Here is a 55,819-nt window from a genome sequence, read left to right as displayed (position 1 = left end):
CAGCTGCACCTGGCTCACGCGCACCGTGCCGCCCAGGGCCAGGCCCCGGTACCAGGCAAAAAAGCCCAGCCACATTGAAAAGACGGACACATAGGCGAACGCGCCCCAGGCCGCTGCGGGCAGCGGCGCCTGCGGCCACGACACCGCAGACAGCGGCACGGTCAGCGGCAGCGAGATCACCAGCGCCCAGCAGATGACCGCGTCGGCCCGCATGCGCTGCGACAGGCGCGCCCCATAGCCGTAGCCCACGGCAGCGCACAGCATGGCGGCCATCAGCAGCAAGTCAGCCGGGTGCAGCGCCACCCCGCCTGCGCCGGAGCGCAGCACCGCGAACACCACCACCAGCACGGTGCCGGCCGCGGCGCACAGCCAGAAGCCGGCCGATGGGCGCTGCCGATGCAGCAGCGCGCCCACGGCGGCGGTGGCCAGCGGCAGCAGGCCGACGATGACGCTGGCGTGCACCGCCTCCACATGCCGCATGGCGATGGAGGTCAGCAGCGGAAAGCCGAACACCACGCCCGCCGCCGTCAGCGCCAGCGGCGCCCAGTCGGCGCGCTCGGGCCACGGTGCGCGGCGCGCCAGCAGCAGCGCGGCAGACAGCAGGCCGGCCACCACGGCGCGGCCCATGGCGATGAACAGGCCGCTCATTTGCGGCGCCTCGGGCGAGCCCACGGCCAGCCGCGTCATCGGCAGGGTCAGGGCGAAGATGGCGACGCCCAGCAGGCCGAGCCACAGCCCGCGGGCCTCGGCCGACAGCGGAGGGCGCGGCGCATCGGCGGTGGGTTGCGTGCGTGTGGATGACGACATGGTGTGGATGAGGTGGTTGGGTGTTCTATGGCGGTGCAGCGCTTCAGCTCGTCACCATCCAGGCGGCCGTCAGCACCAGCACTGCCGCCATCGCGCGGTTGAACCACAGCAGGCGCGCGCCCTGCGCCAGCCAGTGGCGCAGCAAGGCGCCCGCGGCGGCATAGGTCAGGTTGCTGGTGAAGGCGAAGAACAGCATCACCGGCACCACCACGGCCAGGCGCTGCAGCGCGTCCGGACGGCCCGCCACCCAGCCGGCCACGATGGCCAGCGCCAGCAGCCAGGCCTTGATGTTGACGAACTGCAGCACCACGCCTTGCCAGAAGCCAACCGACAGGCGCGCCGAGTCGGCTTCGGACAGCCGCGCGCTGCGCGCGAGCTTGAATGCCAGGTACAGCAGGTAGCCGATGCCCACCGCCTTGATCGCCCACCGCAGCGCGGGCGCGGCCACCACCACCGCACCGACGCCGGCGGCGCACAGCAGCAGCAGCAACGTCCAGCCCACCGGCACGGCGCAGACGAAGCGCATTGCAGCCGGCAGCCCCCGGTTGGCGGCCAAGGCCGTGGACAGCGTGGTGTTGGGCCCGGGTGAAAAGCTCATCGCCGTGGCCAGAACCAGCAGGGTGGTGAATTCGATGAGTGGCATGGCGTTGTCGGGGCGGAAAAGGGGTGAGTACGGGGGGCTTCTAGGCAGCAATCTGGCGTTCACTGTAGGATTGATTCCATTACAGTTGCAGTACAGACAGTGTCACAACTGCATCCTCTGTATTGGTTCACACAGCGGCACAGTGGGGCCGCGTGCATTGCTTCGATCCCGCACCATGCTCACCCGATCTTCCGACCGCACCCTGACCGAACAACTGGCCGGCCGTTTTGCCGAGCGCATCCGCTCGCGGCTGCTGCCCGCCGGGGCGCGTCTGCCGTCGGTGCGCGAATGCGCGCGCCAGCAGGGCGTGAGCCCGCACACCGTGGTGGCCGCGTACGACCAACTGCTGGCCCAGGGGCTGGTAGAGGCCCGGCGCCAGCGCGGCTTCTATGTGCGCGATTACATGCAAAAAGTGCCTGTAGCGCTTGATGGTCAAGCGCTAGTAGCTATCAATAGCATAGCAATTGGAAAGGAGGCATCACCGCTGGGCAGCATGGGCGTGCGCATGTCGGGCTCGCACATCAACGCCACCGCGCTGATCCGGGGCATGTTCCACCAGGCGTCGTCCAAGCCGCAGCCGGGCACCGGCGTGTTTCCGCCCGACTGGCTGGAAGAGGCGCGCTTCTTGCCCGCCGCCGTGCGCAAAATTACCGGCAGCCGCGCGTTGCAGGACGGCTCGTTCGGCTATGGCGAACCCATGGGCGACCCCAGCTTGCGCCAGGCGCTGGCGCGGCGCCTGGCCGCCATCAACGTGCATGCGCAGCCCGAACAGATCGTGACCACCATCGGCGCCACGCAGGCGCTGGACATCGTCAGCCGCACGCTGCTGAAAGCGGGCGACCCGGTGATGGTGGAAGAGCCCGGCTGGTCGGTCGAATTCGCCCGCCTCGACGCCCTGGGCATGCGCGTGCTGCCCGTGCCGCGCGGCCCCGATGGCCCCGATCTGAAGGTGATGGCGCGCTATTGCGAGGCGCATGCGCCCAAGCTCTTCGTGAGCGTAAGCGTGCTGCACAACCCCACCGGCTATAGCCTGTCGCCCGGCAGCGCGCACCAGGTGCTGCAGCTGGCGCAGCAGCACGACTTCCACATCGTCGAAGACGACACCTACGGCCACATTGCGCCTGACCACGCCACGCGCCTGACGGCGCTCGACGGCCTGCGCCGCACCATCTACGTCAACGGTTTCGCCAAGATCCTGGCGCCGAACTGGCGCGTAGGCTACTTGGTGGCGCCGCCCGCGCTGGTGGAGCGGCTGCTGGACACCAAGCTGCTGTCCACGCTGACCACGCCGTCCTTGCTGGAAAAAGCCCTGGCGCTGTGCATCGACCAGGGCCAGCTGCGCCGCCACGCCGACCGCATGCGCCTGCGGCTGGCGCAGGCCCGCGCACGCAGCGTGCAACTGGCGCTGGACGCGGGCTGCACCTTCGCGTCCGAGCCGGCGGGGTTGTTCGGCTGGGTCGAGACGGGCGTGGACACCGACATGCTGGCCCAGCGCATGCTGGACGAGGGCTACCTGATCGCGCCCGGCGCGCTGTTTCACGCCACGCGCCAGCCCTGCACGCTCATGCGCATCAACTTCACCACCACGCAGGACGTGGCGTTCTGGAAGACCTGGAAGCGGGTCGTCGCCAGCGTGCGCTGAGTGCACCGCGCCGTCGATGGGCGCGGAATGGTCAGCTCGAGGCGCGTGAGATCAGCCGTTGCCCAGGTCGGCCAGCATGCGCAGCAGCGCGCGGTTGACCTCTTCCAGGCTCAGCTCGTGCGTTTCGCACAGCTGGCGAATACCGGCCATGTCGTCGGTTTCCAGGGCGCAGGCCATCTCCAGGCTGGCGGCGTAAGGGCCGGTGTGCAGCACGATGGCGTCGTAGATACGTTCGGACAGCGGCAGCCGCCGCAGGATGGCGCCCAGCGGTTCGCCGAGCAGGTCGTCCATTTGCGACAGCAGGCCGCACAGATAGACCTCGCGACGCAGGTCGTTTTCCACGCCCGCATCCAGCAGCCGCTCGGTCAGCCGGGCGCGCAGCACCATCGACTCGCGAATGGGGCGCAGATTGGGGTCGGTGGCGCAATGCGGCAGCTGGTCCGACAGCCATCGCTGCAGCGACCCGTAGCCCATCATCACCAGGCCCCGGCGCAGCGAATCGACGCCGGTGCGCAGGCCCAGCGCGGCGGAGTTGGTGTAGACCATGAAGCGATAGGCCAGCAGCGGGTCTTCGCCCAGGATGTGTTCGAACGCCTCCAGCGACTGCTCCGCGTCGATGGACTTCATCAGCGCATGCACCACGTCATGCGCCGGCTGCAGCGGGTGGTGGCGCAGGCTGTAGAGCACGTCTTCCAGCGGCCAGCCGGCCACGGCCATCGCCTTGTGGTCGTCCAGGCAATGTTCCAGCAGCGCACGGCTGGCCACGTTTTCATACAGCTGGCCGGCGATGACCGGGCTGCTGGCGCGGCGGGCTGCGGCGGGCACCGCATGGCCCTGGCGCCGCGCGGTGGCGACGGCCTGGGTCTGCAGGGCATTGGCGGCATCGGTGGCCGACAGGCTGAGCAGGCTGTTGTCGAAAAAGCGCGCCACGCCCGCATCGGGCAACTGGTGCAGCTCGCCGCGCCACACCAGCTTCAGCCCACGCTGGTGCGCCGCCTGCACGCGCGCCAGCAGGGCCGGGTCGGCCAGCCACTCGCCACGCACCTCGATCCACGGGCTGCCCACGGGCGCATGCTCCAGCAGCTCGCCCAGCAACTGATGGTTCTGGGGCGACAGCAGCAGCCGGGGCGAGCTGGCGGTCCATAGCTCCAGCAGCGTGCGCAGCAGGTGGGCAGCGTCCACCGGGTTGGCGCCGTCGCTCTGCACATAGAGCTGCACGCCGGCCAAGTGCCGCTGTGCATTCCACAAAGGGCGATAACCGAGAACCAGACTGCCTAGAACGGATTGGGCCATGGAGAACTTATGAATCCTGCTCGAAGAAGAGCCCATTGTCGGAGACAGCGCGCCGGGCCGGATCTGGCAGAAACCCCGTCTGTGTCAGTGCCTCGGGGAAAGCGTGTGGCGCTTAACCGATGAAGTTGAACAGCGACAGCTTCTGCACCTGCGCATATGACTTGAGTGCGGCCTCGTAGCCCACCTGCGCCGTCTGGAAGTCCGAGATGCCCTGCACCATGTCCAGGTCTTCGGCGCGCGAGCGGTCGGCCTCGAGCTGAATGGCGCGGTTGTCCTGGTCGCCCGTGATGCGGTCGGCGCGGTCGAGCAGCTCGCCCGCATAGCCGCGCATGTTGTGCAGCCGCTCCAGGCCCTTGTCCACGGCGGCCAGCGCCTGTCCGACGGCCTGCGTGGCCGCGTTGTTGTTGGCCGCGCCGCCAATGCCCTTGACGGCCGCGTCGATGCTGCCGAAGAGGCTGTCGCTGGGCTGCAGCGAGACCTTGTCGCCCACAGCCGGCGTTCCGTTGATCGAAAACGCCAGGCCCGGCACGCCGATGACGGCGATGGACACCGGCTTGTCCGACGGGTAGTCCGGCACGGTGACGGTCGAAGGCGTTCCGGCGGGTAGCTCAGTGATTGTGTACGTGGCCGAGCTGGTGCCCGGCGTGGCGCCCGGCCCCACGGCCGTGAAAGCGATCTGGTAGTTGTTGCCGGTGACCAGGCTCAGATTGGTGGTGCTAACGGCGTCGGTGGTCAGCGTGCGGGTGGTCGGAATGGTGCTCACGCCCGCGTTGTAGACACCGTCGCGCTGGGGCTCGAACATGAAGGCCGAGTGGCCGTCCAGCGTGCTGGTCAGGGCGACTCCATTGCTGGCGGCCTGGCCGGGCTGGCCGGCGAAGGCATAGCTGGGGCTGCTGCTCTGCGGCCCCAAAAACGGCGCCAGCGCGCTGCCCAACGCGCCCAGCAGCGGGATGCCGTTGGTGTCCTTGCGGTTGGCGACTTCGGTGAGCTGTTCACGCAGGCTGTTGATCTGGTTGGCGTAGGTGGTGCGGTCTTCGGGCTTGAGCGAGCCGCCGCCCGCTGCCACCATCAGCTGGCGCATCTCCTGCACCAGGCCGATGGCGTCGCCCAGCGTGGATTCAGCCTGCGCGACCGCGTTGCGCTGCACTTCCAGCGCGCGCTGCTCGGTCTGGATGCGGGTGATGCGGGTGAGCGAGCGCTCGGCCTGCGCGGCGGCGACCGGGTCGTCGCTGGGGCGCACCACGCGCTTGCCGGACGTGAGCTTTTCCTGCAGGTCGACCAGCGTGGACTGGCGCGAACTCAGGTTGCGCAGCGTCGAGTCGTACTGGTTGGCCGTGCCGACGCGGTAGAAATTGGTCATGGAATGCTCCGGGCGGTTTTCTTGTCGTCAGGTCGTCAGGTCGGGCCTTAGCGGCCCATGGTCTGGATCAGGCTGTCGAAGACACTCTGCGCGATCTGCAGCATCTTGGCCGACGCCTGGTAGGCCTGCTGGTACTGGATCAGCTTGCCGGCCTCCTCGTCCAGGTTCACGCCCGACACGGCCGTGCGGTCGGCTTCCAGGTTCTTGGCGATCGAGGTCGACAGGTCGGCTGCGTACTGGGCGCTCTGCGTGCGCGTGCCCACCTGGGCCATCAGGCCGGCATAGCCGTCGCTCATGGTCGATTCGTCGAACATCTTGGCGTCGCGCAGGTTCATCAGCGCCGTGCCGTTGCCCGCGTTGCGCGTGTAGGCGTCGCCGTATTGCGGGTCCAGCGCATTGCCGACGGTGACCGTGTCGCCGCCCTTGGGCGTGCCCTGCAGCGTGATCGACCAGCCGTTGATCGTGATCGGCTGGCCCGACACGTAGGGCTGGGCGGCGGCCAGCGTGGTGGGCGGGTTGGTGCTGCGGTCGATCGCGTCGTAGGTCACCGGCGTCGTGGAACTGAACAGCAGCTGCACGCCGCCGGCAATCGGTGGCGTGGCCGTGGGGTTGGCATTGCCCGGCACCACCAGCGGCGTGGGCTTGCCCGTGGCCTGCAGCGATGCCAGCTGCAGCGAGCCGCCGTTGGTCGTGCCCATGGCCGCATTGATCGGGTTCGCCACGGCCAGATCGCGGGGCGAATACACCTTGGCCTCGATGTTGGCTGCCGACGCGGCGAAGGGCTTGAACAGCACCCGTTCACCGGCCGCGCCGGCCGTGGTCAAGTTGAACTGCAAGCCGTCGATCTGCTGGCTGGAGAGGTTGGTCAGGTCGGTGAAGGCCGTGGCCTTGCCGTCCGACAGGCGCACCACCTGGCCGGCGGGCGGGGTGGTAAAGCGCACCTCGTAGTCCGATGCGGCGAACTTGGTCGGGTCGGCAAAGCTGGCCGTACCCACCCCCGTGCCGCTGGAAAAGCCCTGCGCGCTGGTCTCTACTGCGAAAAGGTCCTTGCCCACCGCACCGTCCAGCGTCAGCCCGAGCTTTTGCTGCGCGTTCATCGTCATGCCGATGGCCTGCGCCATGCGACCCAGCAGGTTGCGCGCCTCGGCCAGGTCGGTGTTGGCAAAGCGCAGCAGGCCAGAGGCTTCTCCGCCGCCCAGCATGTTTTCATCCAGCTCGATCGGCGTGACGCCGGGGCGATTGAACAGCAGGCGCATCTGCCCGCTGCCGGGGAACAGGGCGGACTCCTGCACCGCCAGCGGCGTGGCGACCGTGCCCAGAACCAACGGCTGGCTGTTCGCCACGAACAGGCCCACCGTGCCGTCGTCGGCCGGAACCTGCGTGGTCTGCACGTACTGGTTCAGCTCGCGAATCAACTGGTCGCGGCGGTCCAGCAGATCGTTGGGCGTCTGCCCGTTGCCCTTGGTGCGGGCAATGTGTCCGTTCACCTCGGCCACGCTACTGGCCAGGCTGTTGATCTTGTCCACCAGGCCGCTGAGTTGTTCCTGGGTGGAATACGCGACCTCGTTCATCTGCTCTGCGGCCGAGCGCATGCGACCGCTCATTTCGCTGATGCGGGTCAGCGTGACGGTGCGGGCCGTGATGTCGTTGGGCGAGGCCACCACGTCGGCCAGCGAATTCATCATGTCGGAGATGGAAGCGCCCAGGCCCTTGGTGCCGCCCGGAAAGATGTCCTGCACCTGCGCGAGGCGCTGTGCGCGCGTGGAATCGGCCGCCTGCGTGGAGCCGGCCGCCGCGGCCTGGCGCGTCAGCAGCTCGTTGTGGTTGCGCAGAATGGTCTGCACGTCCACGCCCTGGCCGATGTAGCCGCCGCCGGTGAACTGGCCCTGCACGGTCTGCAGCGACACGGTCTGGCGCGAATAGCCGGCCACGTTCACGTTGGCGATGTTGTGGCCGGCCGTCTGCAGGGCGACCTGGTTGGCCAGCAGTGCGCGGCCTCCGACGTTGAGCAGACTCATGGGTCAGGTCCTTGGCATCACAGGGGCTGTCATGCCTGGGTGTTCGACGCGTTGCGCGCGACGTTTTGCGGTGCCACGCCGACCGCGCTTTGAATGGCGCGGCTGAGCTTGTGGGCGTATTGCGGGTCGGTGGCGTAGCCGGCCTTTTGCAGCTCGGACGCATAGGCCACGGCCGAATGCGTCTTGCCGCGCGCCTTTTCGTAGCGCGGGTTGTCGTTGATCAGGCGCGCGTAGTCCTTGAAGGAATCTTCGTACGAGTCGTACGCGCGGAACTTGGCTGTGACCTTGCGCGGCACGCCGCCGATGTATTCGGTGGTGGTGATCTCGGCGACCTTGCCCGTCCAGCCCTTGCCGGCCTTGATGCCGAACAGGTTGAACGAATTGCCGGTGTCCTTGCTGCGGATCTCGCTCTTGCCCCAGCCGGTCTCGTGGCCGGCCTGGCCCAGCATGAAGCTGGCGGGAATGCCGCTTTCCTGCGCCACGCGCTCGGCCGCGGCCCGGTGGTGTTGCACGAAGTTGTCGCGGCCCTTGGGGGCGGGCGCCGTGGGGTCGCTGGATGTGGAGCGGCTGGTGCTGGTCGTGCTGCCTGCACGGAACCGGCTGGTCGCGTCCAGCCCCAGCGTGGAGCCGGGCACCAGCGTGGCCTCGGCGTCGCCGCCCATCTGCTTGGTCAGCTGGCGCTGGATGGCTTCGGACAGCCCGCCGGGCCGGCCCGACATCTGCACCGACAGCTGCTGGTCGAACATGTCGTTGGCCATGTTGCCTTCGGCGCCGTCCAGCAGCCCGGCTTTCATCGTCGCCTCGCGCATGCTCTTGATCATCTCGCGCATGAAGAGCGACTCGAACTGCTTGGCGGTTTCCTTCGCGGCCTCGGGCGTGTTCTGGCCGGCCTGCAGCTTCAGCGCGTTCAGCGAGCGCCCATCCACCGCCAGCGCCTGGCTGGAAGCGGCGGACGCCGCCGTGGTCGAAGAGGTCAAAGACATGGACATGGCGCGCTCCTCTCGTCAGCGGCGGTCCACCGGGCGGCAGGCGCGGTTGAAATCCGTCATGGTCATCAGATCACTTCCAGCTCGGCGTTCAGCGCGCCGGCGGCCTTGATGGCCTGCAGTATGGCCAGCAGGTCGCCCGGCGTGGCGCCCAGCGTGTTCAGGGCGCGCACCACGTCGGCCAGTTGGGGCGACGCGGGCAGCTGCAGCACCTTGCCGCCTTCTTGCTGCACCTGGATGTCGCTCTTTTGCGCCACCACGGTCTGGCCCTGCGACAGCGGCGCGGGCTGGCTGATGACGGGGGTGGAGCTGATGGTGATCGACAGGTTGCCGTGCGCGATGGCGCAGGCGCCCAGCGTGACGGACTGGTTCAGCACGATGGAGCCGGTGCGTGCGTTGATGACCACCTTGGCCGACGGCACGGAATCAGGAATCGCCAGCTCTTCCAGCTCTGCAATGAAGTTCACGCGGCCGCCCGGGTCTTGCGGTGCACGCACCTGCACCGTGCGGCCGTCCAGCGCAGTGGCGGTGCCCTGGCCCAGTCGGGTGTTGATGGTTTGCGCGACCTTGCGGGCGGTTTGAAAGTCCGACGCGTTCAGGCCCAGGTTGATGGTGTCGCCGTCGTGCAGCGGCGTGGGCACCGCGCGTTCGACCTGCGCGCCGTCCGGAATGCGTCCCGCGCTCAGGTGGTTGATCTGCACCTTGCTGCCGCCGGCCGATGCGCCAGCGCCAGCGATCACCAGGTTGCCCTGGGCCAGCGCGTAGATTTCGCCGTCGGCACCGCGCAAGGGCGTGGCGATCAGCGTGCCGCCCTTGAGCGATTTGGCATTGCCCATGGACGCCACGCTCACGTCGATGGCCTGGCCCGGCTGGGCAAACGCCGGCAGCTGGGCGGTGACGATCACCGTGGCCACGTTCTTGAGCTGCGGCGCCGTGGTGCCTGGCGGCAGGCTGATGCCCATCTGCTGCAGGTAGTTGGACATGGCCTGCGTGGTGAACGGCATCTGCGTGGTCTGGTCGCCCGTGCCGTCCAGCCCCACCACCAGCCCGTAGCCGGTCAACTGGTTGCTGCGCACGCCTTGCACGGCGGCTACTTCCTTGATGCGCAGCGCCTGCGCGGGCAGGGCGACGAGCAGCGAGCCCAGCACTGCCAGCAGAACGCAGGCTTTGCGGGTGGCAAACGACGTGATGGGGGCAGGCAGAGCTTTCATGCACTCGATTGTGAAAGCCGCGCGGTTTTGGGAATCGCCAAAAAGACGCCCGATCACCCGCTATTTGCCGGCCAACCCTGCCGCAAGGTTGCCAGCTGAGAATATGAGCGAAAACAGCCGCTAGCGCCCTATCTATAAGCGCTAGCAGCTATAAAAATAATAGCGTATGGCCCAAGCCATACGCGGGCCCTCAGCCCGGGCTCAGAACGGCGCGACGGAGTTGAACGCGCGCGAGAGCCAACCCATGGCCTGCGCCTCGCTTTGCGCGCCCCGGCCGCGCGACTGCACGCGGGCGTTGGCCACCAGGGTCGAGCTGACCACGCTGCCCGGCTGCAGCGAGCGCGGATCCACCGTGCCGGAAAAGCGCAGCACGTCCACGTTCTGGTTCACGCCGATCTGCTTTTCGCCGGCCACCACCAGGTGCCCGTTGGGCAGCACCTCGACCACCGTGGTGGTGATGGAGCCGGTGAAGGTGTTGGTGCTTTCCGTGCCACCCTTGCCTGAGAAGGCGTTGCTGCTGGTGGCGCCCACGTCCAGCTTGCCCAGGGACGACGAGCCGATGAACGGCAGCGCGGTGATACCGCCCTTGGTGCCCGAGCTGCGGTCCACCGTGGAGGTGGAATTCTGCTTGGCCGACACGTTCTCGACGATCTGGATGGTGACCACGTCACCCACCAGCCGCGCGCGGCGGTCTTCGAAGATGGGCCGGTAGCTGACCGCATGGAACAGGCTGCCGGTTGCGGGGCCGGTGTGGCGCGGCGTGGCGGCGACCGGCGGCGGAGCGGTGGACACCACCATCTCGACCGGTGGCGGCGGGTTGAGCGTGGCGCAGCCGGTGGCGGCCAGCAGGCTGCCGATGGCGGCCAGGCGTGCGATGCGCGAGATGAATTGGCGGGAAGTGGGGGTGAGGCTGAGCGACATGGCGGTAATCCTTCAGAAGGCGGTGCGCATCACAGCTGCGCGAGCTTGGCCAGCATCTGGTCAGACGTCTGGATGGCCTTGGAATTCATCTCGTAGGCGCGCTGGGTCTGGATCATCGTGACCAGCTCTTCCACCACGTTGACGTTGGAGGTTTCCAGGAAACCCTGGCGGATCACGCCCAGGCCGTTGGTGCCCGGCGTGCCCTGCTGGGGCTGGCCGGACGCGGCCGATTCCTTGTACATGTTCTGGCCCGTGGGCTCCAGGCCGGCCGAATTGATGAAGCTGGCCATCGCGATGGTGCCCAGCTGCTGCGGCTGCGTGTTGCCGGGCAGGGTGGCGGTGACCACGCCGTCTTCGCTGATGCCCACGCTGGTCGCATTGGCCGGCACGGTGATGCCGTTGGCCACGGGCAGGCCGTTGGAGGTGACGATGCGGCCCTGCGAATCGAGCTGGAAGGAGCCGTCGCGGGTGTAGCCGACGGTGCCGTCGGGCAGCGTCACTTCGAAGAAGCCGTTGCCGTTGATGGCCACGTCCAGCCGGTTGCCCGACTGTTGCAGACTGCCCTGCGTGAAGTTGCGGCTGGTGGCGACGGTGCGAACGCCCAGGCCCAGGTGCAGGCCGGTGGGCAACTGGTTCTGCTCGGTGGTCTGCGTGCCCACCTGGCGCAGGTTTTGGTAGATCAGGTCTTCGAATACCGCGTTGTTGCGCTTGAAGCCGGTGGTGGAGACGTTGGCCAGGTTGTGGGAGATCACGTCCAGCTGCGTTTGCTGGGCGCTCATGCCGGTCTTGGCGATCCAGAGGGAATTGATCATGGCGGTTCCTTGTAGGAAATCAGGGTGCGCGGGGGAGGCCGGGTCAGCCGTTCAGGCCCAGCAGCTGGGCGGCGGTCTTGTCGTCGTTCTCGGCGGTCTGCAGCAGGCGCATCTGCTGCTCGAACTGGCGCGAAGCGGCGATCATTCCGACCATGCATTCCACGGCGTTCACGTTGGAGCCTTCGGTGGCGCCCGACAGCAGCCGGGCGTTGGCGTCGTTCTGAACCGGCTCGCCCGAGGTGGCACGGAACAGCCCGTCGTCGCCGCGCTTGAGCGGATCTTCCGGGTCGGGCGTGGCCAGTTTGATGCGGCCGATGGCCTGCGGCCGCTGGCCGGCGATGGTGGCGGTGAGGGTGCCGTCCGCGCCCAGTGCGACCTCGGCGCCCGGCGGCACGTCGATGGCGCCGCCGCCGTCAGACAGCACGGGCAGGCCGGTGGCGGTGACCAGTTGGCCCGCTTGCGTCACTTCGAACGAGCCGGCGCGGGTGTAGGCCTCGGTGCCGTCCAAGCCCTGCACGGCGAACCATGCGTTGCCGACGGCCATGGCGTCCAGGTTGCGGCCGGTGCGCTGCACCGGACCGGGCGTTTCCGAGTGGCCCGACGTGGCCTCCAGCGCGAACACGCGCGTGGCCGAGCCGGTGCCCTGTACGGGCACCGAGCGGAAGGTGGACATTTCCGCCCGGAACCCGTTGGTGGACACGTTGGCCAGGTTGTTGGCCAGCACCGCCTGCCGCTGCGCGGAGGCGCTGGCGCCGGTCATGGAGGTGTAGATGATGCGGTCCATGGAGGGTCTCCGTCTTCCGGGTCAGGCAGGCCGCTGGTTAACGCAGGTTGACCAGCGTGGACATGATCTGGTCCTGCGTCTTGATGGTCTGCGCGTTGGCCTGGTAGGCGCGCTGCGCGGTCATCATGTTCACCAGCTCGGCCGTCAGGTCGACGTTGGAGTCTTCCAGCGCACCCGAGCGCAGGGCGCCGAAGTTGCCGTCGGTGGGCGTGCCCAGCACGGCCTGGCCGGATTCAAAGGTGGCTACCCAGTTGTTGTTGCCGACCGCTGCAAGGCCCTGCGTGTTGCGGAAGCTGGACAAGGCGAGCTGCCCTTCGGGACGCGTGATCCCGTTGGAGTAGCTGGTCATGATGGTGCCGTCGCCACTGATGTTGATCCCGGTGAGCTGGCCGGCGGTGTAGCCGTCCTGCGTCAGGTCGGACACGGCGAACTTCGAGCCGAACTGGGTGACGTCCTTGAGGTTCAGGGCGACGTTGAAGGGCTGTGGCGGGCTGTTGGGGTTGGCCTTGCTCGGGTCTACCGACAGGTTCAGATCGAAGGCAAAAGTGGTGGGCGCATCCGTGGCTGTGCCGGGCGTGCCCAGCGTGAGCTTGGCCGAGGTGACGGTTGGCGTTGGCGCCGGGGGAGTCGCGGGCGGCGCGAAGGTGTACGTCCAGGTGCCGGTGACGTCGGCCTGTTTCATCTTTCCGTCGGTATCCCTGAACCAGGTCTGGAATTCAGTTGGAGAGCCGTTGGCGTCCACGGCTGATCCCACCTTGGGCTGCGTCATGCCGGTGATTTTTCCGTTGCCGTCCATCGTGATCTGCCCTATCGGCTTGCCCAACACAGGGGGCGTGCTCGTAGGGTTGTCCAGCCGGTCGTAGATATCCCAGGTGTTCGAGCCGTTCTTCTCGAAATACACGTTGAGTGGCGTGGCCACACCCTGGCTGTCGTACACGTTGATCGACGTGCCGTAGGTGGATCGGGGGGTGGCGGGCACCGGCGGCGTGGCGGTCGGGTCGCCAACGGCATCGGCAGCCCGTGCGTCCAGGTTCAACTCCGTCTTGATCTTCGTGGTCTGCTTGGCGGGAATCGGTGCCGCCGTTGGAAACTGCATGGGCACCAGGGTGCTGGAGGTGCGCAGGCCGGTCGTGGGGTCAAGGGCATAGCCCATGACCTGCGCACCGTTGTTGGTGATCACGTTGCCCGTGCCCTGGTCCAGCTTGAAATTGCCGGCGCGGGTATAGGCCCGCGAGCCGTCGGTCTGCTGCAGCGTGAAGAAGCCGTTGCCGTTGATGGCCACGTCCAGGCTGTTGCCGGTCACCGACAGGTTGCCCTGGTTGAACTGCTGCGACACGTCAGCCACTTCCACCCCGATGCCCGCATTGGTGCCGCCGGACGAGCCGATGGCGCTGGCCACCAGCTCCGCGAATTCGGCGCGCGAGGCCTTGAAGCCGGTGGTGCCGGAGTTGGCGATGTTGTGGCCGATCACGTCCAGGTTCTTGCTGGCGGCGTTCAGCCCGGAGAGGCCTTGCTGGAAACTCATGGTGTGCTCCTTGGGGAGGGGAAACGGGGGTGTGGGTGGAGGAGGGGGCAGCGTCAGAGGACGGCGCGGATCTGGCTGTAGTTCACCGTCTCGCCCGATTCCAGGGTGAGGGTGAGTGCGCCGTTGGCCGAGCCGGTACCGGTCACGCGGGAGGCCTGCAGCGGGGTCGATTGCACGGCGCCTTCCTTGGTGGTGGCCACGACGCGGAAGGTCAGGTCGCCGGTGTTGCCGGCGTATTTGCTGGCGTCCCATTCGAAGTCATGGCGGCCCTTGTCCTGCGCGCCCATCTCGACGGTGCCCACGACCAGGCCGGCCGGCGTGACGATCTCGACCCGCGCGTCGGTGGCTGTGCCGGCCAGCTCGAACTGGCCCTTGCTCACGCCGCTGGCCGTGGTCAGCTTGTTGCCTTCTGCCAGCACCGAGCGGCCGATCATCTGCGTGCCCTGCAGGGTCTGCATGGTGGAGAACTGCTCGGCCATGGTCTGCATGGTCAGGTTCAGCGTCTGAATGCCGGTCACGGTGTTGATCTGCGCCATCTGCGAGGTCATCTGCGCGTTGTCCAGCGGATTCATCGGGTCCTGGTTGTTCAGCTGGGCGACCAGCAGCTTCAGGAACCGGTCCTGCATGGCATTGGGGTCCGTGGACGATGAGGCTGACGTTCCGGTGGAGTTGGTGGTGGTGGCGGTCGAACCGACGGGGTTGAGAATCATGGCGGCGTCTTTCAGGCGAATTCAGTCGAGGGGTGGCGCAGCGGCGGTCACTGGCCCATCTGCAGGGTCTTGAGCAGCAGCGTCTTGGCGGTGTTCATGACCTCGACGTTGTTCTGGTACGAGCGCGAGGCCGAAATCATGTTGACCATTTCTTCCACCGCGTTCACGTTGGAATGCGAGACGTAGCCCTCGGCGTCGGCCGAAGGGTGGCTGGGGTCGTGCACGCGGCGCCCGGGCACCTGGCTTTCCTGGATGGAGCTGACCCGCACGCCGGCGGAGCTGTCCGCTCCCATGGGCGCGGTCTGGAACACGACCTGGCGCGCCTTGTAGGCCTGGCCGTCCGGGCCGGCCACGGCTTCGACGTTGGCCAGATTGCTGGCCACCACGTTGAGGCGCTGCGACTGCGCGCTGATCGCGCTCGACGAGACGTTGAAGATGGAGAACATGGACATGGTGCGTCGCTTTCCAAAAAGGCGGGCTCGTGCTTTTGCTTACTGGCCCTGGATGGCGCTCAGCATGGTCTTGGCATTGCCGTTGATGAAGCGCAGCGTGGCTTCGTAGCGCACCGCGTTGTCCACGAACGCGGCCCGCTCTCGGTCCATGTCCACGGTGTTGTTGTCCAGGCTGGGCTGGGTCTGTACCGAATAGCCCAGCGTGCCGCCCGACAGGCTGCCCGTGCTGGCGGCCGGCAGCGGAATGTGGCGCGGGTCGGTGGTGCCCTGCTGGCGCGGGGCAGCGCCCTGCAGCGACGTCTGTTGGGATGCGCCGGTGACCTCGCGCAGCGCGTCGGCGAACTTGAAGTCCCGCGCTACATAGCCGGGCGTGTCCGCGTTGGCGATGTTGCTCGCGATGGCGCGCTGGCGCTCGGAACGCAGCAGCAGCGCGTTGCCGTGAAAGTCCAGTCTGTCGGTCATCTTGTCGAGCATGCGGTCCTCGCTCTCGGGGGTATCGAAGGCAGGAGTCCACACGGATCCCTGGCGTGCAGCGATTGTGGAATTCCCCCGCATTTCCTAAAGCGGGAAGAACGCAGGAAACGATGTGCAGTTCGGCCCATCGCAGCGCCGTACCGCGCCTACAGTCGCTGCAGTGCCCTGAGGTGCTGGCGGCGGCTTCGGCTGTTGCTGGCCTGTCACGGCTGCTGAAGTCGTTCGTTCCAGGAGGTGTTCCATGTTCCGCAACCCGCTGTCTTCTCTCGCGCTTCTCCTGCCTGCGGCGCATGGCGTGCCCGGCCGATCGCGCGCGCGGCGCGTCGCCTGGGGCGTGGCCTTGGGTATGGGGCTGTCGCTGGGCGCCGCTGCCCAAGAGCCGGACGGCGAGCTGGGCGCGCTGTCGGCACGCTGGCTTAACGACGCGGTTCAGGCCGCGCAGGCCAACGGGGCTACCGCTGGGTTGCCGCTTCGCATGGAAGTGAGCGTTGGCTCACTCGACCCGCGCCTGCGCCTGGCACCCTGCAACCGGGTCGAGCCGTACCTGCCTGCGGGTGCCCGGCTGTGGGGCCGCACGCGGCTGGGGCTGCGGTGCCTGGACGGCGCCACGCGCTGGAATGTGTTTTTGCCCGTCACTGTCAAGGCGTTCGGGCCGGCCTTCGTGCTGACGGCCAATGTGGCGTCCGGCACTCTGTTGACGGCGGCCGACGCGGCGGAAACAGAAGTGGACTGGGCGGCCGACATGGCCCCGGTTGCCGCCAGTGCCGAATCGTGGGTGGGGCTGACGGCAACACGCGCGCTGGTGGCCGGCCAGACCTTGCGCCAGAATATGGTTCGAGCGCCCGACGCGTTCAAGGCCGGCTCTCAAGTGAGGGTAGTGGCGCAAGGCCCGGGCTTTGCGGTCACGTCGTCAGGCCAGGCCATGAGTGCCGGGGCGATCGGTCAAAATGTCCGCGTGCGCATGGCTAATGGGCGAGTTATAGGGGGCGTTGTTGCGCAGGACGGGACGATAGAGGCCTCCTTGTAACGTCTTGACATCAATAAAGGCCTCAAGTCCCTCCAGGAGTCGCCGAAAACATGGCTACTGTGCCCCACATCGGACGGGGTCGTGGAGAGAGCGATGAAGATAGGTCAGAACCCAGACATTGCGAATTCGGTATCGCAGGCTGCTGCCAAGCAGCAACAGGCCAAGGCACCCGCAGCTGCTGCGGAAGCCGTCGCCAAGACCGTATCGACGGCAGCCGCTGGCGTGCCCGTCACGTTTTCCAGCACCGCCCGGGGCGTGGACGCCACGGCGCGCGGCTCGGCCGAGTTCGACGCGGGCAAGGTGAAGGCCGTGAAAGCGGCCATCGACAAGGGCACGTTCACGGTGGACGCCGAAGCCATCGCCGACAAGCTGCTGTCCAACGCGCAGGAAACCTTTTCGCGCTCCCGCGGCTGACGATGCCGTAGCGTCTGTCCGGGTTGCACCTCGGGCAGATCGCCATAAACTCGTTCCATGTCTCTCGAAGCCACTCTCTCCACCGTCGAAGCGCAGCTGCAGGACGTGCAGGACGCATTGCTGGCCACCGACCCCCTCTCTCTCGAAAAAGCTGCCACGCAGTTGCGTGGCGCTGCCACGGTGCTGGCCCAGGCCCTGGGCGGCGCAGATGCGCGCAAAGCCCCCCCCACCGACGATCAAACCCGGCGCATCCGTGCCATTGGCACCCGGCTTTCGGCCTTGCGCGACCAGCTGGCGCGCCTGCTGGCGCTGACCGAGCGGCAAGCCGCTTCGCTGCTGCCGCCCATGCCCGGTGTGGTGACGTATGGCAGCAGTGGGCTGGGGCAGCCGGGCGCACAAGGCGCGCGCATTTACCGCGCGCCAGGCTGATCAGGCTCGCAAAGTTACCTTTCCCCAAAGCAAAAGGCCGACTGTTGTCGGCCTTTTGCTTTGGGAGCAGCTGAATGCGGGCTCAATGCGACCGCATCTTGGCGCGCAGCCGCGCGATCGACTGGCTGTGCAGCTGGCAGACGCGCGATTCGGTCACGCCCAGCACGGCGGCGATTTCCTTCAGGTTCATGTCGTGCTCGTAGTACATGCCCATGATGTACTGCTCACGCTCGGGCAGCGTCTTGATGGCGGCCACCAGCGATGCCTTGAGCCGCTGGTCGCGCAGCACGGCCATGGGGTCGGCCTCGCTGTCGGCGACATGGCGGTCAAGGAAGCTGTCGTCATCGTCATCGCCGCGGCTCATGTCTTCCAGGTAAACCAGCTGCGTGCCGCGCACCTTGCCCAGCAGGGTCTGGTAGTCGACGAGCGACAGTTCCATTTCTTCGGCGATTTCCGATTCGAGCGGGCTGCGGCCCAGCTTCTGTTCGATGCGCTGCACCGCGTGCTCGATATCTTTCTGGCTCTTGCGCGAGCTGCGCGACATCCAGTCGCCTTCGCGCAGCTCATCGAGCATGGCGCCGCGAATGCGCTGGCTGGCAAAGGTCTCGAACTGCACGCCCTGCGCGGCTTCATAGCGCGAGAGAGCTTCGGACAGTCCCATCATTCCGACCTGGATCAGGTCGTCCAGCTCCACGTTGGGCGGGAGCTTGGCGATCATGTGATGCGCGATCCGACGTACCAGGGGTACGTGCTGGCGGATCTGCGCATCGCGATCAAGCTGGCCTTTGGCGGTGTACATGAAGTCAGTGGCTCCGAACGAAATGCGCAGGGGGCTCTGGAATGCGGTGAGTGGGCAGTGCAGGAATGCCGGCACCCATGGTGCACGCGTTCTCCAGCAGTTGCAAGGCCAGCCGCTGCACGTCCTGCGGGCTGCCGGCTTTGACGATGGTCGTGCGTGGGGCGTTGCCCAGATGCTGGGTGGCACAGCGCTGCAGCGTTTCCAGCGCGGCTTTGGCTGCGCTGACGCGTCGTGATTCCGAAGGCCCCGGTTGCACCACCGATGCCACCGTGCACTGCACGCCGGCATGTACAGCCATGTGCTTGAGCTGGCGGTAGCTCTGCTCCACGCTCTGGGCGCCGGGGTCGGTCATCACCAGCGGCAGCACTGCGGTGCCGCGCAAGAGCGGCGCCATCACGTGAGGCTGTGCGTACACCACCACCAGCGAATAGGCGCGAAAGACCGGGTGCAGGCGTTGCAGCACGGTCGCGTCGTTCCAGGAGGCGCGTTCGGCCAGGTGCAGCAGGCCATGGGCCGCAGGCACGACGGCGAGCGAGGTGGACGCAGAGGCGCCACGCGAGAGGCTGCCGCCCTGCCAGTCGGGCGAGGCCAGCAGTTGCTCCAGACCTGGCGCGTCGTCGGTTTCGCGGGCGGTGCCGTCCAGCACCACCACCGGGTAACCCAGCCGCTGCAGGCTGGAGCACACCTGCCACAGCGTTTCCAGACCCATGGTCGCCTCGGGCTGGCTCAGCACCGCCAGCAGCCGCAGATCGGCCTGGGACGTAATGCTGCAGAGGCTGGCGCCCTGGTGCAAGCCGGTATCAAGCAACATCGGCCAGCCCCCGTTCGGCGGACATCTCCGGCGACTGCGAGAAGAAGAAGTTCAGATCGGCGGCCTTGGGGTCGAACGCCGACTTGACGGGCGAGCGCATCGAAGCGCTCACCAGCTTGTGCGCGTCGGCCGCTTCCCAGTCTTCGGGCACGCGTTGGCCGTTGGTCACGCCGCGCAGCACCATCTGGTGGCGGATCAGCGCGTCGATGGCGGGGCCCAGCTTCACGGCTTCGTCCACCTTCGACAGGATGGCCTGCTGCGAGCCGGTCGTCTTGAAGGCGCCCAGCACGTCGTCGAGCGTGTCGCCGTGGCAGCCGGCATTCAGCACCAGCAGGCGGTTCACGTTGGGCAAGTCCAGCACGTCGAGCATGTCGCGCTTGCGCGGGTCGCGCGGGGCGACGCCGGTGGTGTCGATGAGCACCATCTTCTTGCCGCTGAGCAGACCCAGCAGGTCCTGCAGCGCAGCGCGGTCGTGCGCCAGATGCGCCACGATGCCCAGCATGCGGCCATAGGTGCGCAGCTGTTCGTGGGCGCCGACACGGTAGGTGTCCAGCGTGATCAGGCCGACGCTGCCGGGGCCGTGAATGCGTGCGCACAGCGCGGCCAGCTTGGCGGTGGTGGTGGTCTTGCCGACGCCGGTGGAGCCGACCATCGCGAAGATGCCGCCTTCTTCATACAGCGGGCGGGCGTGGGAGTCGGTGCGCAGGTTGCGCTCCAGCACTTCCATCAGCCAGCGCACGGCGTTGCCGGCGGACAGGTCTTCGGGCATGCGTTCCAGCACGCCGCGCGCCAGTGCTGGCGAATAGCCCGCACGGATCAGCTTGAGCATCAGGTTCGACTGAATCGGGTCTTGCTTAGCCTGGCCCAGCCAGGCCAGCGTGTTGAAGCGGTCTTCGATCAATTCGCGCATGGACTGCAGTTCGTTGATCAGGCCCTGCTGCGGGGCAGCCTGTGCCAGCGACGGAGCGGCCATGGTGCGGCGCACGGGCGCGGGCTCGGGCAGATCCATCGGAATGGAGCGCAGCGGGTTGTGGCGGGCCACCGGCAGCGGCTGTGGTGCAGGCATGCGTGGTTCACGTGCTTCGCGCACTTCGCGGGGCTCGGGCGCATAGGCCGCGCGTTCCAGCACCGCGGCTGCGACGGGGGCTGCACCAGCCGATTCGTTGAGCGCTTCGTGGCGGCGGCGCAGCATGCGCTCGCGCACATAGTCCTGGAACGACAGCGTGCTCATCGCCAGCTGTTCGGTGTCTTGCTCGACCACTTCGCGGCCGCTGCCTTGCTGGGGGCGCGAGGGCATGCGCGCGCGGGTCTCGGCGGCCATGTCTGACGCGCGGTCCTGCAGGCGTGGGGCGGGCGCGGCGACCGGCGCCTGAGCGCGCGGTGCAGGCATGGACGCGGGCGCTGCGTCCAGGCTGCTGGACAGCGTGTCTTCTGCCGTGGCCACCACTTCCACGCCGTTCGCCGTGGGGCGGTTCGACAGGATGAGCGTGCCTTCACCAAAAGCCATGCGTGCCTTGGCCAGGGCCTCCCGCGAAGTGGGAGCGTTGAAGCGTTTGATGTTCATGCGGAGGCTCCTCTGAGGATCGGGCCGATGCGGATGGTGTGGGTTTCAGGAATCTCGCTGTGGGCGAGCACCTGCAGGCGGGGGGCAACGCGGCGCACCAGGCGGGAAATGGCGTTGCGAATGGGGTCTGGAACCAGCAGGCAGGCGGGCAAGCCCATTTCTTCCTGCTTCATGGCGACTTCGGCCGCCTTCTGCGTGAGGATGTCGGCTACGCCAGGGTCCAGCGACGGGCCGCCGGCATTGCCCAGGGCCTGCACCAGCAGGCGCTCCAGGCCAGGTTCGATGGCGATGACGTTGAGCTCGCGCGTCGGGCCGTAGATCTGCTGAACGATGGCCGGCGACAGGGCGATGCGCACGCGGCGCGCCAGCTCCACCGGGTCGGCCACGCTGCCGGCATGCTCGGCCAGCGTCTCGACGATGGTGCGGATGTCGCGGATGTGCACAGACTCTTCCAGCAGCAGCTGGAGGACTTTCTGGAACGTGGCGATGGAAACCATTTTCGGGACGACTTCTTCAATGAGCTTGGGGGCCAGTCGGGTCACGTGTTCCACCAGTTGCTGCGTCTCTGTACGGCTGAGCAGCTTGGCGGCTTGCACTTGCATCAAGTGTGACAAATGGGTCGCCATCACGGTTTCCGAATCAACGACCGTAAAACCCGCCATTTGTGCCGCTTCCTTCTGGTGATCGTCGATCCAGTGCGCGGGCAGGCCGAAGGCCGGGTCGGTCGTCGGGGTGCCGATCAGCGGTGTGGTGATGCCGCCCGGGTTGATGGCCAGGAACATGCCAGGGAAGGCTTCGCCGTCGCCCACCATCACGCCGCGCAGGGTGATGCGGTAGGCGCTGGGCTTGAGCTCCAGGTTGTCGCGCACGTGCACGGCAGGCGGCAGAAAACCCACTTCCTGCGCGAACTTGCGGCGCACGCCCTTGATGCGGGTGAGCAGATCGCCCTGACGCGACTTGTCGACCAGCGCGATCAGGCGGTAGCCCAGCTCCAGCCCCAGCAGGTCGACGGGCTGCAGGTCGTCCCACGATGCTTCGCCGTCGGACACGGGCGCCGGTGCCTCTTCGACCGGAGGCGGGCGCTTCTGGCGCTGCATCAGCGTCCAGGCGGCGTAACCGAAGCCCGAGCCCATGATCAGGAACACCGCATGCGGCATGCCGGGAATGACGCCCAGCAAGATCAGGATGCCTGCGGTGATACCCAGCACGCGCGGCGACATGAACAGCTGCTGCACGATCTGGTGGCCCATGTCCTCTTCCTTGCCGACGCGGGAGATCACCATCGCGGCCGCCACCGAGATCAACAGCCCCGGAATCTGCGCCACCAGCGCATCGCCCACGGCCAGCAGGATGTAGCTGTTGGCGGCTTGGCCCGCCGACAAATCGTGCTGCAGCATGCCGATGGCAAAGCCGCCGACGATGTTGATCAACAGAATCAGAATGCCGGCGACCGCATCGCCGCGCACGAACTTGGACGCACCGTCCATCGAGCCGAAGAAGTTGGCTTCTTCCGCCACTTCCAGGCGCCGGCGGCGCGCTTCCTTCTCGTCGATCAGGCCGGCGTTCAGGTCGGCGTCCACCGCCATTTGCTTGCCGGGCATGGCGTCCAGCGTGAAGCGGGCCGACACCTCGGCGATACGCTCGGCGCCCTTGGTCACCACCACGAAGTTGATGACCACCAGAATGGCAAACACGATCAGGCCGACGGCGAAGTTGCCGCCGATCAGAAAGTGGCCGAAGGCCTCGATCACCGCGCCGGCCGCGCCCGGGCCGGTGTGGCCTTCGAGCAGCACCACACGGGTGGAGGCCACGTTCAGCGACAGGCGCATCAGCGTGGTCAGCAGCAGCACCGTGGGGAAGGCCGCGAAGTCGAGCGGGCGAATCATGTACGCCGCCACCATCATCACCATCAGCGCGACGGCGATGTTCAGCGTGAAGAACGTGTCCAGCAGCCAGGCCGGAATGGGCAGCACCATCAAGCCAAGAATGGCCACCACCAGCAGCGGGGCGGCCATGCCTTGCAAGACAGAACCCCACTGGCGGACCGAATTCATCGTGGGCGTTTTCATGGCGCGTTACCTGCAGGGGCGCTTGTGCGCGTGAGCGGATCGAGTTCGGGCGGAACAAACGGGTCGGGCTGCTGATCGGGCATGCGCCCTTCGCCGCGCAGCGCTGCCTTCAGCCGGTATACATAAGCCAGCACCTGGGCCACGGCGGCGTACAACTGGGCAGGAATCGCCTGCTCCAGTTCGGCATTGGCGTAAAGCGCGCGGGCCAGCATGGGCGACTGCAGCACAGGAATGGAATGCTGGTTGGCCAGTTCGCGAATGCGAAAAGCCAGCAGATCCGTGCCCTTGGAGATGACCTGCGGCGCATTCATCGTCGCCTCGTCGTACTTGAGGGCGACCGCATAGTGGGTGGGGTTCATCACCACGAAGTCGGCCTTGGGCACATTGGCCAGGCTGGCGCCATTGGCGATCTCGCGCGCCTTCTGGCGGATGCGGTTCTTCACCTCGGGGCTGCCCTCGGACTGCTTGTGCTCCTGCTTGACTTCCTCGTGCGACATCTTCTGCTTGGACTTGAAGAAGAAGGCCTGCAGCGGCACGTCGATCACGGCTGCGACGAACACCACCAGCAGCAGCAGCACCATGCCTGACGTCACCCATTCGGCCGCCTGGCGAATCGCCACGGGCGAAGGCTGCAGCACCAGCATGGCCACCTTTTCGATGCTGGAGCTCATGAAGTTCCAGGCCACGGAGGCGAGGATGCCCGTCATCAGCACCATCTTGGAGACGGTGACCATCTGCTGCTTGGAAAACAGATTCATGAAGCCCGACAGCGGGTTGAGTCGGTTGAACTGCGGGCTGATAGGCTTGAAGGAAAAGATCCAGCCACCCGAGCCGATGGCGCTGCCCACGGCCGCCAGGATGGTCAGCCCCGCGAAGGCGCCGCTGGCCAGCAGGCCTATGAGCGTCATCTCGACCAGCCGGTCCATCATGGTGCCGGAGGCGTGCACGGTGGCGGCGTCGAAGGTGAGCTGCTTGGCGAGTGCGCGCTGCAGGTGCTCGATCAGATACGGCGTCAGCCACAAAACCGACGCGGCGCCCATGCCCAGGATGGCGATGTGCGACAAATCCCGCGAACGCGAAGCCTGGCCTTCTTTGCGTGCCTGCCGAAGCTTCTGCTCGGTTGCGGGTAGGGATTTGTCTTGGCTTGAACTCATGATGGCATGACGGCTGGGTCATGCCAATTGTCGTGAGGGGCCGCTGAATCTAAAGGCCGAATAGCGGGCGGCAAGCGTCGCTATTCAGGCGGGTGGGGCGCTGCGGCGGGGCGGTGGCCGCAGGCTGTAGCGCTGGACTTGCTACTTATTTCATAGCTGGTAGCGCTTGGTGTATAAGCATTTGAGGCCTATTTGTTCCTCAAATGCCCATGTGTCAAGCGCTAGCAGCTCACCTTTTGGTAGCGGCAGGCTGTTTAGAAGCCCAGGCTGGCCAGCAGGTCGTCCACTTCGGACTGGTTGGACACCACGTTGGCCGTGTTGTCCGGATCCACCACCGGGCCCTGCAAGTGTTCGCGGCTGGGCTCGGGGATGGCTGCGGCAGCGGCAGCCTGGGCCTGCGGCGGCGCCGTTTGGATCAGCAACTGCACCAATTGCTGCTCGATGGTGTTCGCCAGGTTCACTACCCGCGCAATCACCTGGCCGGTCAGGTCATGGAAGTCCTGCGCCATCATGATTTCGGTGAGGTGGCCGTCCGCTTCCTTCGTGACGCGTTCCACGTCGGTCAGGAAGTTGAAGATTTCACCCTTGGCCACAGCGGCCACCGGGTCGGCAACCAGCGAATTGACCACGCGGCGCGTCTCGGCGGCGATGAAGTCGTGCTGGGCTTTCGCCTGCTCGACCCGGCTCAGCACCTTTTCGGCCGCTTCGCCCGTCAGCCGTGCGATGTACGACAGCCGGCTCTGGGCGTCGGGCAATTCGCCCATCGACCCGCGCAGCTTGTCGGCATAGCCCAGTTCGTTGAGCGAATCGTGCAGCTGCCGTGTCAGCAGGCCGATCTTCTGGTGAACGTCGTCAGCGCCCGCATCCGGCGCGGCATTGCCCGGTGTTTCCATGGTTCAAAGCCCCATCTTCTTGAGGATCAAGGTCACTTTCTCTTCGAGCGTGGCCTTGGTGAAGGGCTTGACGATGTAACCGGCGGCGCCGCCCTGGGCGGCAGCAACGATGTCTTCCTTGCGCGCCTCGGCCGTCACCATCAGCACGGGAAGGTGCTTGAGCTTGTCGTCCTTCTTGATTTCGCCCAACAACTGGAAGCCGTTCATGTTCGGCATGTTGATGTCGGTCACCACGAAGTCGAACTTGCTGTTGCGCAGCTTGTTGAGCGCGACGACGCCGTCTTCGGCCTCGTCGGCATCGGTGAAACCGCTTTCTTTGAGCAGGTTGCGAACGATGCGTCGCATGGTGGAAAAGTCGTCAACGATCAAAAAACGAAGGGCAGTGGTCACGTGGGACCCTTTCGGTCGGAAATTACTGTACGTATTGTCATGGGCCGGCGCGTTTGTGACAAGGCGTTACGGCCGCGATGCGGATGCGGGATTTTCCTGCTTTTCAGCAGCAGCTTGCGGTGTAGATGGCGTTATGGCGCCTTTACCCAACAGTCGCTCCTCGGCTTCGCGCGTCAGAACGGTGATGGTAATGCGACGATTCACGGGCGCGCGCGGGGTCGCTGGCTCCAGCAAATCACTTGCCGCCAGCCCGACAACGCGGCCCAGCTTGGAGTCTGGCATGCCTGCCGCCACCAATTCGCGGCGTGACGCGTTGGCCCGGTCGGCGGAGAGTTCCCAGTTGCTGTAGCCGCGGTCGCCGTTGCCGTAAGGCGCGGCATCGGTGTGTCCGGCCAGGCTGATGCGGTTTTCAACCCCGCCCAGCGCGTTGCCTATTTCTCGAAGAATGTCGCGCATGTAGGGTTTTACCAACGCGCTACCGCTGTCGAACATCGGCCGGTTCTGGTCATCGACGATCTGAATCTGCAATCCGTCGGGTGTGATGTCGATGCGGATCTGCGAGCGGTACTCCTTCAGGCGCACGTTCTCGGTGATCATCGCGTCGATCTTGGACTGCAGCGACTTGATGCGCATCTGGTCCTGGCGCGCCTGCTCGGCCTTGCCATTTTCGATATTCATGCGGCGGGTTGCTGCGGCCGACTCGGCATCGGCGCGCTTGACTTGGCCATGCACCTTGGCCAGGTCGTTGCCCCCGCCCGGAAGAATGCTGGAGCTGTTGCCCGAGCCATCGCCGCCCTGCATGGCAACCTTCAGCGGCGACGAGAAATACGCGGCGATCCCCTGCAACTCGCCCTTGGCGGTGGAGCCCAGCAGCCACATCAGCAAGAAGAACGCCATCATGGCCGTCACGAAGTCGGCGTAGGCGATCTTCCAGGCGCCGCCATGCACCGCATGGCCGCCCTTCTTGATGCGCTTGATGATGATGGGTTGAAGCTTCTTTTCCGCCATGGCGTTCGTTCGCAGTGCAGCCGCTGTTGCGCGCGCCTACTTCTTGCCCTTCACGTGGGCTTCCAGCTCACTGAAGCTGGGTCGGTCGCCAGAGAAAAGCACCTTGCGGCCAAATTCGATGGCAGTGGACGGGTTGTATCCCTGCATGCTGGCCAGCAGGGTCGACTTGATGCAGAGCAATTCCTTGGCCGCGTCTTCGGTTTTCTGTTCGACCAAGCCACCCAGCGGCTCCACCACGCCGTAAGCCAGCAAGATGCCCAGGAACGTGCCCACCAGGGCCGAGCCGATCATGCCGCCCAGCACGGAAGGCGGTTGCCCCACGGACCCCATGGTGTTCACCACGCCCAGCACCGCGGCAACGATGCCGAAGGCCGGCAAAGCGCCGGCCAGCCGCGCCAGCGCCGCGACGGGGGCGTGGGCTTCCTGGTGGTGGGTGTCGATCTCGCTGTCCATCAACGCTTCGATTTCATGGGCGTTCAGGTTGCCCGACACCATCATCCGCAGGTAGTCGGTGGTGAACTCGATCACGTGGTGGTCGCTGCCCACCGTCGGGTATTTCTTGAAAATCTCTGATTCATGCGGCGTCTCGACATCCTTTTCGATTGCCATCAGCCCCTCTTTGCGGGCCTTTTGCAAGATGTCGAAAAGCATGGCCATCAGTTCCATGTACCGCGCCTTGGTGTATTTCGATCCCTTGAACGCCATCGGCAAGGCCTTCATCGTGGCCTTGAGCACCTTGGGCTGGTTGTTCACCACGAAGGCACCCAGGGCGCCGCCCAGAATGGTGATGATCTCGAAGGGCAGCGCTTTCAGGATCACGGAGATGTTTCCGCCGTGCACGACGTACACGCCGAAGATGCAGCCGAGGCAGACGATGTAACCGATGATGACGAGCATGGGTGATGGGGCTCAGCCGCCTTAGCGGAGCCTACGTAGAAGACGAAGGTACTTTATCGAGGTATGTGTCGGTATTTCGGCGAAAAACCCGAAGTCTGTAGTCACGGCCCAAAAAAAAGGAGGCCCGCAGGCCTCCTGATGCTGGCACGCTGAGTTTGGGCCAGGAGTTCGCGTCAAGCCGATTACTTAAGCAGCGACAGCACGCCTTGCGGGATCTGGTTAGCTTGCGCCACCATGGCAGTACCCGCTTGCTGCAGGATCTGCGTACGGGACAGGTTGGCCGTTTCTGCCGCGAAATCCGCATCCTGAATACGGCTGCGAGAGGCAGACATGTTTTCCGACGATGTATTGAGGTTGGCGATGGCTGTTTCGAAGCGGGACTGCAGGGCACCGAAGCTGGCGCGCTGGCCATTGACGGCGGCAAGTGCTGAGTCGATAACCTTGAGTGCTTGAGTGGACCCGTCAACTGTCGATACGTCGATACTGCTGACAGGCGTGAGCTTAGCCGCTGCCAGGCTGGGTACCAGAGTGACTGGAGTTCCACTCACTGAGAAACCTTTGTCCGAACTGAATTCCAGGGTTCCCATTGTCACGATAGGGGCTCCTGGGTTGGCTGCGACTGCACTACCAAACGTCAACGTTCCTGTGTCCCTCGTGGTCTCTGCATTTTGAGCCGCTAGGCTGATGGCTCCATCGCTTGTCAGGCCATTGGTAATACTGATGTTCGCGCCCGCTTCGTTGACCAAGACAATGCCATCGCCATCTGCGTTCATTTTGGCAGTGATGCCTGTCTGAGACGACGCATCATTGAATGACTTGACCGCCTCTGCGAGTCCAGCCGCAGTGTTTGCTGCAACGCTGAAGGTCACAGTGGCATCAATGCTGGCGTTATTGCCCCTGACTGCCAATGTGAACGAACCAGGAAGCGCGGTTGCCGGGTCAATTGAGAATTCAGACACGTTGCGAGCGATCGCACTCACGCCTGTTGCTTCAGATGCAGCATTGATCTTCGCTGCGGCCGTGATTGCAGTATCGCCATCAACCAAGGTGATGGGCTTTGTTTGCAGCCCTGCAATGACCATGGTGCCATCGAGGTTCGCCGGGGCAGCGGCAGCGTCTAACAGCTTGGTGCTGTTCAGTTGCGTCCCATACGTAGTGGTGCGGAAGTTGCCGGTAGTGGCGGTGATGGTCTGATTGGCATTGGCTCCCACCTGGAACGTTGCCGAGCCGAAAGAACCATCCAACAGCTTTTGGCCATTGAACTCGGTGGTGACCGAAATACGGTCCAGTTCAGACAATAGTTGACCCACTTCCGCCTGGATGGCTTTACGGTCCCCTGCTGAGTTGGTGGCGTTGGCAGACTGCACCGACAACTCGCGCACCCGCTGCAGGATGTTGCCCGCACCGGCCAAAGCACTTTCTGCCACTTGGGCCAGCGAGATGCCGTCGTTGGCATTGCGGGCCGCCTGATTCATGCCGCGAATCTGCGAGGTGAAGCGTTCGGAGATGGCCAAGCCGGCGGCGTCGTCCTTGGCGCTGTTGATGCGCAGCCCTGAGGACAGGCGCTGGATAGATGTATTAAGCGACGACTGGCTGAGCCCCAGATTGCGTTGGGCGGTAAGCGAGGCGACGTTGGTATTGATGGTAGATGCCATTGCGGAACTCCTGCGAGGCTGAAAACAAACATTTCTGCCGGTTCAAGCGTTGCCCCTCCGGCGGACTTGGTGGGAACGATGGAGTGGATTGTGGAGAGCGGGGCGCTGAGCGTTTGCTGGATAAGACGCACAAAAACCGCTCAATCCCTGCGTTTGTTCCTAAAGTTTTCCGCGGGCGACCCGAAAACATCTTCAACGGGACGTGCGAACAGCAGTAGCAACCCGCCGTTCAACAGAAAGCCCGCAAGGCGCTGTGAACCCTGAGGCCAGACGGTTCTGGGCCCAGTTGGCGGCAACGCCATATTCAGTCAGTTCTTTCAGGAGATTTGCAATGGCATCCACCATCAACACCAACCTCGCTTCGCTGACCGCTCAGCGCAACCTGGGCCTGAGCCAAAATTCGCTCAACACGTCCATCCAGCGGCTGTCGTCGGGCCTGCGCATCAATAGCGCCAAGGACGACGCTGCTGGCCTGGCTATTTCGGAGCGTTTCACTTCCCAGATCCGCGGCCTGAACCAAGCCGTGCGTAACGCCAACGACGGCATCTCGCTGGCGCAAACGGCTGAAGGCGCACTGAAGAGCTCTGGCGACATCCTGCAACGGGTGCGTGAGCTGTCCGTGCAGTCGGCCAACGCTACCAACAGCGCTGGCGACCGCAAGGCCATCCAGGCTGAAGTGGGCCAGCTGTTGTCCGAACTGGACCGCATTTCGGTGACGACGGAATTCAATGGGCAGAAGCTGCTGGACGGCTCTTTTGGTTCGGCCACGTTCCAAGTGGGCGCAAACGCCAACCAGACCATTACCGCCACCACTGGCAACTTCCGCACCAATACCTACGGCGCACAAATCAAAGCCTCGGCCAGCGTGGCTGCAGCAGCCACCGCTCCCGCTGCCGGTGCTGCAACGATCATCGTGAACGGTCTGCAGAGTAAGGCATTAGACGTCGACGCTGCAGACACCGCTGGCAAAATAGCTGCTACGGTGAACGGAGCTACTGAAACCACTGGTGTGACGGCTTCGGCTCGTAACCTGTCTGAGTTCAAAGTGACGACCCCTGGTGCTGTCACTCTGGCTATTAAAGGAGACAACACCACCACGGCAGCCACCATCACCTTCTCTGCCACATCAGCTACCGATTTGGGCGAGGCTGTGAAGGCGTTTAACGACGTCTCTTCGCAAACAGGCATAACTGCAAAACTCAATAGCAACGGCGATGGCGTTATCCTGACCAATGACTCCGGTGCCGATATTGACATCAAAAACGACTCGGCGACGGCTGCGGTGTCGTTGGCTGCGCAAGATGCTACTGCTACGACGCTGACTTTTAGCGCTCCTGCTGCTGCTGCTGCTGCTGGTGGAACTGCGGTTTCACGCGGAACGGTGGAATTCAGCTCTGACAAAGGCTATTCGCTGGATGGCACGTCTGCTTATATCTCGGCTGGTGCATCGACGCTGAACTCCGTGAACGAGATTGACGTGTCCACGGTAGACGGCTCTACCAAGGCTCTCAAAATCATTGACTCGGCCCTGGCTGCGGTCAACGGCCAGCGTGCAAGCTTCGGTGCTCTGCAATCGCGCTTCGAAACCACCGTGAACAACCTGCAGAGCACGTCCGAAAACATGTCCGCTTCGCGTGGCCGCATTCAAGACGCGGATTTCGCTGCAGAAACGGCCAACCTGTCGCGCACGCAGATCCTGCAACAGGCAGGTACGGCGATGGTCGCCCAAGCCAACCAGCTGCCCCAGGGCGTGTTGTCCCTGCTGCGTTAATTGCAGCACGAGCGCGAGGCTGCACGGCCTCGCGGCCCGAAGGCGGCAGCGATCTGGTCGCTGCCGCCTTTGCTACTTTTGCCAGTTTCAGGGCAACGGGGTAGATTGGATGGGTTCTCCCGTTCTTATCTACGGGATGGTGTGATCCCAGCGCTCCGATAATTTCTGGCGATACAACTCGACGTACTGACAGGAGGTGGACATGGCAGGTTTTTCATCCATCGGCATTGGCCTGGGTGGCAATGTCGACGTCAATGCGTTGATCAAGGCATCTGTCGATGCCGTGAAGATCCCCATTACCAAGACCAACGGGCTGAGTCAGCAAGCCGCTGTGACCAATGCGAAGGTCTCCACCTTCGGGCAATTCAAGTCGCTGGTTTCTACATTGGCGGATGCCGCCAGCAAGCTGACCAGCGTCACGGGCTGGAATGGCGTGGCGGCCAGTTCGTCGAAAGCAGAGGCCGTCACCGTCTCTGCGGTGGGTGGCGCTGCGGCGACCTCGTTCAACGTGCAGATTCAAAACCTGGCCAAGGCGCAATCGTCCACTTCGGCGGCGCTCACGCCGACCAAAAGCGCAGTGGGCGCCGGCACGCTGACGCTGGCGGCGGGTGTATGGGGCGGCACACCCAAGGACTTCACCGCGGGCACGGTGGCTGGCGTGGACATCGCTGTCACGGCCACGGACACGCTGGCGGATATCGCCAGCAAGATCAACGGCTCCAAAGCCGGCGTTACGGCGACGGTATTGACCGATGCGACGGGCGAGCGGCTCATGCTGCGCAGCAAAACCACCGGCGAAGCTGCGGGCTACCAGCTCAGCGTAGCGGACGCGGACGGCAGCAACGCCGACACCACGGGGCTGTCGCGACTGCTGATGGGCACGACCGAGTTTGCGCAGAATGCCAACGCCACGGTCAACGGCGTCGCGGTGACCTCGGGCACCAATGTCTTTGCCGAAGCGGTGGCGGGCGTTACCTTCACCGCGGTCAAGACAACCACCGAGGATGTGGCCATCACGGTCACCAAAGACAACACGGCGGTCAAGAAGAATGTCGAAGATTTCATCGCCGCGTACAACGCCGTCAATCAGGCGCTGAACGAGTCAACGAAATATGACAAGGAAACCAACACCGCCGGCCTGCTGCAAGGTGACACCGCGGCGGTGACTTTGCAGAACACCTTGCGTCTTGCGCTGCAGTCGGTCAATCAGTCTGGCGCGTTCCGCTCGTTGTCCGACGTGGGCGTGGTGTCGGAGGGCAGCCTGGGCAATCTGTCGCCGACCGGCAACTTGAAGCTCGACACCACGAAATTCACCAAAGCGATGGAGAACCCCGATGAGGTCAAAGCGTTCTTTCGGGGTGCAGAGGGCGGCCGCATCGAGGACGGATTTGCGGGCAAATTCCAGGTCATGACCAAGCAGCTGCTGTCGTCGGACGGATTTTTTGCCAGCAAGGACAAGTCGTACAAGGATGCGCTCAAACGCACCGCGGCGGACGTTGAACGCATCACCGACCGGGCGGACCGCCTGGAGAAGAGCCTCAGTGCCCGATACACCGCCCTGGACACCAAGATGGCCAGCTTGAACGCGTTGAATAGCTATATCCAGCAACAAGTTACGACGTGGAATAAATCCAGTTAATGGGCTTCAGTTATCAGGCGGAACGCCGATAAATTGAATAACAAACCCAGGAACAAACGCCATGTTCAGTACCTACAGCCCCCGCACCGCTTCTGCGTATCAGCGCATCAACGTCGAAACCAGCATGCACACGATCGACCAGCACCAACTGGTCACGCTGCTGTATGCGGGCGTACTCAACGCCGTGGCAACGGCCCGCGGCGCTCTGGCGCGCGGCGACGTGTCTGCCAAGTGCGCCAGCATCTCCAAGGCGGTGCGCATTCTGGAAGAGGGCCTGCGCACGGCGCTGGACCGCGAAGCCGGTGGCGTGCTGGCCAACAATTTGGACGCCCTGTACGACTACGCACTGCGCCGCCTGATTCTTGCTAATGCCCGTAACGACGACGCCATGCTGGCAGAAGTGGCCCGCCTGATCGAGCCCGTGGCGCAAGGTTGGAGCGACATGAAGAAAACCGGCGCCCCCGCCGGCGCGGCCAACGACCCCGCGCAGCCTGTGATGGCGGAGGCCTGAAAAATGCCTGAAATGTTGATTGACTACTACAAAGCCATAGAAGACAGCAGCGCGAAGATGCTTGAGGCCGCCAAGTTGAAGGACTGGGACGGCGTCGTGCGCTACGAAGGCACCTGTGCCGTATTGATCGAGCGCTTGCGCTACGAGGCGCAAGAGAAGGATCTGCTGCCCGAGCACCGCCGCGAAAAGACGCGCATCATGCAGCGCATCCTGCGCAACGATGCCGAGATCCGCTGCCTGGCAGAGCCTTGGTTGTCGCAGTTCGAGCACCTGTTCGAACGCCAGCCGATGGTGATGCATTGATCTGCAGGCTGCAGGGCTGACCCCACCCGCTCAAGCTGCGGCGGCGGGGGCGGCGGTTCCTGCCGGCTAAGTAGCACGGCGTGCATCTTTGCGGATTGCCAGCCTCTCGCCCCGGTCCCCATGACAAACGCCTCGCATCCTTCCATGGGATGCGAGGCGTTTTAGTTTTTGGGCCTCAAGGGCGAGTCCAGGATGTTGAAGCCGGAATTAATGGTCAAATTGGCCTCTAGCGCTTATCCATAAAGCGCTGGTAGCTATAAAAATAATAGCAAATGCCGGTAGATGCAGTGAATGGAGTGACAGGCGCTCGTTGCGCCGCCCGTCACACCTGCATGTTCATGATGTCGGTGTAGGCCTGCACCATGCGGTTGCGCACGTGGAGCGTGGCCTGAAAGCCGACCTGGGCTTTCTGCATGGCGACCATCGTCTCTTCGATGCTCACGTTCGGGTTCTCCAGCTGCACCTCGCGCTGCAGGTCGCTGGACTTGTTCTGCGCGGCGCTGACCGACTGCAGAGCGCCCTTGAGCGCTGATGAGAAGCCGACGTCCTGGCCTTCCTGCGGCGCCGTGACGCGCCGAACCAGGCCGGTGCCCGAAAGCGGGGCGGTGGGGCTTGAAATGCGAAGGTCCATGGCGGTGTGCTCGGGGTGGTCGGGGCGCGGGGAAGATGGTGCAATCCTAGGCGTGTGCGCCGCCGCCATCGTGCGGAAATGATGGTCAAAGGCGCGCTTTATCCAGCGAACGTGCGGCAGGGGTTCCCGAATAATCGCTACACCGCCAGAGCCCCGCCCTGGCCTGACATACTGGAAAGCACGATGTCCGCAGTCGCCGAAATACCCGTCCTCCCCTCCGCAGGCACCCCTTCCTGGGTGCAGCGCCTCTCCGGCCTCGACCGGTCGGCCCGCCTGCGGCTGGGTCTGGGCCTGGCATTGCTGGTGGGTGGCGTGCTGGCGGCGGTGTTGTTCAGCCGCCAACCCGACTACCGGGTGCTGTTTTCCAACCTCAGCGACAAGGACGGCGGCGCCATCGTGGCGCAACTGTCCACCATGAACGTGCCCTACAAGTACGCAGAGGGCGGCGGCGCCATCATGATTGCAGCCGACCGCGTGCACGACGTGCGCTTGCGCCTGGCTACGCTGGGCTTGCCCAAGGGCTCGGTCACCGGCTTCGAGCTGATGGAAACCAGCCGCTTCGGCGTGACGCAGTTTCAGGAGCGGCTGAACTTTCAGCGCGGACTCGAAGGCGAGCTGACCCGGTCCATCCAGGCGCTCTCGTCCATTCAAAGCGCACGCGTGCACCTGGCGCTGCCCAACCAGAACGGCTTCTTCCGCGAACAGCAAAAACCATCGGCCTCGGTATTGCTGAGCCTCTACCCCGGCCGCTTCCTGGACCGTACCCAACTGGCCGGCATCGTGCACCTGGTGTCTTCCAGTGTGCCCGAGATGTCGCCCACCGCCGTCAGCGTGCTGGACGACAGCGGCAAGCTGCTGTCGCAGTCGCCCGACACGGCCGCGGGCTCCGGCGTGGACGCGCAGCAGCTGAGCTACGTGCAGCAGATCGAGCAGCAGTACACCCGCCGCATCCTGGACATCCTGGAGCCCGTGGTCGGCAAGAACAACGTGAAGGCCCAGGTGACGGCCGATGTGGACTTCACCCAGACCGAGTCCACCTCCGAGCAGCACCGCCCCAACCAGACGCCCGACAGCAGCGCCGTGCGCAGCCAGCAAGTGGTGGAAAGCTCGGGCCAGCAGACGCCGCAGCCGCCCACCGGCGTGCCCGGCGCAGTCACCAACCAGCCGCCCCAGCCGGCCACGGCGCCCATCAATGGCGCCAATCCAGCCCCCACGGCCGCTGGCCAGCAAGGTGCGCAGGCCGCGCCGAACAAGCGCGAATCCGTCACCAACTATGAGGTGGACAAGACCACCCGTGTCACGCGTGGCGGCACCGGCGCCATCAAGCGGGTGAGTGCGGCGGTGGTCGTCAATTACCAGCCTGCCGCCGAAAGCGATGGCAAGGCCGGCGCGGGCAACAAGGCGCTCACGCCCCAGCAGTTGGAGCAGATGACCGCCCTGGTGCGCGAAACCATCGGCTTCAACAAAGACCGTGGCGATTCGGTGAACCTGATGAACACGCCGTTCTTGGTGGACGCCAGCACGGCGGTCGACCTGCCGCTCTGGAAGCAGCCGGAAATGATCGAGCTGGCCAAGAGCCTGGGCTGGCCGGTGGGGCTGTCGCTCTTCGCCGCGCTGATTCTGCTGGGCCTGGTGCGCCCGGCCATCAAGGGACTGAACGCGCCGAAGGCCGTCCCGGTCTTGGCCAACGCGCAGAATCAGGTTGCGCAGCTGGACGCGCTGGAATCGGAGCAACTGGAGCGCCCTGCATTGCCAGCGCCCACTCCGGTACGCCCGGAAAACCTGCCCGCCACGCCCGAGCAGTTGCGCCTGGACGAAGCGCGCACGCTGGCCAAGGCCAACCCGGTGGCGGTCGCCAACATCCTCAAGACCTGGGTCAACGGCGAATGATGCGCCGCGAACAGAAGCGAGCCAACCATGGATGAGCAAGGACTGAACGACGCGGCCATCATGCTGATGTCCCTGGGCGAGGAAGAAGCCGCCGAGGTGTTCAAGCACCTGTCGCCCAAGGAAGTGCAGAAGCTGGGCGAAACCATCGCCCGCATGAAATCGGTGTCGAGGGAAAAGGTGGATTCGGTCATCAACCGGTTCTCCAACGACGCTGCCGCGCAGAGCCTGCTGGTGTCCGACACCAGCAACTACGTGCGCGCGGTGCTCAAGCGCGCTCTGGGCGACGACAAGGCGGCGCTGCTGATCGACCGCATCCTGCAGGGCGGCGACGTGTCGGGCATCGAAAGCCTGAAGTGGATGGACCCGCTCTCCGTGGCCGAGTTGCTGCGCAACGAACATCCGCAGATCGTCGCGGCCATCCTGGTGCATCTGGACCCGGACCAGTCGTCCGCCATCCTGATGCAGCTGACCGACCGCCAGCGCGGCGAGGTGCTGCTGCGGATCGCCACGCTCGAAGGCATTCAGCCCACTGCGCTCAAGGACTTGAACGAAGTGCTGTTCAAGGTGCTGGCAGGCGGCGACAAGATTCGCAAGAGCTCGCTGGGCGGCGTGAAGTCGGCGGCCGAAATCATCAACTTGCTGGGCTCCGGCGTGGACGCCACGGTGCTCGAATCCATTCGCGGCTACGACCCCGACCTGGCGCAGAAGATCATGGACAAGATGTTCGTGTTCGACGACGTCATGAAGCTCGACGACCGCGCCATTCAGACCGTGCTGCGCGAGGTGGCGTCGGAAACGCTGGTGGTGGCCTTGAAGGGCGCACAGCCCGAGTTGCGCGAGAAGTTCCTGGGCAACATGTCGTCCCGTGCGGCCGATGCACTGCGCGAAGACCTTGAATCGCGCGGCCCGATGCGGCTGTCGGAAGTCGAGGCGCAGCAGAAGGAAATCCTCAAGACGGTGCGCCGCTTGTCCGACGAAGGTCAGATCGTGATTGGCGGCGGTGGCGATGACGCACTCATTTAATCGCCACTACTCGCGCTTCATTCCCAGCGAGGAAGTCGGCGGCGTCACGCCCTGGCAGTTCGGCGCGGTGAACGAATCCGGCTTGATTCCACCGCCCGCCGTGGCAGACAGCGTCGAACCCGAAACGCCTCTGCCACCCCCAGGCATCGACGAATCCGAGCATCTGGCGCTGTTGGACCAGGCACGCTCGCAAGCGCATGCAGAGGGTGTGGAGCAGGGCCGCGCGCAAGCGTCGCTGGAGTGGCAGCAGCGCATGGACGACTACGTGGCCGACCAGGGCCGTGAAGCCGCAGAACGGCTGGACCGCCTGGCCCAGTCGGTGGATGCGGGGCTGGACGGCATGCAGCAGCACATGGCGCAGGAACTGCTCGCCCTGGCCTGCGATCTGGCCCGGCAGGTGGTGCGTCGGGAGCTGTCGATCAATCCGCAGGCCGTGCTGCCTGTGGTGCGCGAGGCGCTCGGCTCGCTGATCGGCGAGGGTCGGCCGGCCACCGTGCGACTGAACGCCGAAGATTGGGCGCAGCTGGAAAAGCCGCTGCGTGAAGAATTCTCCACCGCCAAGGTGTACTGGGTGGTCGACGCGAACGTGCAGCCGGGTGACTGCCTGGTGGAGTCGGCCGGCACCGTGGTCGATGGCTCGCTGGACAAGCGCTGGCAGCGTGCCGTTGCCGCATTGGGGCTGGCGACGGCGTGGCAACAAGCTGCTGAGCCAGCAGACGTGCCCGTGCCCACCAGAAAAACACCGGAAAGCGCACCTCTTCGCACTGACTTGCGCGCTGAAGAAGCACCCACAGGTGGATCGACGCAAGCCGAGGCCACCGCCGAGGTTGGAGATGGCCATGTCGCATGACGGCGAAGCCTGGACGCGCTTCATGGCCGACTCGCGGGCCCGCGTCGCCGAGCGCACGCCGCTAGAAAGCCGCGGCACGCTCACGCGGCTGACCGGCCTGGTGCTCGAGGCTGCCGGCATTCGCGTGCCGGTGGGCTCGCAGTGCCTGGTGCAGATGCCAGCGCACGAGCCCGTGCTGGCAGAAGTGGTGGGTTTTTCCGCCGACAAGGCGTTTTTGATGCCGGCTGGCGACATCCACGGTCTCTCCAGCGGCGCCAGCGTGACGCCGGCTCCCTCGTACGTGCCAGCACCGCGCCTGGGTGCTCCGGAAGGCGACGAGCCGGGCACGACACCCGCCAGTGCGGGCGTGGGGCTGCTTCGCTTGCCCATGGGCGATGGTCTGCTGGGCCGCGTGGTCGATTCGCAGGGCACTCCGCTCGATCATGCCGGCCCTCTGGCAGGTGTCACGTCCGAGCCCATGGACCGCCGCCCCATCAACGCCATGAACCGCGACCCGGTGCGCGAGACGCTGGACACTGGCGTGCGCGCCATCAACACGCTGCTGACGGTGGGCCGCGGCCAGCGGCTGGGCCTGTTCGCCGGCTCGGGCGTGGGCAAGAGCGTGCTGCTGGGCATGATGGCCCGCTATACCCAGGCCGACGTGATCGTGGTGGGCCTGATCGGCGAGCGCGGTCGGGAGGTCAAGGAGTTCGTGGAAGACATTCTGGGCGCTGGCGACCGGGGCCGCGCGGTCGTCGTCGCGGCACCCGCCGACGCACCCCCGCTGCTGCGCATGCAGGGCGCTGCCTATGCCACCGCCATTGCAGAGCATTTTCGCGACAAGGGCCAGCATGTGCTGCTGCTGATGGATTCGCTGACCCGCTACGCCATGGCGCAGCGCGAGATCGCCCTGGCCATTGGCGAGCCGCCAGCCACCAAGGGCTACCCGCCCAGCTGCTTTGCCAAGCTGCCGGCGCTGGTCGAGCGCAGCGGCAACGGCTTGCACGGCGTGGGTTCCATCACCGCTTTCTACACAGTGCTGTCGGAAGGTGATGACCAGCAGGATCCGATCGCCGATTCGGCCCGCGCCATTCTCGACGGCCACATCGTGCTGTCGCGTGCGCTGGCCGAGACGGGGCATTTCCCCGCCATCGACATCGAACAATCGGCCTCGCGCGTGATGCACAACGTCGTCTCGCGCGAGCACTTCGACATGGCGCGACGCTTTCGGGCCGTGTACTCGCGCTACCAGAAGAGCCGTGACCTGATCCAGGTCGGCGCCTACATGAGCGGCTCCGACCCGCAACTGGACGAGGCGATCCGCCTGCAGCCGGCCATGGCCGACTTTCTGCAGCAGGACATGTTCGAAGCCGCATCGCTGGACCAGAGCCTGACGGCCATGGCCAGCGTACTGGGCCACTGAGCGCGCAGCACAGGCCACGAACATGTCCTCCCTCAAATCCTTCCAGATCGCCGTCGAGATGGCCGAGCGCCAGCGCGACGCGGCCCGCCAGGCGGTCCAGGACGTCGAACGCGCCCAGCGCGCCGCGCAGGAACAGTTCAACCAGCTCGAAGGCTACGCCGCCGAAACGCAGGGCCGCTGGGGCGTGCGCGAAGACGCCACCCTCAAGCCCGAGGTGATGTATCACCACTACCAGTTCATGGACCGGCTCTCGCACGCCATCGGCATGCAGGGCGGTGTGCTCCATGACCAGGCCGGCCGGGTCGAGGCCGCTGCGCGCGCTTTGCTGCAGGCAGAACTGCGGCTGGCCAGCCTGAAGAAGGTGGTGGAAAAGCGCCAGCGCGAAATCGAACAGCTGCAGTCGCGGCGCGAGCAAAAAGAAACCGACGAGCGGGCTGCGATCCAGTCCGCCCGTGCTGACAGAAGCCCTCTGGGCCAGGAGTTTTGATCATGGAAGCCACCCGCAGCACCCCCACTCCCCAGCGCGCAGCCACGCACGAAACCCGCGGCACCCGCCACACCGCCAAGGCGGCCGAGCAGGACAGCGCGCAGCCCAAAGATGGCTTTTCGCTGCTGCTGGCCGCGCTGGGTGACGGCGCCGGCGCCGTGGCGCAAGACGATCCGCTGGATCCGGCCGCAGCGGGGGCGGTGTCTGCGTTGGGGGCGGACCCTGCGCTGCAGCCGCCGCTTCTGCCATCGGTCCTATCGCCTGCCGCACTGGCCGCGCAGGCAGCGGCCGATGCGGCCTCGCTCGCGGCCCTGGCTGGCGCACCGGTGGCTGGTGCGGGCCAGGGTCAAGGCCAGGGAGCCGGACTTGCCTCGCTGGCCGACAGCCGGCTCGGCTCGGCTGCCGTGAGCGGGCTCGATGCGTTGTGGTCGCGCGGCGCAGGCAAGGCCGGCGTGGACAGTTTGGTGGGGCAGACGGCGATGCTGGATGGCGCGACGGAAGCCGCCGCTGTCAACGGCGCGCCGGTAGCGAATGCGGCGGCGCCAATGCGCGGTATGGCCGGGCGCTTCCAGTCCGCCTGGGCGGCCGCTGGCCTGTCGGGCGCGGCAGACGCCAGCGCCGCACCTGGCGCAGCCTTGCGCGCCGGCGCGGCGGAAGCGGGCAAGACTGGTACGCACGACGCTGCCTCCGCGCTGTTGTCTGCAACGACGGCCGCCACTGCTTCTACGGTCAGTATTGTTTCTTCAGACCATCGGGATTCGGCAGGCTTGAACGCTGCTGCGGCAGCGCAGCGTGGAGCCGGCGACCCATCGCAGGTGCTGTCAACCGCCCTGCTCGCAGGGCAGCCCGAAGCCACCGCCGCCGATGGCCGGTCTGGCCGTGGCGGGGAGGGCGCGGCAGGCAGCAATGCGGCAGCGCTTACAGCACCGGGCGAGCCTGGCCGGGAAGTGCCTGGCGCCGATGCCTTTGCCACAGACCTGTCGGGCGCTGCGGCGGACCCCGCCCAAATGGCTGCAGAAGACCAACTGGCCGAACAGGTCGCCTACTGGGTGCACCAGAAAACGCAGAACGCCGAACTCACGCTGGACCGCGACGGCCAGCCGGTGCAAGTCACCGTCTCGCTCACGGGCAGCGAGGCGCACATCGCCTTCCGCAGCGACCAGGCCCACACGCGGGATCTGCTGGACAGCAGCGTCGCGCAGTTGCGTGACCTGTTGCAGGCCGAGGGGCTGCAGCTGTCCGGCGTCACCGTGGGCACGTCCGGCGAATCGGCTGCGCGCGACGGGGCAGGGCAGTCTGGTTCCGGCAACGACCGCGGCCGGCAGGGCGCCCGCCAGGCGACGGTGCAGTCGAGCGCGCCGCTCGGCGCCGTGGATCGTTCCCGCCAGGGGGCCGGCGAGCGGGCGGTAGACATCTTCGTCTGAGCTGGAATCGCTTCAACCAGCCAGGCCGCTGGGTGGGAGGCCCGCCCGCCAGCGGCTGGTGTGGCCGCCTGCAGGCGGCGATGGCTGCAGCGGCGGGCTAGCGGAGTGAAAGCCCTGTTTTTGGGCTTTTATTCTGGCTATCATGATTCGCGCTACTGCCCAATAATGGGCTCTGCCGCCATCTGTGCGCCTGTCGTCTGGCGCTGCTCTCTCCCGCTGATCCGCACCCGTTGCGCGAAGGAAGTTCCAACGTGTCCGCCACTCCCGCCACCGCCCCTGCCGCCCCTGCCAAAAGCAAGAAGATGGTCATCATTCTGGTGGTCGTCGTGCTGCTGGTCGTGGCCGGCGGTGCCGCTGCTTGGCTGATGCTGTCCAAGCGCCACGCTGCCGATGACGAAGGCGGCGATGCCCCGGCGGAACACGCTGCGCAAAGCGCCGCCCCCAAAACGCCCCCCACCTTTTTGCCCATCGACAACATGGTGGTCAACCTGGCTGACCCGGGCGGTGACCGCTTTGCCCAGATCGGCATCACGCTGGAGCTGACCGATGCCAAGACCGAAACCTCGGTCAAGCAGTATTTGCCCAGCATTCGCAGCGGCATTTTGATGCTGATATCGCAGCGCACTTCCGAAGAACTGCTGTCACGCGACGGCAAGGAAAAGCTGGCGCTCGACATTCGGCGCGAAGTGTCCAAGCCACTGGGCTTCACCGTAGCCAAGCCGCGCAAGGCACCTGTCGCCCGGGACGCGGAAGAAGGCGATGAGCCGGAGCCGGAGCCGGCTCCACGCCCCCGCGCCGACAACAACCCGGTGCGGGCGGTGCTCTTTTCCAGCTTCATCATCCAGTGAGCCTGGCGGGAGACGCAAGCCATGAGTGATTCATTTCTGTCGCAGGAAGAGGTCGATGCCCTTTTGGAGGGCGTCACCGGCGAGAGCCAGAAAACGGCCCAGGAAGAAGTCGATGCGGGGTCGGTGCGCAACTACGACATCTCCAGCCAGGAGCGCATCGTCCGGGGCCGCATGCCGACGATGGAAATCGTCAACGAGCGGTTCGCGCGCAACTTTCGCATTGGGCTGTTCAATTTCATCCGCCGCAGCCCCGAAGTGTCGGTGGGTACGGTGTCGGTGCAGCGCTACAGCGCGTTCCTGCGCGAGCTGGCGGTGCCCACCAACTTCAACATCGTCGCCATCCGGCCGTTGCGCGGTAGCGGGCTGATCGTGTGCGAGCCGTCGCTGGTGTTCGGCATCATCGACACGCTGTACGGCGGCGTCGGCAAGTTCCAGACCCGCATCGAAGGGCGCGACTTCTCGCCCACCGAGCAACGGGTGATCAACCGCCTGGCGGACGTGATCTGCACCGAATACAAAAAAGCGTGGCACGGCATCTATCCCCTGGAGCTTGAATACCAGCGCTCCGAGATGCAGCCGCAGTTCGCCAACATCGCCACGCCCAGCGAGATCGTCGTGTCCACGGCGTTTCAGCTGGAAATCGGCGACTTGTCGGGCGCTATCCACATCTGCATGCCCTACGCCACGCTGGAGCCGATCCGCGACGTGCTGTATTCGTCCACGCAGGGCGACTCGATCGAGGTGGACCGCCGCTGGGTGCGCGTGCTGACGCGCGAGATCCAGGCGGCCGAGGTGACGCTGGTGGCCGAGCTGGCCCGCGCGGACGCCACGGTCGAGCAGTTGCTGGCCATGAAGCCGGGCGACTTCATCGAGCTGGACCGCGAACCCCGCATCCGGGCCTCCATTGGGGGGGTGCCGGTTTTTGAATGCCAGTACGGAACGCACAACGCCAAGTACGCCATCCGTATTGAAGAGTGTCTGCGCAGCGCCGACGCGAACTGGATGGGAGATAAGAATGGCAACTGAAGACAACAAGGACGGGGCTGCAGAAGACCCGTTTGCAGGCTGGGCCGAGGCGCTCGAAGAGCAAAAGACCTCTGACGGCGCACCGGGCGAGGCAGAGCAGGGCGGCCCGCTGTCGGGCGAGCCCGTGCGGCCGTTCTCCGCATCGGGCAACGACGGGCCCATGAACGACATCAACATGGTGCTGGACATTCCCGTGCAGCTGTCGGTCGAGCTGGGCCGCACCAAGGTGCCGATCAAGTACATCCTGCAGCTGGCGCAGGGCTCGGTGGTGGAGCTGGACGCGCTGGCCGGCGAGCCCATGGACGTGCTGGTCAATGGTTACCTCATCGCCCAGGGCGAGGTGGTGGTCGTGAACGACAAGTTCGGCATTCGGCTGACCGACGTCGTGACGCCATCGGAGCGCCTGCGCCGTGTCAGCCGGGGATAGCGGCAGCATGACCCAGACGCTGCTGGTGGTGGTGCTGTTCGTGGCCGCCATGGCAGCGCTGCCATGGCTGGTGCGGCGGCTGCAGCAGCGCAACGCCGGTCGGCTGTCGACAGCAGCTGGCGTGGGCGCGTCGCGCGTGTTGTCGGCCGTGGCCGTGGGCCCGCACCAGCGCGTGGTGACGGTGGAGGTCGGCCCCGAACAGCAGCGCACGGTGCTGGTGCTGGGCGTGACGGCGCAACAGATCAACTGCCTGCACGTGTTGCCGGGGCAAGGGCTTGGGCAGACACCCGCGCAGGGGCACACACCTTTGCCTGCGACTGCGCTGCCCGTGCGCACCGAGCCCGGCTTTGCCGGCGAGATGGCTGCCGCCTCGGCGCGACAGGAAGCGGGCCACCATGGCTGAGCCCTTGCAACGTCGCACTGACTGCCGGAGCCCTGCGACGTCGGTCGCGCACCGCGCACTGGCGTGGATTGCATTCCTGGCCGCGTTGATGGCCGCACCCACAGTTTTTGCCCAGAATGCGGGCACCTTGCCCCTGCTGATCGGCTCGGGCGGCGGCAGCAACAGCTATTCGGTGCCGATCCAGACGCTGCTGTTTTTCACGGCGCTGTCGTTTCTGCCGGCCGTGCTGCTGATGATGACGGGCTTCACGCGCATCGTCATCGTGCTGTCGCTGCTGCGCCAGGCCATCGGCACGCAGTCGGCGCCGCCCAATCAGGTGATCGTCGGGCTGTCGCTGTTCCTGACCTTCTTCGTCATGGGGCCCACATTCGACCGCGTGTACCAGGAGGCCTACGTGCCGTACACGACCAACGCCATCACCTTCGAGCAAGCGCTGGAGCGCGGCGAGGCACCCATGCGCGCCTTCATGCTCAAGCAGACGCGGCAATCCGACTTTGCGCTGTTCTCGCGCCTGGCCAAGCTGCCCGCCGAAACTACGGCGGAGACCGCGCCGCTGCGCGTGCTGGTGCCGGCCTTCGTCACCAGCGAGCTGAAGTCGGCGTTCCAGATCGGCTTCATGATCTTCATTCCGTTCCTGGTGATCGACATGGTGGTCTCCAGCATCCTCATGTCGCTGGGCATGATGATGCTGTCGCCCGTGCTGGTCGCGCTGCCCTTCAAGCTGATGCTGTTCGTGCTGGCCGACGGCTGGAACCTGCTGATCGGCTCGCTCGCCGCGAGCTTCGCCACCTGACCCTCTTCATCTGACGAGTCGCCACCATGACCCCTCAATTCGCTCTCACCATCGGCCGCGAGGCACTTACCTTGCTGCTGATGATCTCCATGCCCCTGCTGGGCGTGGTGATGGCGGTGGGGCTGCTGGTCAGCATCTTCCAGGCGGTCACGCAGATCCACGAAGCCACGCTGGCCTTCGTGCCCAAGCTGATCGCGGCCATGGTGGTGTTCGCCATCGCCGGCCCCTGGATGATCGCCACGCTGGTGGATTACCTGCGCCGCACCATCGAATCGATTCCCTCGGTGGTCGGCTGATACGCCGGTGACGGGGTTGCGGGCGTGATCACGTTCACCGAGGCGCAGATCATGGCGTGGCTGACGCCCGTGCTGTGGCCTTTTCTGCGCGTGCTGGCGGTGTTCGCCGTGGCGCCCGTGTTCTCCATGCGCGTCATTCCCATGCGGGCCAAGATCGGCCTGGCGTTTCTGGTGGCGTTGTCTGCACAGGCGGTGCTGCCCGAGGCGCCCGTCATCGACCTGAACGGCCGCGCCGCCCTGGGCGCCGTGGCGCAGCAGGTGGTGGTGGGGCTGGCAATCGGCTTTGCCGTGCGGCTGGTGTTCGCCGCCGTCGAGCTGGCGGGCGAGGTGATCGGCCTGCAGATGGGGCTGAACTTCGCGTCGTTCTTCGACCCGACCTCCAACGGGCAGATCAGCGCAGTGGCACGGTTCTTCGGCCACATGGCCACGCTGCTGTTCATCGTCATCAACGGGCACCTGCTGGTGCTGATGGCGGTGATCAAGAGCTTCGAGCGCTTTCCGGCCGACGGCAACTTCATGCAGGCGCTGGGCCAGATGCGGGTGTACGAGCTGGGCTCGTCCCTCTTTTCTAGCGCGCTCTGGATCGCGCTGCCCATGGTGGCGCTGTTGATGTTCGTGAACCTGGCGCTGGGCATCATCTCGCGCGTGGCGCCGCAGATGAACATCTACGCAGTGGGCTTTCCCGTCACGCTGACCGTGGGCATGCTGGGCATCGCCGCCACGCTGCCCATGCTGGAGCAACCGGTGATGGCGCTGATGCAGCAGTCGATCGACCTGTTCGCCACGCAGCGCTGATTACTATTAATTTAATAGCTGCTAGCGCTTGTTTATTAAGGGATTCAATGCCCTGGGGCATTGAAGTGCTTGTGCATCAAGCGCAACAAGCTATTAAATGAATAGCAAAACGACTGTTTTCACACCAGCTGATTGCGGATGGCGTAGACCGTGAGCTCGGCGTTGTTCGACAGCTTCAGCTTTTCCAGCACGCGGGCGCGGTAGACGCTCACGGTCTTGGGGCTGAGCATCAGCTCTTCGGCAATGTCCGACAGCCGCCGGCCGGAGGCGATCTTCACCAGCGTCTGCAGCTCGCGCTCGGACAGCGCCTCGTGCGGCATTTCGTTCGTCGGCTGCGCCAGGCTGTCGGCCAGCATCTGCGCCACTTCGGCGGTCAAGTATTTGCGGCCCTGCACCACGGTGCGCACGGCGGCGATCAGCTCGATCGGGTCGCCCGCCTTGTTGGCGTAGCCCTGGGCGCCGGCGCGCAGGCAGCGCAGCGCGTACTGGTCTTCGGGGTACATCGAGACGATCAGCACCTTCATCGCCGCATGCGTTTCTTTCAGGCTGGCCAGCACTTCCAGGCCGCTGCGCCCGGGCAGGTTCAGGTCCAGCAGCAGCACGTCGCACTGCGCGGTGCGCAACACGTCGCGCAACTCGGAATAGCTGCCGGCCTCGCCCGTCACGGAGATGTCGGGCGCCTCCGTCAGGGTGTCGCGAATGCCTCGTCGCAGCACCGCGTGATCGTCACAAAGCACCACATGAATCACTGTGCGTCTCCTTCATCCGTGTCCGCTGGCCCGTCTGATGGTAGCCCCAGCGGCACCGACAGGATGATGGAGGTTCCCCGCCCCGGCTGGCTGCTGATGTCCAGCCAGCCGCCCACGGTGCGCGCGCGCTCCTGCAGGCCGCGCAGTCCGAAGGATTTGGGCTTGGCGCGACTGGTGGCCAGATCCATGCCGACGCCGTCGTCGGTCACCTCCAGGGTGAGCACACCCTCGGTATCGCCCAGGTCGATGCGCACCAGCGAGGCCTTGGCGTACTTGGACACGTTGGTCAGCGCCTCCTGCGCGGTGCGGTAGGCCACCAACTGCACGGCGGCCGGCACATCCACCGTTTCGCGGCTGGTGGCCAAGCGGGTGGGCACGCCGGTGCGCCGCTCGAAGCTTTCGGCCAGCCACTGCACGGCCGCCACCAGCCCCTGGTCGAGGATGGGCGGGCGCAAGTTCATCATGATGCGCTGGCTCGCGTCGATGGCGTGCTGCAGCATGTCCACGGCCGCGCCCGTATGCTCCCGCATCGCGTCCGAGTCGGTGTGCCGACCGATCCAGGCCAGATCGAACTTCACCGCCGTCAGCGCGCCGCCGATGTCGTCGTGGATCTCGCGGGCGATGGCCGCGCGTTCCTGCTCGATGGAGGTCTGCAGGTGTTCGGTCAACGCGGCCAGGCGCTGCTCGGAATCGGCCAGTTCGGCGGCCGCCTGTTCGCGAGCCCGCCGCGCCTCGGCCACTTCGATGGCCCGGGCGATCACGTGCGGCAGCCGGGCCATGTCGTCCTTGAGCAGGTAATCGGCAATGCCCAGCCGGATCGCGTCCACCGCCGCGGCCTCGCCGATGGCGCCGGACAGCAGCACGAAGGGCGGGTGATCAATGCGCTGCGACACCGCGCTCCAGGCATCCAGCGCGGTGAAGCCCGGCAGCCGGTAATCGGCCAGGATCAGGTCGAACGGTTCGGTATCGAGCCAGTGCGCCAGCGTTTCCAGTGAGTCAGCGTGGCGAATTACACACACCACTCCCGCGCGGCGCAGTGTCAGGCAGGCCAGCTCATGGTCAACGACAGAATCTTCGAGATGCAGGATGCGCAAGGGCTTATTCGGTACACCAGAGTCCATGGGAGTCGGTATCATAGGATACATATTGGAACAAATAAGGCCGGACGTTCCGAGGAACAGTGTTCAGGAGTCGTGGCGAAATGCCGAACAAGGATCTGGATGGTTGGCGCAGCCCACCACCAGTTCGCCCAATGGGTTATCGCGTGCCTTGCAGCCGCCTGCAGCGACGGAGAAACGATGCAATCTACGCTAACACCGCCTGGGGAGCCAGGTGTACAGGTCCCCGTGATGGTGGCTGCCGAGTTGCAGGACTCCCTGCTGGTGGTCATGCACGACCTGCATCGTCTGGAAGGCCTGCTGAGCCACGCCACCGACAACCTGCTCGAACGCTTCGGCGAAGCGAACAGCGCACTCACCGATGACGTGGTGGGCGACTCTCCACACCTGGCATCGGTGCGCACCGCGTTGCGCAGTGCGGTGACCGAACTGCAGTTTCAAGACATGGCTTCGCAGCTGATCTGGCACACCACCAAGGTGTTGCAGGGTTGTGCATTTCGCCTAGCGTCCGAGGCCATGGGTGACGAAGATGGCGAGGAGGCAGCGCCTTTCGCCGACATGGCGCCCGACCGCCCCAATCCCGTGACCCAAAGCGAGATGGACGCCGGCTCGATAGATCTTTTCTGAGGGCTCATGGCCCTGGTTCACCTATATATTCAAGTCAGTTGGAGCCCTACATGCAATCGATTCTTGCCGTTGATGACTCTCCGTCCATGCGGAAAATGGTGGCCTTCACCCTGACGGGTGCCGGTTATCACGTGGTGGAGGCGGTGGACGGCCAGGATGCGCTTGAAAAGGCCGAGGCCCACGACATTCACCTGGTGCTGGCCGACCAGAACATGCCCCGGCTCGACGGCATCGGTCTGACGCGCCGGCTGCGCGAGCACCCGCGCTTCAAGACGGTGCCTATCCTCATCCTGACCACGGAATCCAGCGACCAGATGAAGCAGGCCGGCCGCAGCGCCGGCGCCACCGGCTGGCTGGTCAAGCCGTTCGACCCCAATCGCCTCATCGAGGTGATCCAGAAAGTGATCCGCTGAGCGGACGTTGCGTAAGCACACAGCATCAGCAGACGATTCCCCGTACACAGGAGCTCCCAATAATGGCGGATAGCTACCAAGAAGGCGCTGGCGCCGACTTCGACCTCAGTCAGTTCTACCAGATCTTTTTCGAAGAAGCAGGGGAGAACCTGGATCAGATGGAGCAGATGCTGCTGCATCTGGACCTGACCAATGCCAATGACGAAGAACTCAACGGCATCTTCCGTTGCGCGCATTCGATCAAGGGTGGGTCGGCCACCTTCGGCTTCTCGGACGTTGCCGAATTGACGCACCAGATGGAATCGCTGCTCGACCGTCTGCGGCGCCATGAACTGCAGCCGGTTCCCCAGATGGTGGACGTGCTGTTGGAATCGGCCGATGCGTCGCGCAGCCTGCTGGCCCGCCACCAGGCTGGCGGCCAGGGCGAGGCCGTGTCCACGACCGAGTTGGTGCGCCGTATCAGCGAATTGGCTTCGGGCTCTGTGCCCGCCGCCGCTGCGCCCGCTCCTGCACCAACCCCCGCTCCTGCTCCTGTGGCTGCGCCGATGGCACCGTCCATGCCCGCTGCCGCACCGGCCGTGCCGGGCGGACCGAGGTCGCTGCAGATCGACATCGGTCCGATGGAGCGCGCCTCGCAGGCCGACGCCATCAAGGAACTGTTCCGCGATATTCCCGGTCTGGGTTCAATCAGCGATGTGGAGGCTTCGGTTCCCGGCATGCGGTCCTTCGCCGTAGAAACCACGTCGACCGACGACGACCTGCTCGATCTCTTCGCCTTCCACGTTGCCAAAGAGCAGGTCAGCATCCGCTTGGCAGGCGGCCAGGAATCGGCGGAAGCCGAGGCTGCACCCGCCATCGCCGAGGGCGAGTCGTACGGTTTCTTCAGCGACTCGCCTGGCATGCCGGCTGAAGTCGCACAAGCGGTGCAGCCTGCTGCAGCGCAGCCCGCCACGGCCGTTGCGACCCGGGTGGCCGCCACGGCAGAGCCCAAGGTGGTTACCCAGGCTCAGATGGAGTCCACCACCATACGTGTCGCGGTCAACAAGGTCGACCAGCTGATCAACCTGGTGGGCGAGCTGGTGATCACGCAGGCCATGCTGGCGCAGAACAGCCGCGGCCTGGATGGCGGCGTTTACCAGCAGTTGCTGGCGGGCCTGGCCGATCTGGACCGCAACACCCGCGACCTGCAGGAATCGGTCATGTCGATCCGGATGATTCCGATGTCGATCGTGTTCAACCGCTTCCCGCGCATGCTGCGCGACCTGGCCAACAAGCTGGACAAGAAGGTGGATTTCGTCACGCTCGGCGAGGCCACCGAACTCGACAAGAGCCTGGTGGAGAAGATCACCGATCCGCTGACGCACTTGGTGCGCAACAGCTGCGATCACGGCATCGAAATGCCGTCCGAGCGGCTGGCCGCAGGCAAGCCGGAGCACGGCACCATCACGCTGTCGGCATCGCACCAGGGCGGCTCCATCGTGATCGAGGTGCGCGACGACGGCAAGGGCCTGTCACGCGAGAAAATCCTGCGCAAGGCGCGTGAACGCGGACTCGACGTATCAGACCAGATGACCGACCCTGAGGTGTGGGGCCTGATCTTCGCGCCGGGCTTTTCCACTGCGGACGTGGTGACCGATGTGTCCGGCCGTGGCGTGGGCATGGACGTGGTCAAGAAGAACATCGCCGCGCTGAACGGATCGGTCGAGATCGACTCTGCCGAAGGCTACGGTATGCGCGTGTCGGTGCGACTGCCGCTGACGCTGGCCATCATGGACGGCATGTCGGTCGGCGTGGGCGAAGAGGTCTATATCCTGCCGCTGTCTTCGGTGGTGGAGTCGTTCCAGGTCAACCCGGACGACGTGAACACGGTGGCCCAGGGCTCGCAACTGGTCAAGGTGCGTGACGAGTACATGCCTGTCATCTCGCTGGAGCGCGCCTTTCAGGTGCCCCGCGGCGACAGTGGAAAGTCGAGCAACATCATGGTGGTGGTGGAGGCTGATGGCAGCCGCGTCGCGCTGCTGGTGGACGAACTGCTGGGCCAGCATCAGGTGGTCGTGAAAAACCTCGAAACCAATTACCGCAAGGTTCCAAACGTGTCTGGCGCCACCATTCTGGGTGACGGCACCGTGGCGCTCATTCTGGACACTGGCGCGCTGGTGCGCCGTGCCCGCCACTGAGATCAATGGACGCAAGCGTGGAGCAACAAGGAGTGTCGGCATGAATGTGATGGAAAAGACGGGTGAGACTGCGGTCGCCGGCGCAAGGGAATACCTGACCTTCCGGCTGGACCAGGAAGAGTACGGAATCGACATCCTGAAAGTTCAGGAAATCCGTGGCTACGAGCCGCCAACGCGCATTGCGAACGCGCCCGACTTCATCAAGGGCGTGACCAATCTGCGCGGAACGATCGTTCCCATCGTGGACATGCGGCTCAAGTTCAACTGCTCGCGTGCCGACTACAACAGCTTCACGGTGGTCATCATCCTGAATCTGCGCAACCGGGTGGTCGGCATCGTGGTCGATTCCGTGAGCGACGTGATGGAACTGGCTGCTGAAAATATCCGCTCCGCGCCGGACATCGACAGCGCCATCGACAACAGCTGCATCCTGGGCTTGGGTTCGGTGAACGAACGCATGCTGATCCTGCTCGACATCGAAAAGCTCATGTCGAACGTAGACATGGGTCTGATGTCCGACAACGACTGAGCCGTCAGGCGGGCAGCGCAGAACGGCTTTGTCTTCCTGGCCGCTTGGCGGTCCCCCGGTACTGAAACGCGCAGCACCCATAACCTTCAGCGGAGTCGTCCCGAATGCGCCCCCCCCACAGTACCGCCCAGAATGCCGATGCAACGGCTGCCGCGCCTACCGGCCCCTTGGCGCAGGGCCGGGAGTTCGTCTGGACCAACGCCGATTTCTCTCGTGTGCAGGCGCTGATCTATCAACGCGCCGGCATCAGCCTGCATGATGGCAAGCACGCCATGGTGTACAGCCGGCTGTCGCGCCGGCTGAGAGAAACCGGGCACTCCAGCTTTCAGGAGTATTTGAGTTGGCTTGAAACGCACGATGGCCCCGAATGGCAGGAGTTCATCAATGCACTCACAACCAATCTGACCGCGTTCTTTCGCGAGCAGCACCATTTCGAGATCTTTGCCACGCATTTGCGCACGCGCGCGGCGGGCCCCTGGCATGTGTGGTGTAACGCGGCGTCGACAGGCGAAGAACCCTACTCCATCGTCATGACGGCGCATGAGTCGCTCGGCGCTAATGCGTCCTTCAAGCTGACGGCGAGCGACATTGATTCGCGGGTGCTTGCGACGGCCGGTGAGGGGGTGTATCGGTTGGACAACCTCAAAGGGCTGAGCCCCGAGCGGATGCAGCGTTTTTTCATGCGCGGCAAGGCATCGAATGCCGGATTGGTACGGGTCAAGCCAGAGTTGCGGCGCGCCATTGATTTTTTGAGCGTCAACCTCATTCGTGACGACTGGCCTTTTCGTGAACCGTTCGATGTGGTGTTCTGCCGCAACGTGATGATCTACTTTGACGCGCCTACACAGCGGCGCGTGCTGGAACGCATTCACCGGGTGCTGAAGCCGGGTGGCATGCTGTTCGTAGGCCATGCGGAAAACTTCAGCGAATCGCGCGACCTCTTCACGCTGCGCGGCAAGACGGTCTATGAGCGCCGCTGATTTCACAGCACACAGCCAGAAGAAGCTCCCATGACTACCAATCGTCCAGCCCTTCCACCCACGTCGGCTGCGCTGCCCTTCGCGGCGGTAGAGCGACGCCGCGCTCCCCGCATCGCGCCTCTAAGCGCTGATATCTATTCGCCAAGCACGGCGACAGGCGCCGCCAAGGAGTCGTCGCTGCAGGAGTTGAAGGCCAGCCCGCGCAAGCCGGGCGAAGCGTCGTTCTTCTTTGCAGATCACCACTTTCAGCACAACGCGGTGAAGGTGCTCCCCGGCGAATATTTTGTGACCGAGGAGAGCATGGTCATCATGACGGTGCTGGGTTCTTGCATTGCCGCATGCCTTTGGGACAGCCGTGCGCGCGTAGGTGGCATGAATCATTTCATGCTGCCCGATGGCGACACGAACGATGTGTCGGGGCGTTATGGCTCGTACGCCATGGAGTTGCTCATTAACGAGATGCTCAAGCGGGGTGCCCGGCGTGAAAGCATGCAGGCCAAGATCTTTGGCGGAGCGCAGGTGATGCACAACTTCACCACCATGAACGTAGGCGAACGCAACACCCAGTTTGTGCTGAGCTATCTGCAGACCGAGCGTATTCCCATCGTGTCGGAAGATGTGCTCGACATCTACCCTCGCAAGGTGGTGTTTTTCCCGGTGACGGGCAAGGCCATGGTCAAGCGCCTGGCCCATGCGCATCCAGACGCGTCGGTGGAGCAGGAAGTCCGAGGCAATGCGGTGACGGTGGCCAAGGCGACTGCTGGTGGGTCGGTGGATTTGTTTTGAGAATGCATAACGAAGGTTGGATGCAATGAGCAGGAAGATCCGCGTTGTCGTGGTAGATGATTCCGCCCTGGTGCGCAGTCTGCTGGCGGAAATCATCAACCGGCAGGCCGATATGGAGTGCATTGGCACGGCCAATGACCCGCTGATTGCCCGCGAGATGATTCGTGAGACAAATCCTGATGTGATCACGCTGGACGTCGAAATGCCACGCATGGATGGCATCGATTTCCTAGGGCGTCTGATGCGCCTGCGCCCCATGCCCGTGGTCATGATTTCCACGCTGACCGAGCGTGGTGCGGAAGTGACTATGCGCGCCCTGGAACTGGGCGCCGTCGACTTTGTTGCCAAACCCCGTGTCGGCTTGGCCAGTGGGTTGAACGACCTGGCCGCCCAGATCGTCGAGAAGATTCGTGTCGCTGCCGTGGCACGCGTGCGTCGTGCGCCCGTGCGTGAGTCAAGCAGCGTCACACATCCAGGCACTCCAGGCGCAACCGCGCCAGTACCGGTGTCGTCTGCTGCGCTGCTGGGTCGTGTTTCGACCGAGAAGTTGATCTGTATCGGGGCTTCCACCGGGGGAACCGAAGCCATCCGGGAAGTATTGATGCAGATGCCGGCGGATTCGCCGGCCATCGTGATTACGCAGCATATGCCCCCCGGCTTCACCACCAGTTTCGCTGCACGCCTGAACGGGTTGTGTCAGATCACCGTCAAGGAAGCGGTTCATGGTGAGCGCATTCTTCCTGGACACGCTTACATCGCGCCAGGCGGCACGCAGTTTCACGTATCGCGCAGCGGCGCGAACTACGTGGCGGTGGTGGATGACAGCCCGCCGGTAAATCGCCACAAGCCGTCGGTGGAGGTGCTTTTCAAGTCTGCCGCTGCGGTGGTGGGGCGCAATGCGTACGGAATCATGCTGACGGGCATGGGCAACGACGGTGCCGCCGCCATGCGTGAGATGAAGAATGCAGGCAGCTACAACTACGTGCAGGACGAAGCCAGTTGTATCGTCTTCGGCATGCCACGGGAGGCCATTGCCCATGGCGCTGCCGATGAAGTTCTGCCATTGACCCAGATCGCGTCAGCATTGATCACCCGCCTGCGCGGATCGACCGACCGGCTGCACCACCGAATCTGACCGGGTTCAATGCCGGTCAGCGGGCCGGCTGCACTTTGGCTAGTGGGCCAGCGCTTCCCATCGCTCCAGGCTCAACATGAGCTGGGCTTCGATTTCCGCCTCGCGCGCATGAAGCTCCGCTGCTTTGGCTGCATCTCGTGCATAGAGGCTGCCATCTGCAAGCGCATCCTGAACTTGTTTTTGCTCCGCCTCCAAGCCCGCGATCTGATCCGGGAGCTGATCCAGCTCCCGCTGTTCCTTGTAGCTAAGCTTCTTTTTTGATAGCTGCTCACGCTCGCTACCACTGGGTTGGGGCGTGATTTTGCTAATAACTGCAGCTGGAGCCGGATTGGGCGGAGCCGGCGTACTTGCTGCAAGCGACCGGGCTCGGCGAGATTGCAGCAACCAATCCTGCACGCTACCTTCGTACTCACGCCAGTGTCCGGCGCCCTCACACGCGATGGTGCTGGTGACTACGTTGTCGAGGAAAGTGCGGTCATGGCTGACCAAAAAGACCGTGCCGTCATAACTCTGAAGCAGCTCTTCCAGCAGATCCAGAGTGTCGATGTCCAGGTCGTTGGTAGGTTCGTCCAGCACGAGCACGTTGGCGGGGCGGGCGAAAAGGCGCGCCAACAGCAAGCGATTGCGCTCACCCCCTGACAGTGAGCGAACGGGAGAGCGGGCCCGGGCAGGAGAAAAAAGGAAATCGCTCAGATAGCTCTTGACGTGTTTGCGCTGATTGCCGATCTCGATCCATTCGCTACCCGGGCTGATGAAGTCTTCCAGTGTGGCGTCGAGGTCGACGGCATGGCGCATCTGGTCGAAGTAGGCCACCTGGAGATTGGCTCCCCGGCGGATGGTGCCCACATCGGGCTCGAGTTCCCCCAGGATCATTTTCAGCAATGTTGTCTTGCCGGCGCCATTCGGTCCGATAAGGCCGACCTTGTCTCCCCGCAAAATCGTCCCACTGAAATTGGTGACGATGACCTTATCGCCAAAAGCCTTGCTGACCTCAGACAGCTCGGCCACGATCTTGCCTTGGTAGCCATTTTGGCTTCCTGACGCCACATCCATGCGCACGCTTCCCAGAGCCTCGCGGCGCTCGGCTCTATGAACGCGCAGTTCCTCCAAGCGACCGATTCGGCTCTGACTGCGTGTACGCCTCGCTTCGACGCCACGCCGCACCCACACTTCTTCTTGAGCAAGCAACTTGTCCGCCTTGGCGGAGATGACTGCCTCTTGAGCCAATTGCTCTTCTTTCTGTGTCACGTACTGGACAAAGTTGCCTGGGTACGACCGTAAGTGCCCACGATCAAGTTCCACGATGCGGGTTGCTACCCGATCCAGAAAGGCGCGGTCATGGGTAATGGTGACGACACTACCGTTGAAGTCGATCAGCAACTCCTCTAGCCACTCGATCGAATCAAGGTCCAAGTGATTGGTCGGCTCGTCCAGTAAGAGTACGTCTGGTCGGGCCACCAACGCCTGGGCTAGTGCCACACGCTTTTTGGTGCCACCGGACAGCGAACCAACAGTCGCATCACCATCTAGGTGGAGGCGGTGCAGCGTCTCTTCTACGCGCTGCTCCCAGTTCCATGCGTCATAGGCTTCGATTTGGGTCTGCAAGGCATCGAGATCCAATCCATCAGCGCCAGACAGGTATTGATCGCGCAGCTGAATGACCTTGCCCAGTCCTTGGGACGCGGCGTCGAAGACTGAAGAGGTGGGATCAAGTTCAGGCTCCTGCGCCACGTAAGTGATGCGGATTCCCTGTTGGACCTGCATTGCGCCATCGTCTGGCTTGGAGATGCCGCCAAGAATCTTCAAAAGAGAGGATTTGCCTGCGCCGTTGCGACCGATCAAGCCTACGCGTTCGCCAGACTCCAAAGAGAAGCCTGCATGATCTAGAAGCGCCACGTGCCCAAAGGCCAGCTGCGCATTGATGAGAGTGATAAGAGCCATGATCCATTATCCTTGGCCTTCTCAAGGAGGGCGGACTCCCTGATGCCTGATCCTTGGAGCATGGCAGCAAGTTCTTTGCCCAAACTCTTAAAAGAGT

The 55,819-nt window shown here is 64.8% G+C and carries 55 protein-coding genes and 1 pseudogene (1 of these 56 cut by a window edge); 28 read left to right on the top strand and 28 right to left on the bottom strand.

Annotated elements, in window-relative coordinates; genetic code table 11:
- Together RQI28_RS18855 and RQI28_RS18850 are read right to left on the bottom strand one after the other, a co-directional pair.
- Positions 1–807, bottom strand: partial view of a DMT family transporter gene (locus tag RQI28_RS18855; RefSeq protein ID WP_311224189.1) — the 5' portion only. 156 nt of this gene lie to the left of the window's left edge; the window shows 807 of its 963 coding nt (coding positions 1–807); the start codon lies at positions 805–807; its stop codon lies beyond the left edge, outside the window.
- A 43-nt stretch (positions 808–850) separates the two neighbouring features.
- The gene (locus tag RQI28_RS18850; RefSeq protein ID WP_311224188.1) at positions 851–1,450 is read right to left on the bottom strand and encodes a LysE family translocator; all 600 of its coding nucleotides are present in this window, start codon (positions 1,448–1,450) and stop codon (positions 851–853) included.
- Between the two features lie 175 nt (positions 1,451–1,625).
- On the opposite strand from RQI28_RS18850, the gene RQI28_RS18845 reads away from it, so the two are divergent.
- On the top strand, positions 1,626–3,092 hold the full coding sequence (locus RQI28_RS18845; RefSeq protein ID WP_311224187.1) for a PLP-dependent aminotransferase family protein: 1,467 nt from the start codon (positions 1,626–1,628) through the stop codon (positions 3,090–3,092).
- A gap of 51 nt (positions 3,093–3,143) precedes the next feature.
- On the opposite strand, the gene RQI28_RS18840 is transcribed toward RQI28_RS18845, so the two are convergent.
- The 12 genes from RQI28_RS18840 to flgB all read right to left on the bottom strand — a co-directional run bounded on the left by RQI28_RS18840 (position 3,144) and on the right by flgB (position 15,638).
- Entirely contained in the window at positions 3,144–4,385 is a 1,242-nt protein-coding gene (locus RQI28_RS18840) for an HDOD domain-containing protein (RefSeq protein ID WP_311224186.1), read from the bottom strand.
- Between the two features lie 112 nt (positions 4,386–4,497).
- On the bottom strand, positions 4,498–5,745 hold the full coding sequence (gene flgL, locus RQI28_RS18835; protein ID WP_311224185.1) for a flagellar hook-associated protein FlgL: 1,248 nt from the start codon (positions 5,743–5,745) through the stop codon (positions 4,498–4,500).
- Between the two features lie 47 nt (positions 5,746–5,792).
- The gene (gene flgK / locus RQI28_RS18830) at positions 5,793–7,763 is read right to left on the bottom strand and encodes a flagellar hook-associated protein FlgK (RefSeq protein ID WP_311224184.1); all 1,971 of its coding nucleotides are present in this window, start codon (positions 7,761–7,763) and stop codon (positions 5,793–5,795) included.
- A gap of 29 nt (positions 7,764–7,792) precedes the next feature.
- The gene (gene flgJ / locus RQI28_RS18825) at positions 7,793–8,752 is read right to left on the bottom strand and encodes a flagellar assembly peptidoglycan hydrolase FlgJ (RefSeq protein ID WP_311224183.1); all 960 of its coding nucleotides are present in this window, start codon (positions 8,750–8,752) and stop codon (positions 7,793–7,795) included.
- Between the two features lie 65 nt (positions 8,753–8,817).
- Positions 8,818–9,960 (bottom strand): flagellar basal body P-ring protein FlgI, encoded by a 1,143-nt coding sequence (locus RQI28_RS18820; protein WP_311224182.1) that lies wholly within the window; start codon positions 9,958–9,960, stop codon positions 8,818–8,820.
- Positions 9,961–10,161: 201 nt separating this feature from the next.
- Complete coding sequence (locus RQI28_RS18815) at positions 10,162–10,881, bottom strand: flagellar basal body L-ring protein FlgH (RefSeq protein WP_311224181.1); 720 nt, start codon at positions 10,879–10,881, stop codon at positions 10,162–10,164.
- A 29-nt stretch (positions 10,882–10,910) separates the two neighbouring features.
- Positions 10,911–11,693 carry a flagellar basal-body rod protein FlgG gene (gene flgG / locus RQI28_RS18810; protein ID WP_311224180.1) on the bottom strand — a complete coding sequence of 261 codons (783 nt, stop codon included), beginning with the start codon at positions 11,691–11,693 and terminating at the stop codon, positions 10,911–10,913.
- A 43-nt stretch (positions 11,694–11,736) separates the two neighbouring features.
- Positions 11,737–12,477, bottom strand: a complete 741-nt coding sequence (flgF, locus tag RQI28_RS18805; RefSeq protein ID WP_311224179.1) for a flagellar basal-body rod protein FlgF — start codon at positions 12,475–12,477, stop codon at positions 11,737–11,739.
- Positions 12,478–12,514: 37 nt separating this feature from the next.
- The gene (locus RQI28_RS18800) at positions 12,515–14,002 is read right to left on the bottom strand and encodes a flagellar hook-basal body complex protein (protein ID WP_311224178.1); all 1,488 of its coding nucleotides are present in this window, start codon (positions 14,000–14,002) and stop codon (positions 12,515–12,517) included.
- A gap of 53 nt (positions 14,003–14,055) precedes the next feature.
- Positions 14,056–14,712 carry a flagellar hook capping FlgD N-terminal domain-containing protein gene (locus RQI28_RS18795; protein ID WP_311224177.1) on the bottom strand — a complete coding sequence of 219 codons (657 nt, stop codon included), beginning with the start codon at positions 14,710–14,712 and terminating at the stop codon, positions 14,056–14,058.
- Positions 14,713–14,759: 47 nt separating this feature from the next.
- The gene (gene flgC, locus RQI28_RS18790) at positions 14,760–15,164 is read right to left on the bottom strand and encodes a flagellar basal body rod protein FlgC (RefSeq protein ID WP_311224176.1); all 405 of its coding nucleotides are present in this window, start codon (positions 15,162–15,164) and stop codon (positions 14,760–14,762) included.
- A gap of 39 nt (positions 15,165–15,203) precedes the next feature.
- Positions 15,204–15,638, bottom strand: a complete 435-nt coding sequence (flgB, locus tag RQI28_RS18785) for a flagellar basal body rod protein FlgB (RefSeq protein WP_311224175.1) — start codon at positions 15,636–15,638, stop codon at positions 15,204–15,206.
- A gap of 241 nt (positions 15,639–15,879) precedes the next feature.
- Between flgB and flgA the strand changes: the two genes are divergently transcribed.
- From flgA to RQI28_RS18770, 3 genes are all read left to right on the top strand, one after another.
- Positions 15,880–16,665 carry a flagellar basal body P-ring formation chaperone FlgA gene (flgA, locus tag RQI28_RS18780; RefSeq protein WP_404976945.1) on the top strand — a complete coding sequence of 262 codons (786 nt, stop codon included), beginning with the start codon at positions 15,880–15,882 and terminating at the stop codon, positions 16,663–16,665.
- Positions 16,666–16,758: 93 nt separating this feature from the next.
- A complete protein-coding gene (gene flgM, locus RQI28_RS18775; protein WP_311224174.1) occupies positions 16,759–17,079 on the top strand; it encodes a flagellar biosynthesis anti-sigma factor FlgM in 321 nt (106 codons plus the stop codon).
- 57 nt (positions 17,080–17,136) lie between these two features.
- Positions 17,137–17,508: a hypothetical protein gene (locus RQI28_RS18770; RefSeq protein ID WP_311224173.1), complete on the top strand. Its 372-nt coding sequence runs from the start codon at positions 17,137–17,139 to the stop codon at positions 17,506–17,508.
- 82 nt (positions 17,509–17,590) lie between these two features.
- Here RQI28_RS18770 and RQI28_RS18765 read toward each other — a convergent pair whose 3' ends face one another.
- The 10 genes from RQI28_RS18765 to RQI28_RS18720 form a co-directional block, all read right to left on the bottom strand.
- Positions 17,591–18,307 (bottom strand): RNA polymerase sigma factor FliA, encoded by a 717-nt coding sequence (locus RQI28_RS18765; RefSeq protein WP_311224172.1) that lies wholly within the window; start codon positions 18,305–18,307, stop codon positions 17,591–17,593.
- A 4-nt stretch (positions 18,308–18,311) separates the two neighbouring features.
- A complete protein-coding gene (locus RQI28_RS18760) occupies positions 18,312–19,118 on the bottom strand; it encodes a hypothetical protein (RefSeq protein ID WP_311224171.1) in 807 nt (268 codons plus the stop codon).
- Positions 19,108–20,682, bottom strand: a complete 1,575-nt coding sequence (gene flhF, locus RQI28_RS18755; protein ID WP_311224170.1) for a flagellar biosynthesis protein FlhF — start codon at positions 20,680–20,682, stop codon at positions 19,108–19,110. The genes RQI28_RS18760 and flhF overlap by 11 nt, the downstream gene beginning before the upstream one ends.
- Entirely contained in the window at positions 20,679–22,751 is a 2,073-nt protein-coding gene (flhA, locus tag RQI28_RS18750) for a flagellar biosynthesis protein FlhA (protein ID WP_311224169.1), read from the bottom strand. Before flhA ends, flhF begins: the two co-directional genes overlap by 4 nt.
- Positions 22,748–23,905, bottom strand: coding sequence for an EscU/YscU/HrcU family type III secretion system export apparatus switch protein (locus tag RQI28_RS18745; protein ID WP_311224168.1), 1,158 nt, complete (start codon positions 23,903–23,905; stop codon positions 22,748–22,750). The genes flhA and RQI28_RS18745 overlap by 4 nt, the downstream gene beginning before the upstream one ends.
- A 254-nt stretch (positions 23,906–24,159) precedes the next feature.
- On the bottom strand, positions 24,160–24,798 hold the full coding sequence (locus tag RQI28_RS18740) for a protein phosphatase CheZ (RefSeq protein ID WP_311224167.1): 639 nt from the start codon (positions 24,796–24,798) through the stop codon (positions 24,160–24,162).
- A gap of 3 nt (positions 24,799–24,801) precedes the next feature.
- Positions 24,802–25,188 (bottom strand): chemotaxis response regulator CheY, encoded by a 387-nt coding sequence (cheY, locus tag RQI28_RS18735; protein WP_056662105.1) that lies wholly within the window; start codon positions 25,186–25,188, stop codon positions 24,802–24,804.
- A 66-nt stretch (positions 25,189–25,254) separates the two neighbouring features.
- Entirely contained in the window at positions 25,255–26,196 is a 942-nt protein-coding gene (motB, locus tag RQI28_RS18730; protein WP_311224166.1) for a flagellar motor protein MotB, read from the bottom strand.
- Positions 26,197–26,232: 36 nt separating this feature from the next.
- The gene (gene motA, locus RQI28_RS18725; protein ID WP_311224165.1) at positions 26,233–27,093 is read right to left on the bottom strand and encodes a flagellar motor stator protein MotA; all 861 of its coding nucleotides are present in this window, start codon (positions 27,091–27,093) and stop codon (positions 26,233–26,235) included.
- Between the two features lie 182 nt (positions 27,094–27,275).
- Positions 27,276–28,748: a flagellin gene (locus tag RQI28_RS18720; RefSeq protein ID WP_311224164.1), complete on the bottom strand. Its 1,473-nt coding sequence runs from the start codon at positions 28,746–28,748 to the stop codon at positions 27,276–27,278.
- A gap of 331 nt (positions 28,749–29,079) precedes the next feature.
- Here RQI28_RS18720 and RQI28_RS18715 point away from each other — a divergent pair, with 331 nt between their 5' ends.
- The 4 genes from RQI28_RS18715 to RQI28_RS18700 all read left to right on the top strand — a co-directional run bounded on the left by RQI28_RS18715 (position 29,080) and on the right by RQI28_RS18700 (position 32,972).
- Positions 29,080–30,519 carry a flagellin gene (locus RQI28_RS18715; RefSeq protein ID WP_311224163.1) on the top strand — a complete coding sequence of 480 codons (1,440 nt, stop codon included), beginning with the start codon at positions 29,080–29,082 and terminating at the stop codon, positions 30,517–30,519.
- A 202-nt stretch (positions 30,520–30,721) separates the two neighbouring features.
- Entirely contained in the window at positions 30,722–32,158 is a 1,437-nt protein-coding gene (gene fliD, locus RQI28_RS18710; RefSeq protein WP_311224162.1) for a flagellar filament capping protein FliD, read from the top strand.
- A 61-nt stretch (positions 32,159–32,219) separates the two neighbouring features.
- Positions 32,220–32,669: a flagellar export chaperone FliS gene (gene fliS / locus RQI28_RS18705; RefSeq protein WP_311224161.1), complete on the top strand. Its 450-nt coding sequence runs from the start codon at positions 32,220–32,222 to the stop codon at positions 32,667–32,669.
- Positions 32,670–32,672: 3 nt separating this feature from the next.
- Positions 32,673–32,972, top strand: a complete 300-nt coding sequence (locus tag RQI28_RS18700; RefSeq protein ID WP_311224160.1) for a flagellar protein FliT — start codon at positions 32,673–32,675, stop codon at positions 32,970–32,972.
- Between the two features lie 322 nt (positions 32,973–33,294).
- Here RQI28_RS18700 and fliE read toward each other — a convergent pair whose 3' ends face one another.
- Positions 33,295–33,603, bottom strand: coding sequence for a flagellar hook-basal body complex protein FliE (fliE, locus tag RQI28_RS18695; RefSeq protein WP_311224159.1), 309 nt, complete (start codon positions 33,601–33,603; stop codon positions 33,295–33,297).
- A 183-nt stretch (positions 33,604–33,786) separates the two neighbouring features.
- Here fliE and fliF point away from each other — a divergent pair, with 183 nt between their 5' ends.
- The 13 genes and pseudogenes from fliF to fliR all read left to right on the top strand — a co-directional run bounded on the left by fliF (position 33,787) and on the right by fliR (position 45,267).
- Positions 33,787–35,493 carry a flagellar basal-body MS-ring/collar protein FliF gene (fliF, locus tag RQI28_RS18690; RefSeq protein WP_311224158.1) on the top strand — a complete coding sequence of 569 codons (1,707 nt, stop codon included), beginning with the start codon at positions 33,787–33,789 and terminating at the stop codon, positions 35,491–35,493.
- A gap of 27 nt (positions 35,494–35,520) precedes the next feature.
- Positions 35,521–36,516 (top strand): flagellar motor switch protein FliG, encoded by a 996-nt coding sequence (gene fliG / locus RQI28_RS18685; protein ID WP_311224157.1) that lies wholly within the window; start codon positions 35,521–35,523, stop codon positions 36,514–36,516.
- Positions 36,500–37,213, top strand: a pseudogene (locus tag RQI28_RS18680) (FliH/SctL family protein); the annotation flags it as partial. The gene fliG and the pseudogene RQI28_RS18680, both read left to right, overlap by 17 nt.
- A 142-nt stretch (positions 37,214–37,355) precedes the next feature.
- Entirely contained in the window at positions 37,356–38,768 is a 1,413-nt protein-coding gene (gene fliI, locus RQI28_RS18675) for a flagellar protein export ATPase FliI (RefSeq protein ID WP_404976944.1), read from the top strand.
- A gap of 22 nt (positions 38,769–38,790) precedes the next feature.
- Positions 38,791–39,255 (top strand): flagellar FliJ family protein, encoded by a 465-nt coding sequence (locus RQI28_RS18670; protein WP_311224156.1) that lies wholly within the window; start codon positions 38,791–38,793, stop codon positions 39,253–39,255.
- A 2-nt stretch (positions 39,256–39,257) separates the two neighbouring features.
- Positions 39,258–40,679, top strand: coding sequence for a flagellar hook-length control protein FliK (locus RQI28_RS18665; RefSeq protein ID WP_311224155.1), 1,422 nt, complete (start codon positions 39,258–39,260; stop codon positions 40,677–40,679).
- A gap of 302 nt (positions 40,680–40,981) precedes the next feature.
- A complete protein-coding gene (fliL, locus tag RQI28_RS18660) occupies positions 40,982–41,527 on the top strand; it encodes a flagellar basal body-associated protein FliL (protein ID WP_404976946.1) in 546 nt (181 codons plus the stop codon).
- A 21-nt stretch (positions 41,528–41,548) separates the two neighbouring features.
- A complete protein-coding gene (fliM, locus tag RQI28_RS18655) occupies positions 41,549–42,553 on the top strand; it encodes a flagellar motor switch protein FliM (RefSeq protein ID WP_311224153.1) in 1,005 nt (334 codons plus the stop codon).
- Entirely contained in the window at positions 42,543–42,980 is a 438-nt protein-coding gene (gene fliN, locus RQI28_RS18650) for a flagellar motor switch protein FliN (protein ID WP_311224152.1), read from the top strand. The genes fliM and fliN overlap by 11 nt, the downstream gene beginning before the upstream one ends.
- A gap of 7 nt (positions 42,981–42,987) precedes the next feature.
- Positions 42,988–43,383 (top strand): flagellar biosynthetic protein FliO, encoded by a 396-nt coding sequence (locus tag RQI28_RS18645; protein WP_311224151.1) that lies wholly within the window; start codon positions 42,988–42,990, stop codon positions 43,381–43,383.
- Positions 43,384–43,471: 88 nt separating this feature from the next.
- Positions 43,472–44,176, top strand: coding sequence for a flagellar type III secretion system pore protein FliP (gene fliP, locus RQI28_RS18640; protein WP_311224196.1), 705 nt, complete (start codon positions 43,472–43,474; stop codon positions 44,174–44,176).
- 26 nt (positions 44,177–44,202) lie between these two features.
- Positions 44,203–44,472 carry a flagellar biosynthesis protein FliQ gene (fliQ, locus tag RQI28_RS18635; protein ID WP_311224150.1) on the top strand — a complete coding sequence of 90 codons (270 nt, stop codon included), beginning with the start codon at positions 44,203–44,205 and terminating at the stop codon, positions 44,470–44,472.
- A gap of 24 nt (positions 44,473–44,496) precedes the next feature.
- Entirely contained in the window at positions 44,497–45,267 is a 771-nt protein-coding gene (gene fliR / locus RQI28_RS18630) for a flagellar biosynthetic protein FliR (RefSeq protein ID WP_311224149.1), read from the top strand.
- Between the two features lie 119 nt (positions 45,268–45,386).
- Here the strand turns inward: fliR and RQI28_RS18625 are convergent, their stop codons facing one another.
- Positions 45,387–46,016 carry a response regulator transcription factor gene (locus RQI28_RS18625; protein ID WP_311224148.1) on the bottom strand — a complete coding sequence of 210 codons (630 nt, stop codon included), beginning with the start codon at positions 46,014–46,016 and terminating at the stop codon, positions 45,387–45,389.
- Positions 46,013–47,152, bottom strand: a complete 1,140-nt coding sequence (locus RQI28_RS18620) for a response regulator (RefSeq protein ID WP_311224147.1) — start codon at positions 47,150–47,152, stop codon at positions 46,013–46,015. The genes RQI28_RS18625 and RQI28_RS18620 overlap by 4 nt, the downstream gene beginning before the upstream one ends.
- 162 nt (positions 47,153–47,314) lie before the next feature.
- On the opposite strand from RQI28_RS18620, the gene RQI28_RS18615 reads away from it, so the two are divergent.
- The 7 genes from RQI28_RS18615 (at position 47,315) to RQI28_RS18585 (ending at position 53,781) form a co-directional block, all read left to right on the top strand.
- The gene (locus RQI28_RS18615) at positions 47,315–47,761 is read left to right on the top strand and encodes a hypothetical protein (protein WP_311224146.1); all 447 of its coding nucleotides are present in this window, start codon (positions 47,315–47,317) and stop codon (positions 47,759–47,761) included.
- Positions 47,762–47,811: 50 nt separating this feature from the next.
- Positions 47,812–48,174, top strand: a complete 363-nt coding sequence (locus RQI28_RS18610) for a response regulator (RefSeq protein WP_311224145.1) — start codon at positions 47,812–47,814, stop codon at positions 48,172–48,174.
- Positions 48,175–48,236: 62 nt separating this feature from the next.
- Positions 48,237–50,351, top strand: a complete 2,115-nt coding sequence (locus tag RQI28_RS18605) for a chemotaxis protein CheW (protein WP_311224144.1) — start codon at positions 48,237–48,239, stop codon at positions 50,349–50,351.
- Between the two features lie 40 nt (positions 50,352–50,391).
- Positions 50,392–50,880 carry a chemotaxis protein CheW gene (locus tag RQI28_RS18600; RefSeq protein ID WP_311224143.1) on the top strand — a complete coding sequence of 163 codons (489 nt, stop codon included), beginning with the start codon at positions 50,392–50,394 and terminating at the stop codon, positions 50,878–50,880.
- 104 nt (positions 50,881–50,984) lie between these two features.
- Positions 50,985–51,860: a CheR family methyltransferase gene (locus RQI28_RS18595; RefSeq protein WP_311224142.1), complete on the top strand. Its 876-nt coding sequence runs from the start codon at positions 50,985–50,987 to the stop codon at positions 51,858–51,860.
- Between the two features lie 30 nt (positions 51,861–51,890).
- Positions 51,891–52,646 (top strand): chemoreceptor glutamine deamidase CheD, encoded by a 756-nt coding sequence (cheD, locus tag RQI28_RS18590; protein WP_311224141.1) that lies wholly within the window; start codon positions 51,891–51,893, stop codon positions 52,644–52,646.
- A gap of 25 nt (positions 52,647–52,671) precedes the next feature.
- Positions 52,672–53,781 (top strand): chemotaxis response regulator protein-glutamate methylesterase, encoded by a 1,110-nt coding sequence (locus tag RQI28_RS18585; protein ID WP_311224140.1) that lies wholly within the window; start codon positions 52,672–52,674, stop codon positions 53,779–53,781.
- Positions 53,782–53,820: 39 nt separating this feature from the next.
- Here the strand turns inward: RQI28_RS18585 and RQI28_RS18580 are convergent, their stop codons facing one another.
- Positions 53,821–55,722, bottom strand: coding sequence for an ATP-binding cassette domain-containing protein (locus RQI28_RS18580; protein WP_311224139.1), 1,902 nt, complete (start codon positions 55,720–55,722; stop codon positions 53,821–53,823).
- Positions 55,723–55,819 lie beyond the last annotated feature (97 nt).

Origin of the sequence: Acidovorax sp. WCS2018Noco2-16 (assembly GCF_031843945.1) — a bacterium.
Classification (GTDB): domain Bacteria; phylum Pseudomonadota; class Gammaproteobacteria; order Burkholderiales; family Burkholderiaceae_C; genus Paracidovorax.
The sequence above is the reverse complement of the archived record's forward strand: the minus strand, read 5'-3'. Positions and strand labels throughout refer to the sequence as shown.

Coding starts and splice junctions, on each gene's coding strand:
- RQI28_RS18850 (WP_311224188.1), bottom strand. CDS start 1,450: ATGCCACTCATCGAATTCACCACCCTGCTGGTTCTGGCCACGGCGATG.
- RQI28_RS18845 (WP_311224187.1), top strand. CDS start 1,626: ATGCTCACCCGATCTTCCGACCGCACCCTGACCGAACAACTGGCCGGC.
- RQI28_RS18840 (WP_311224186.1), bottom strand. CDS start 4,385: ATGGCCCAATCCGTTCTAGGCAGTCTGGTTCTCGGTTATCGCCCTTTG.
- flgL (WP_311224185.1), bottom strand. CDS start 5,745: ATGACCAATTTCTACCGCGTCGGCACGGCCAACCAGTACGACTCGACG.
- flgK (WP_311224184.1), bottom strand. CDS start 7,763: ATGAGTCTGCTCAACGTCGGAGGCCGCGCACTGCTGGCCAACCAGGTC.
- flgJ (WP_311224183.1), bottom strand. CDS start 8,752: ATGTCCATGTCTTTGACCTCTTCGACCACGGCGGCGTCCGCCGCTTCC.
- RQI28_RS18820 (WP_311224182.1), bottom strand. CDS start 9,960: ATGAAAGCTCTGCCTGCCCCCATCACGTCGTTTGCCACCCGCAAAGCC.
- RQI28_RS18815 (WP_311224181.1), bottom strand. CDS start 10,881: ATGTCGCTCAGCCTCACCCCCACTTCCCGCCAATTCATCTCGCGCATC.
- flgG (WP_311224180.1), bottom strand. CDS start 11,693: ATGATCAATTCCCTCTGGATCGCCAAGACCGGCATGAGCGCCCAGCAA.
- flgF (WP_311224179.1), bottom strand. CDS start 12,477: ATGGACCGCATCATCTACACCTCCATGACCGGCGCCAGCGCCTCCGCG.
- RQI28_RS18800 (WP_311224178.1), bottom strand. CDS start 14,002: ATGAGTTTCCAGCAAGGCCTCTCCGGGCTGAACGCCGCCAGCAAGAAC.
- RQI28_RS18795 (WP_311224177.1), bottom strand. CDS start 14,712: ATGATTCTCAACCCCGTCGGTTCGACCGCCACCACCACCAACTCCACC.
- flgC (WP_311224176.1), bottom strand. CDS start 15,164: ATGTCCATGTTCTCCATCTTCAACGTCTCGTCGAGCGCGATCAGCGCG.
- flgB (WP_311224175.1), bottom strand. CDS start 15,638: ATGCTCGACAAGATGACCGACAGACTGGACTTTCACGGCAACGCGCTG.
- flgA (WP_404976945.1), top strand. CDS start 15,880: ATGTTCCGCAACCCGCTGTCTTCTCTCGCGCTTCTCCTGCCTGCGGCG.
- flgM (WP_311224174.1), top strand. CDS start 16,759: ATGAAGATAGGTCAGAACCCAGACATTGCGAATTCGGTATCGCAGGCT.
- RQI28_RS18770 (WP_311224173.1), top strand. CDS start 17,137: ATGTCTCTCGAAGCCACTCTCTCCACCGTCGAAGCGCAGCTGCAGGAC.
- RQI28_RS18765 (WP_311224172.1), bottom strand. CDS start 18,307: ATGTACACCGCCAAAGGCCAGCTTGATCGCGATGCGCAGATCCGCCAG.
- RQI28_RS18760 (WP_311224171.1), bottom strand. CDS start 19,118: ATGTTGCTTGATACCGGCTTGCACCAGGGCGCCAGCCTCTGCAGCATT.
- flhF (WP_311224170.1), bottom strand. CDS start 20,682: ATGAACATCAAACGCTTCAACGCTCCCACTTCGCGGGAGGCCCTGGCC.
- flhA (WP_311224169.1), bottom strand. CDS start 22,751: ATGAAAACGCCCACGATGAATTCGGTCCGCCAGTGGGGTTCTGTCTTG.
- RQI28_RS18745 (WP_311224168.1), bottom strand. CDS start 23,905: ATGAGTTCAAGCCAAGACAAATCCCTACCCGCAACCGAGCAGAAGCTT.
- RQI28_RS18740 (WP_311224167.1), bottom strand. CDS start 24,798: ATGGAAACACCGGGCAATGCCGCGCCGGATGCGGGCGCTGACGACGTT.
- motB (WP_311224166.1), bottom strand. CDS start 26,196: ATGGCGGAAAAGAAGCTTCAACCCATCATCATCAAGCGCATCAAGAAG.
- motA (WP_311224165.1), bottom strand. CDS start 27,093: ATGCTCGTCATCATCGGTTACATCGTCTGCCTCGGCTGCATCTTCGGC.
- RQI28_RS18720 (WP_311224164.1), bottom strand. CDS start 28,748: ATGGCATCTACCATCAATACCAACGTCGCCTCGCTTACCGCCCAACGC.
- RQI28_RS18715 (WP_311224163.1), top strand. CDS start 29,080: ATGGCATCCACCATCAACACCAACCTCGCTTCGCTGACCGCTCAGCGC.
- fliD (WP_311224162.1), top strand. CDS start 30,722: ATGGCAGGTTTTTCATCCATCGGCATTGGCCTGGGTGGCAATGTCGAC.
- fliS (WP_311224161.1), top strand. CDS start 32,220: ATGTTCAGTACCTACAGCCCCCGCACCGCTTCTGCGTATCAGCGCATC.
- RQI28_RS18700 (WP_311224160.1), top strand. CDS start 32,673: ATGCCTGAAATGTTGATTGACTACTACAAAGCCATAGAAGACAGCAGC.
- fliE (WP_311224159.1), bottom strand. CDS start 33,603: ATGGACCTTCGCATTTCAAGCCCCACCGCCCCGCTTTCGGGCACCGGC.
- fliF (WP_311224158.1), top strand. CDS start 33,787: ATGTCCGCAGTCGCCGAAATACCCGTCCTCCCCTCCGCAGGCACCCCT.
- fliG (WP_311224157.1), top strand. CDS start 35,521: ATGGATGAGCAAGGACTGAACGACGCGGCCATCATGCTGATGTCCCTG.
- fliI (WP_404976944.1), top strand. CDS start 37,356: ATGTCGCATGACGGCGAAGCCTGGACGCGCTTCATGGCCGACTCGCGG.
- RQI28_RS18670 (WP_311224156.1), top strand. CDS start 38,791: ATGTCCTCCCTCAAATCCTTCCAGATCGCCGTCGAGATGGCCGAGCGC.
- RQI28_RS18665 (WP_311224155.1), top strand. CDS start 39,258: ATGGAAGCCACCCGCAGCACCCCCACTCCCCAGCGCGCAGCCACGCAC.
- fliL (WP_404976946.1), top strand. CDS start 40,982: ATGGTCATCATTCTGGTGGTCGTCGTGCTGCTGGTCGTGGCCGGCGGT.
- fliM (WP_311224153.1), top strand. CDS start 41,549: ATGAGTGATTCATTTCTGTCGCAGGAAGAGGTCGATGCCCTTTTGGAG.
- fliN (WP_311224152.1), top strand. CDS start 42,543: ATGGCAACTGAAGACAACAAGGACGGGGCTGCAGAAGACCCGTTTGCA.
- RQI28_RS18645 (WP_311224151.1), top strand. CDS start 42,988: ATGACCCAGACGCTGCTGGTGGTGGTGCTGTTCGTGGCCGCCATGGCA.
- fliP (WP_311224196.1), top strand. CDS start 43,472: ATGGCCGCACCCACAGTTTTTGCCCAGAATGCGGGCACCTTGCCCCTG.
- fliQ (WP_311224150.1), top strand. CDS start 44,203: ATGACCCCTCAATTCGCTCTCACCATCGGCCGCGAGGCACTTACCTTG.
- RQI28_RS18620 (WP_311224147.1), bottom strand. CDS start 47,152: ATGATACCGACTCCCATGGACTCTGGTGTACCGAATAAGCCCTTGCGC.
- RQI28_RS18615 (WP_311224146.1), top strand. CDS start 47,315: ATGCAATCTACGCTAACACCGCCTGGGGAGCCAGGTGTACAGGTCCCC.
- RQI28_RS18610 (WP_311224145.1), top strand. CDS start 47,812: ATGCAATCGATTCTTGCCGTTGATGACTCTCCGTCCATGCGGAAAATG.
- RQI28_RS18605 (WP_311224144.1), top strand. CDS start 48,237: ATGGCGGATAGCTACCAAGAAGGCGCTGGCGCCGACTTCGACCTCAGT.
- RQI28_RS18600 (WP_311224143.1), top strand. CDS start 50,392: ATGAATGTGATGGAAAAGACGGGTGAGACTGCGGTCGCCGGCGCAAGG.
- RQI28_RS18595 (WP_311224142.1), top strand. CDS start 50,985: ATGCGCCCCCCCCACAGTACCGCCCAGAATGCCGATGCAACGGCTGCC.
- cheD (WP_311224141.1), top strand. CDS start 51,891: ATGACTACCAATCGTCCAGCCCTTCCACCCACGTCGGCTGCGCTGCCC.
- RQI28_RS18585 (WP_311224140.1), top strand. CDS start 52,672: ATGAGCAGGAAGATCCGCGTTGTCGTGGTAGATGATTCCGCCCTGGTG.
- RQI28_RS18580 (WP_311224139.1), bottom strand. CDS start 55,722: ATGGCTCTTATCACTCTCATCAATGCGCAGCTGGCCTTTGGGCACGTG.